Origin of the sequence: Psychrobacter sp. 2Y5 (assembly GCF_051847375.1) — a bacterium.
Lineage (GTDB): Bacteria > Pseudomonadota > Gammaproteobacteria > Pseudomonadales > Moraxellaceae > Psychrobacter.
This window is the reverse complement of the sequence record NZ_JBPYDA010000009.1, coordinates 1-57,671: the sequence shown is the minus strand read 5'-3', so window position 1 is coordinate 57,671 and position 57,671 is coordinate 1. Positions and strand designations below refer to the sequence as shown.

The window sequence follows — 57,671 nt, the reverse complement described above, 5'->3', positions numbered from 1 at the left end:
AAGCGAGGAGCAAATGCGACTTCAACAGCTTGCTCGGGAAGAGCAAGCTCAGTTGCAAAGTTCAAATAGAGAACGTTTAAAACAACAGAACGAAAAAACTAATTCATCTAATTTAGTTACTACCTCAGGATTAGATAAAGAGAAACAAATTGAAGAATTAGCAAAGACGCTAGTCTATATTTATAACGTTAAAGAATTTTTCGTTGATGTTTGGCAGAACCCAAAATCTCCGTATATTCGTATATTAGATTTTGATAAGAAAATTTGTATGAAGAATGAGTTTAATGAGCCTCAAACAATTCAATTATTTGAAGCTATTGCTAGAGATTATATTGAAAGTCAGCCTGCTGAGAAAAATCATAAAGATTTAAAATTACTAATTGATTCGGAGTTGAGCTATGAGCTACATAGCTTATCTCATGCTAGTTTAATAGGTGATGATGATTATCATTATATAATTCAGCTCCATAGTCTACAGAAACCTAAACTCGCAGTTGCTATAAGAGAAATTGTAAATAATCCTAACTATTCTGAGTTAGCAAAGCTCATCGCAGTAAATGTAAATTCGCAAAATACGGTCTTAGGACAAGTTTTAAACACTGCTGCTAACAAATGTGACTTTAAATTAAATAAGGTTGATTAAGTTAAATCTAGTAAATATACAAATATCTAAGAATATTAAAATCCCCACCCGCCAAAATAGGACAAATCTAAATGCCAAAACGTACCGACATAAAAAGCATTCTTATCATTGGCGCAGGCCCTATCGTTATCGGTCAAGCATGCGAGTTTGACTACTCTGGGGCGCAGGCGTGTAAAGCCTTACGCGAAGAAGGTTACCGCGTTATTTTAGTTAACTCTAACCCAGCCACTATCATGACTGATCCGGTCATGGCGGACGCCACTTACATCGAGCCGATCACTTGGCAAACCGTTGAGCAAATCATTGATAAAGAGCGGCCTGATGCGATTTTGCCTACAATGGGCGGGCAAACAGCATTGAACTGCGCGCTTGAGCTAGACCGAAATGGCGTATTAGAAAAATACGGCTGTGAGCTAATCGGCGCAACCAAAGATGCGATTGAGATGGCAGAAGACCGCGACTTATTTGACAAGGCGATGAAACGTATCGGTCTTGAATGTCCGCGCGCTGAAATCGCTGAAACTATGGAAGAGGCTTTTGCGACCCAAGAGAAAATGGGCTACCCGTGTATCATTCGTCCCTCTTACACTATGGGCGGATCCGGCGGCGGTATCGCTTATAACCGTGAAGAGTTTATCGAGATCTGCGAGCGCGGATTTGACTTATCCCCTACTCATCAGCTGCTTATCGATGAATCGCTAATCGGCTGGAAAGAGTACGAAACCGAAGTCGTGCGTGATAAAAACGACAACTGTATCATCATCTGTACCATTGAGAACTTCGATCCGATGGGTGTACATACCGGCGATTCTATCACTGTGGCGCCCGCGCAAACCTTGACTGATAAAGAATATCAAATTATGCGTAACGCCTCACTAGCAGTACTACGTGAGATTGGGGTTGAGACTGGCGGCTCTAACGTGCAGTTCGGTATCAACCCGAAAAATGGTCGCATGGTAGTGATTGAGATGAATCCTCGCGTCTCGCGTTCCTCGGCGCTAGCGTCGAAAGCCACGGGCTTCCCGATTGCCAAAATCGCTGCCAAACTAGCCGTAGGTTATACCCTTGATGAACTGCAAAACGATATCACTGGCGGCGCTACTCCTGCCAGCTTCGAGCCTACCCTTGATTATGTCGTCACTAAGATACCGCGCTTTAACTTTGAGAAGTTCCCGCAAGCGGACAACATTTTATCGACGCAGATGAAATCGGTCGGTGAAGTCATGGCTATCGGCCGTAACTTCCAAGAATCTATGCAAAAAGCACTGCGCGGATTAGAGACTGGCGCTGATGGTTTCGATGAGCAAATCGACTTAGCGGCAGTGAAACCAGAAAAAGCGCGTAGCGAGATTATTAATCGTCTAACAGTGCCTACTCCTGATCGTATCTTCTATATCGGCGATGCTTTTCGTATCGGCATGAGCGTAGAAGAAGTATTTAAATTTACCAACGTCGATCCTTGGTTCTTGGTACAAATCGAAGATATTATCAAAACTGAAGCTAGAGTCAAAGAGCTCGGGTTTGGCGATTTGAATGAGAAAAACCTGCGTAGCTTTAAGCGTAAAGGCTTATCTGATCTGCGTCTGGCTAAACTACTGGGTATCTCACAAAAGCAGCTACGCGCTAAACGTTGGGATTTGGGTATCCATCCGGTCTATAAGCGCGTCGATACCGCGGCGGCAGAGTTTGCAACCAGCACTGCCTATATGTACTCAAGCTATGATAGCGAATGTGAAGCTAATCCGACGGATAAGAAAAAAATCATGGTTATCGGCGGCGGCCCCAACCGTATCGGTCAAGGCATTGAGTTTGATTATTGCTGCGTCCATGCGGCCCTCGCTATGCGCGAAGACGGTTATGAGACCATCATGGTCAACTGTAACCCAGAAACGGTTTCAACCGATTATGACACCTCTGATCGCCTCTACTTTGAGTCCATCACTTTAGAGGACGTATTAGAGATTGTGCGGATTGAGCAGCCTGATGGCGTTATCGTGCAATTCGGTGGGCAAACGCCACTGAAACTAGCCCGCGCTTTAGAGCAAGCTGGCGTCAAGATCATCGGCACTAGCCCTGACGCTATCGACCGCGCTGAAGATCGTGAACGCTTCCAGCACATGATCCAGCAATTGAATCTAACTCAGCCCTCTAACGCGCTAGCCACTAGTCTTGAGGATGGCCTAATCAAAGCTAAAGACGTCGGCTATCCGCTAGTGGTACGCCCGTCTTACGTGCTCGGCGGACGCGCCATGGAGATCGTCTATAACGAAGATGAACTTAAACACTATCTGCGCACCGCTGTACAAGCATCTAATGAAGCGCCAGTACTACTCGATCGCTTCTTAGATGATGCGGTTGAGGTCGATGTCGACTGCGTTTGTGACGGCACCGATGTGGTCATCGGCGGTATCATGCAGCATATCGAACAAGCGGGCGTCCACTCTGGTGACTCGGCCTGCTCATTACCGCCTTATTCACTGTCAGATGAGCTGTGTGATGTGATGCGCGAGCAAACCATTGCCATGGCAAAAGAGCTTGGCGTCATTGGCTTGATGAACGTGCAGTTTGCAGTCAAAGGCGAGACAGTTTATATTCTTGAGGTCAATCCACGCGCCGCGCGTACCGTACCTTTTGTCTCAAAATGCATAGGTACCTCGCTTGCGCAAGTGGCCGCTCGTTGTATGGCGGGTACGTCACTGCAAGATCAAGGCTTTACCAAAGAGATCAAACCTGATTTCTATGCAGTAAAAGAGTCGGTCTTCCCTTTCGCTAAGTTCCCGGGCGTCGATCCTATCTTGAGTCCTGAGATGAAGTCGACAGGTGAAGTGATGGGTGTGGGCAAAACCTTTGGCGAAGCCTTTTATAAAGCGGTCATCGGTAGTAATGAGCGTCTGCCGGGTCTGCCTACTCAGGATGAAACCAAAACCGTCTTTATCTCAGTGCGTGATAGCGATAAAGAACAAATCGTCCCAGTCGCTCGTCAGCTACAAGACTATGGCTTTGAGATCGTAGCGACAACTGGCACACAAGCGGTATTGGCTGACAATGGCATCAACTGTAAGCAAATTAACAAAGTCACCGAAGGTCGCCCTCATATCGTTGACGCGGTCAAAAACGGCAAGATTGATTTGATCATCAATACCACTGAAGGCAAGCAAGCACAAGAGGACTCCTTCTCTATTCGCCGTAGTGCGCTACTAGGTAAGGTCTTCTATGTCACCACCTTAGGCGCCGCTGAAGCCGTTTGTAAATCTTACGCTATCGACTTGCCTTTCGATGTTTATAAACTGCAAGACTTGCATGCAAAAGCTAAGCCTGTTGCTTAATAGCGCTTGCAGCCTGTATTTATATACTATTGACTTGACAGCTTAAATTCAGTAGATTAGATACTATCGTAAAGCGTATTTTAAAAGTTTAACCGTTTTAAAAAAGCATAGTGGCATCACTGTTACTATGCTTTTTATTATGCTTTGATCAAGTGAGATCGGGACGTATTGAACTTTTGTTACCTAGCTTTTATTAACTCGCTTTATCCCCATATTATATTTCACACTCATTGCAACAACATAGCACCATCTCCTGACGAGATGGTGTGCTGTTATTGGTTTAAGGAAAAAACATGCAACGTTACCCTATGACTCCGCAAGGTCACGCCGCCTTAGAAAGCGAGCTCAAACAATTAAAAACCATTGATCGTCCACGCATTACCGCCGCTATCGCTGACGCCCGTGAGCACGGTGATCTAAAAGAAAACGCTGAATATCATGCTGCCCGTGAGCAACAAGGGTTTTGTGAAGCGCGTATCCGTGATATTGAAGCTAAGCTTGGCGGCGCTCAAGTCATCGATCCGGCAACCTTGAATAAAGAAGGCCGAGTGGTGTTTGGTGTCACCGTCGTTATCGAAAACGTCGATACTGAAGAAGAAAAGCAGTACCAGATCGTCGGCGATGACGAAGCGGACTTCAAAGCAGGTAAAATCTCGGTCAACTCGCCTATCGCGCGCGGCTTGATTGGTAAATTTGAAGGCGATGAAGCCCGTATTGAGACGCCAAAAGGCGTGGTTGAATACGAAGTGATGAAAGTCATTTATAGCTAATTTAGCTCAGCCTTAGCTTCTTCAAAACACCTCAACTGATTAAATCTTACTTAATCTTTTGAGGTGTTTTTATGCGCGTTATTATATTTTTAGAGCAGTAGATGCCCATTGATTTACTTTTGGCAAATTACACAATACTACTATTTAATCCGCTTATATTTAGCAGATAATCAGTTAACTTTTGAGCCAATAACGGTTTGTTTACTTTACTTTAAGGATTTTATAATGACCACGGACAGTATCATTAATAAAACGGTTTTCGCGGCTACGATGACAAGCTTAATGCTGTTACCTCTTAGCGCCAATGCCGCTGCTGAGATTACTATCAATCAACCCGCGACAGGCAGCACCACTGTCGTTGAGCAATACTCTGATGGCAATACGGCGACTATTACCGCCACCCCCAATGGCATCTCCATGCAAAATGGCATGCCTTATTCAGTGACGCAAGTGACTAACGTGCCGCGTTATACCGTCAGTCAAGGCTCATCGACTATCATTACCAAAGGTCCTACTACTCGCCAAGTCACCCAACAAATTGGCAATACGCCAGTGACGACAGTGACTACTCCCATCAATACTGCTGCCCAAGTGATGACGCCGGTGACAACAGCTTCTGTCGTTAATAATCAAATCGTGACCAACCCAGTCGTTACCAGTCAGACAGTAACCACTTTGGATACCCTACAACTGAACCCCACTTTCAACACCCCTGGTGTCGTTAATGCTCATACTAAGGTGATGAAAATCCTAAAAGACAGTAGCGGCCGAGATGTCGCGGTTCCTGCTAATAGTATCAAGCCTGGTGATATCATCGAATATCACACCACTTATGTTAATAATAGCAATCAGCCTATCAATGATGTGAATGCTATGGTTGCTCTGCCGAATGGCGTCAGAGTAGTGTCGCTAAACAGTTCACTGCCAACCCTAGCGACTACTGGCGGCGATAACTATCAGACTATTCAGCAAGTCGGTAATACTGTGACCGTGCAAGAAAATTATTCAGCTCTCAAGTGGAACTTGGCTAACCTGCCTGCTAACACGCCGCAAACGGTCGTGATACGCGCTAAAGTGCAATAAAATTTAGCTTGTAACACTTAAATTATGAATTTAAAGGTCTTAATTTTTAAGGCCTTTTTTTATGGATTATTATACGACAACAGTTGTCGTATACCTTTGCCAATTCTTCAATAATTACAGTGAGTTATCAACCGATTTGCTAAAATAGTTACCTATTAACGAATGGGTACTATAACTTATGGCAACCATCAATTATGACAGGCTTCAAGGTAAGCTCAATATCTTAGCGGATGCGGCTAAGTATGATGTCTCTTGCTCATCTTCCGCTGGCACCCGTAAAAACCAAGGCGGCGGCCTCGGTGACGCCTCAGCAACTGGTATCTGTCACAGCTATACCGAAGATGGTCGCTGCGTCAGTTTGTTAAAAATCCTCTTAACCAATCATTGCATATACGACTGCGCGTACTGCACCTCACGTAAAAGCAATGACACGCCGCGCGCCGCTTTTAGTGTCGAAGAAGTGGTTGATTTAACCATGCAGTTTTATCGCCGCAACTATATCGAAGGATTGTTTCTAAGCTCAGGCATCTTTAAAAGTGGCGACTACACCATGGAGCGTTTGGTTGAAGTGGCAAAGATACTGCGCACTCGTGAGCGTTTCAATGGCTATATTCATCTAAAAACCATTCCTGGTGCTTCAAAAGAGTTGCTATTAGAAGCCGGACTATACGCAGACCGTCTGAGCGTAAATATCGAGATTCCAACTAAGTCAGGATTGGCACTGCTCGCGCCAGAAAAATCACACGATGAGCTAAAAGCACCGATGGAGACGGTTAAAGAAGAGATCATCACTATCCGTGAAAGCCGTAAAACCCATAAAAAAGCGCCAAAGTTCACGCCCGCAGGTCAGACTAGTCAGATGATAGTCGGTGCTAGCAATGAGACTGATTTGCAAGTGATTCAGCTATCGAGCCACTTTTATCAGACTTATGATCTCAAGCGTGTCTACTACTCAGGGTATGTGCCGATGCTTGCTGACAACCGTTTGCCAGCGATTGGTACGCCGGTGCCTATGGTGCGCGAGAACCGTCTGTATCAAGCGGATTGGTTAATGCGTTTTTATGGTTTTGGCGCGCATGAAATCGTAGAGCCTGACTCGCCGTTTTTGGACTTGGACTGCGACCCTAAGCTTGCTTGGGCGATTCGTCACCGTGAGCACTTCCCTGTCAATATTCAGACGGCAAGCTACGAGATGATCGTGCGCATCCCTGGTGTCGGTACCAGAACCGCACGAAAGATTGTCAAAGCGCGCAAGTTTAATCAGATTACTTTAGAGCACTTAAAGAAAATGGGCGCGGCGGTTAATCGTGCCAAATACTTCATTGCAACCACCGGTAAGAACGAGCACTTAGCGCACTTGACCCGCGATAACTTCCGCCAATACGTGCTGGCACAGACGCAAACCAAGTATAAGGATCAGCGTAGTGGTCAGATGGCGTTATTCTAAAATAAGTATGTGCTGATTACTTCTAAAACTACTCTAAAGGATAACTATGTCGCAGCTTGCTTTAAAAGATAGCTTTGCCGTCGGTCAAATAACACCGAGTACACTGCTTTATGAGCCAAGCTTTGAGGGTTGGCTTAGCGCTGTGTATCAGGTTTATGAGCGTAAGCTGCAACATGACGAGGCTCTGCAGCTTATCGCTGAGGATCAATACATACCGTCGTTAATTAGTACCACCGCACACGTCACGACGGATGATGAGCAAGCTCAGCGCGTGCTTGTTAAGCTTAATAAGCGGCTTGGCCGCTCAGGGATGCGTCAAATCCTATGGGGTTTTTTATCGGAAAAGCCAAACATCGGCACCACCCTATTTCATATCGTTAAATATGCTATCGATCATCCCAAACGCAACGTTTTGGAGGACTTAGGGCATTTGGAGGTATTGGAGCTGGCGCAAACGGTAAAATCGGTACACCGAGAAAAGCACCGTATGGAAGCTTTTGTACGCTTTGAACATACCACTGATGATATTTACTTTGCCCGTGTTGAGCCTGACTTTAACGTACTGCCTATTATTGGTGAGCATTTTCGTCAGCGCTATCAAGACCAGCACTGGGCGATATACGACTTAGCGCGTGGTTATGGCATTTATTATGATATGAGCCAAAGCACGCCATCGCGTCCTGCTGAATTGCAAACCATTACTGATCTAGATGAGGCGGTGCTGCGTAATCCTGCTAGCATTCATAGCCCTAACGAGCAGCGTTATCAGCGGTTTTGGCAAGGCTATTTTACTAACGTCAATATCAAAGAGCGTAAAAACACGCGTTTACATAGACAACACATGCCGCAGCGCTACTGGAAATACTTGAGCGAAAAGCAAATACTGCCCAATGCCGACTATCTTGAGAAAAAAAGATAGCAAATGCGCTAGTGATTCTCAGCGCCTGTTTTTAATACTCGAATACCTTTTATCCTCAGCAATCTTTTTATAAGGTTGAGTTTTACTCTTTTTTAACTGACAATAGCAGCTTATCTTTTTGATACTGTCGACATTTTAACTTAAAGAGTTCTTGCTGCTATTATGATCGTTATGCGCTTATTATCTTCTTTAAAACACGATGAGTCCGAACGCGGAATCTTTCATCTTGGGCGCGCTTTGGTCAAAAACGACCACACCTCTATCATTGTTTCTAGCGCTAATGAAGATAACGAGCTGGTCAAGCGCCTAGAGCGCGATGGTAACTTATACCATCAGCTGCACATGAATAAAAAATCTTGGTTATCCTTGTTACAAGTTGCGCCGCTACGTCATCTGATTGAAAAGTATAATCCCGATATTATCCATGTGCACTCAAGAACACCGGCTTGGATACTACATTTAGCCCTCAAACGCGCCAAAGTCGAGCGCCGCCCAAAGCTTGTGTCTACGATGTATGGGTTTTACCCTATCAATAAGTACTCGCAAGCGCTACTAGATGTCGATACTATCATCACCGTCTCTGACAGCGTGACTAATTATTTAATCAAAGGTATTCGCCGTGAGCAGCTCGGACCTAAGCACATTAAGCGTATTTATCGCGGAGTAGATACGCGTCGTTACCCTTATCGGCATAACCCTTCTGTCTACTGGCTACGTCGCACCTTCGCCGAATACCCTGAGCTTGAGCACAAAAAGTGGCTGGTATTTCCCACCGTCATCGGTAACGAGTATGGTCAAGAGTGGCTTATCGATATCTTAGGTAATCTACAAGAGCAATTCCCTAACATTCATGCCATCATTATGGATGAAGATTACCGAGAAGGCGATGTGGCGCATGAGGATTTCCGTCAGCGCAGCAATACTTTAGGGCTGTCTGAGCGTATTACTTATGTGGGCAATAAGCGAAATGATATGCGTGAGTGGCTATCGGCAGCAAATATTGTCATGGCGCTTGCCAATCAGCCCGAATCTATCGGTATCAACGCCCTACAAGCCATTCATTTAGGCACGCCGGTCATCGGTTGGGATCAAGCCGCCTTTAGTGAGATTTTGCAGCCGCTCTATCCGCAAGGCTTAGTCAAAAAATATAACGCTAAAGCGCTTTGTAAAGTGGTGAGAAGCCAACTTGAAAGCGTTACCCGTCCTGAGATGACCAACAAATTTACCATGCGCGAGATGATTACAGAGACTCTTGGTATTTATCAGATGTTGCATGAAGATTCGTTAACAGAAGAGCAAGCAAAAATAAGTAAGCAATCTGATAAAAAACTAACCAAAACACTTAAGTCAGCAGCGCAATCTCTTAATAAACCCTCCGACCATCTCACTGAACAACAGCCGGTAAAAAAACGCGCTGAAAAAGGCTCCATATCTCTAACGAAGAAGAGTTAAAACCCTAAGATAACAGACTTTTTTTGTCATCATCATAAAAAAGAGCTTAACCTTATAAGGTGACGCTCTTTTTATTTCAAACGTATCAGTCCTGAATACGCTCATCGTCTTGTAAAAACACAGTGAATTTAAGTTATTCACTGGTTTAAATAGTACTAGCTAACAGCACTGCACCAGTATTTTATTGAGACGTATTCTTCAATACCGTATTTTGATCCTTCACGACCAAAGCCCGATTGTTTAACGCCGCCAAAAGGCGCTACTTCAGTAGATATCAGGCCAGTATTATGACCAACGATACCGTAGTCAAGCGCTTCGGTAACGCGCCATGAGCGCGCGTAATCGCTACTATAAAAGTAAGCCGCTAGACCAAAGATGGTGTCATTGGCTTTTTGAATGGCTTCGGCTTCCTCTTTAAAAGTAAAGATGGTGGCGACAGGGCCAAAGATCTCTTCAGAGGCAATTTCCATATCGGATGTGACATTGGTCACTACGGTTGGGTTGAAGCTTAGCTTTGAGGCTTCGTTGGTATCGCCACCGGTAACGAGCTTAGCGCCTTTATCGAGCGCATCTTGTAGTAAATTTTGCACCTTCTCTAAACCATCTTCATTGATGAGCGGGCCGATATCGACGCCTTTATTCATACCATTACCGACTTTGAGCGCTTCTACTTTTTTGGTAAAGATATCTAAAAACTTATCCTTAATGCTCTCTTGTACATAGATTCGGTTGGCACAGACACAAGTCTGGCCCGCGTTACGGAATTTTGAGGCGATTAGGCCATCGGCTGCGGCTTCTAAATCGGCATCATCGAAGACGATAAACGGCGCGTTACCGCCAAGCTCTAGCGATAGTTTTTTGATCGTTGGCGCACACTGGGCCATAAGCGTTCGACCTACTTCGGTAGAACCAGTAAAAGAAAGCTTTTTCACTCGCTTGTCACTCGTCAAAATCTCACCAATCATCGAGGATTTACCCGTGACTATCTGAATCACTCCTGCTGGAATGCCAGCCTGCTCGGCTAACACGCCAAGGGCTAATGCTGAAAAAGGAGTTTCAGTAGCCGGTTTAATAACCACTGTACAACCCGCAGCTAAAGCAGGACCGATTTTACGAGTAATCATCGCCGCTGGGAAGTTCCAAGGCGTAATAATAGCGCACACACCTACCGGCTGCTTGATAATCACATGACGCAATGAAGCTTTAGTCGCAGGTATAACGTCGCCATATACGCGTTTGCCTTCCTCGGCAAACCAGCGGATGAAGCTATTGGCATAAGCCATCTCACCGCGTGATTCTGTCAGCGGCTTGCCTTGCTCAGCGGTCATAAGTACAGCCAGATCTTCTTGGTTTTCATCAATCAGATCTGCCCACTTTTGTAACAGCTCACCACGCTCTTGTGCGGTTTTGGCGGCCCAAGAGTCTTGGGCTTTATCTGCACTATCCACCGCTTTGATAACGTCTTGTTCCGTGAGACTAGGGATAGTCCCTATAGCTTGCCCATTGAAAGGGTTGGTGACCTCAATAGTCGCCCCATCGCTCGAATCTTGCCAGCTATCTTTGATTAAGCATTGTTGTTTGAGCAGCTTTGGGTTAGAAAGGGTTAAATTATCTGACATTATGATTTTCCTTATTATTGCTTATAGTTGATATGTCGATAGCCGCACGCCGATGTGTTTTTATTTATAGATGACTATTTTATATACCAGAGTAACTGATTGTATTTGCATCAATGTCATTTAAAAGCGTATGACTTTGCTATTGTGAACGATCTAACTCATTATAAGAATATGAGGATAATGTTTACAACTGCCGCTAACACTTCTATTACCAATCATCCTGTCAGGTATAAAACTTATACAATGCCATCGGCTCGAAGCTTCGCAATCATCTCACTATCATAACCAAGAGCGCTCAACGTCTCATCAGTATGCTCGCTTAAACGTGGCGGCGGCGTGCGATAGCTGACTGGTGACTCTGAGAATTTAATCGGATTACCCAAGGCTCGAACTGGGCTACCTTGCTCGCTGAAATCAACCACCATCTCCCGCGCCTTAACTTGCGGCATCGCCAAAGCTTCGCTAATGTTATGAATCGGACCACAAGGTATACCCGCGTGACTGAGCGCTTTTAACCAATAATCGCGCGGCTGCTGAGCAAACTCTGCTGCCAGATGCTCACATAAAGCTTGACGGTTTTTGACTCGTTCAGGATTGCTCTTGAAGCGGTCGTCTTGCTGCCAGTCTTTCTCTAGCAGCTCAGATAATTTGGCAAACTGACCGTCGTTACCGCAAGCTAAAATAAAGTGCTGCTCCCCTGCGCCTGCAAACACTTGATAAGGCACGATATTAGGGTGTTGGTTGCCCAGTCTTGGTGGCACGTCGCCTGAAGCTAGATGATTCATCCCGACGTTTGCCAACATGGCAAGAGCACTATCTAATAGTGCTACATCAACATGCTGACCAAGACCGGTACGCTGCCGGGCCAGTAGCGCCGCTTGGATCCCAATGGTCAGCTGCAACCCTGCAAACAGATCCACCACTGCCACCCCGACTTTATGTGGCTCGCCATCACTTGGGCCTGTGATACTCATCAAGCCTGATAGCCCTTGAATGATGTAGTCATAGCCCGGACGCTTAGCATAAGGGCCTGTCTGTCCAAACCCCGTCAAAGATGCATATATAAGCTTTGGATTGTTGCGCTTGAGACTGTCATAATCTAGACCGTATTTTTTTAGACCGCCGACTTTGAAATTCTCCACCAAAATATCGCTACCAGCGATCAGCTGTTTGATAATCTCTTGACCCGCTTTGGTTGTGATATCAACGGTGAGTGATTTTTTATTACGATTAATGGTGGCATAGTAGGCTGATGTGTCGTCACTGAACTTAGGCGGCGCCCAGTGCCGTGTCTCATCGCCAACACTAGGACGCTCAACCTTAATGACTTCAGCACCCAGATCCGCTAGTACCTGCGTACAAGAAGGGCCTGCCAATACTCTAGATAAATCGAGCACTTTTATTCCTTGCATAGCACCTAACGAGTTATTATCTTTATCGTCCATATCTTTCATAGCATTCTCAGTATTTATTTTCACTTTTTATTCTAATTTTTAAACTCCAAAAATTAAAAAACGTACGCTAGTTTCAAGCCTGCCTATAACAGCCAAACCCTAACATACGTCAATCAAAATTTACTCTAAGCTTTCTATTTAACCGAGATAGCAAATTAGAAGAACGCTTGAATACCTGTTTGCGCACGGCCCAGAATTAGCGCATGAATATCGTGTGTGCCTTCATAGGTATTGACCGCCTCTAGGTTCATCATATGACGAATGATATGGAACTCATCAGAGATACCATTGCCGCCATGCATATCACGAGCCACTCGCGCGATATCGAGCGCTTTGCCGCAGTTATTACGCTTAATCAGTGAAATCATCTCAGGGGCAGCGTTGTCCTCATCCATTAGGCGACCTACTCGCAGTGCCGCTTGTAAGCCAAGAGCAATCTCAGTTTGCATATTGGCAAGCTTTAACTGTACCAGCTGCGTGGCGGCTAGCGGACGACCGAACTGCTTACGATCTAGTGTGTACTGACGTGCCGCTTTCCAGCAAAACTCAGCTGCACCCATTGAGCCCCAGGCGATGCCATAGCGAGCTTTGTTTAAGCAGCCAAAGGGCCCTTTTAGGCCGCGGATATCTGGGAATGCATTGGCTTCTGGCACGAATACCTTGTCCATCACAATCTCGCCAGTGATAGAGGCGCGTAGTGAAAACTTACCCTCAATCTTCGGTGCTGATAGACCTTTCATCTCTTTATCTAAAATAAAGCCGCGAATATCGCCTGCATCGTCTTTCGCCCAAACGACAAACACATCGGCAATGGGACTGTTGGTGATCCACATTTTATTGCCTGTCAGCTCATAACCGCCATCGACAGCACGCGCACGCGTTGACATAGAGGCAGGATCGGACCCTGAATCAGGTTCGGTCAAACCAAAGCAACCGACATACTCGCCTGAAGCTAGTTTCGGTAGATACTTCTCTCTTTGTTCTTCTGTACCGTACTCATGGATTGGATGCATCACTAGGCTAGATTGCACGCTCATTGCTGAGCGGTAGCCTGAGTCCACCGCTTCTACTTCCTTAGCGATCAGACCGTAAGCGACACTAGACAGACCTGCACAGCCATAACCTTCGATAGTCACGCCAAGCAAGCCCATCTCGCCCATTTGACGCATGATATTACGGTCAAAACTCTCATTGCGATTGGCCTTTAAAATGCCAGGCATCAGCTCTTTTTGGAAAAACTGGCGGGCACTTTCTGTAACCATCCGCTCTTCATCAGTCAGCTGATTACGTAATAAAAAAGGATCTTCCCAATCAAAGCTTGGGTTAGACTGCGTACGTACATTGGTAGGTGCTTGCATATTGCTTTCCTTGGCTTGATTGCACAATTTGTGAAGGGTTAACGTATAATATATGGAATAAACGACAAATCATAACAGTTAGTTTAATTTTAGTAGATAACAACCGTTAATTAAAAGCTATGTTTAAAAGATGGCAAAACTCTCGTAATCACGTTATTTATAGATATTCGCTTATACCCTCTTTGCTACCCCTTGAGATCTAGTGCTTGAAGTAGCACACCGTTACTTAACACTCATTTAGCCGTGGTAATATAGACGTATAATATTTTCACACCTGCTTTTGAGCAGTTATTTATTGTCATACTGTTGAGTCGCCCATGCCCCAATCTCGTACCAACCTAAACGCTGAACCGAAAGGGAGCTTTCCCTACCTTATTGGTCTATTGCTACGCTATAGTACTTTTGCCGCTGCTGCCTTATTATTTTTGGCAGGATTACTGCTGACCAATTGGTGGTTGATCATTATCGGTGGTCTACTAGTGGCTTTGGGTATCTATGATGTCATGCAATCCAAGCACGCTATCTTAACCAACTATCCGGTCGCTGGTCACGTCCGCTACGTCTTAGAGGATTTTCGGCCTGAAATCCGCCAGTATTTATTAGAAGATGATAAGGAGCAAGTGCCTTTTTCGCGGCAGCAGCGGGCACTGGTTTATCAACGCGCTAAAAATGTTAGCGATACCAATGCTTTTGGTACTTTAGATAATTTATATGCTCAAGGCAAAGAGTGGTTTTTGCAATCTGCCCTCAGTCATCCGCTAGAAAAACAAGACTTTCGCATTACGGTCGGCGGCGAGCGTTGTCAGCAGCCGCATGATATGTCGGTATTCAATATCTCAGCGATGAGCTTTGGTAGCCTCTCTGCCAACGCGATTATGGCGCTTAATCAAGGAGCCAAGATTGGCGGCTTTACGCACGATACCGGTGAAGGAGCGATCAGTCCTTATCATCGCAAATTCGGTGGTGATTTGATTTGGGAGCTTGGCACTGGCTACTTTGGCTGCCGTACTGCTGAAGGCAATTTTGATGCGCAGTCTTTTGCCGAAAAGGCAGTCGATCCGCAAGTGAAGATGATCGAAATTAAGCTATCTCAAGGCGCCAAACCTGGCAAAGGCGGCGTACTGCCAAGCGAAAAAATCACACAAGAGATTGCCGATACCCGGCAAGTACTTACAGGGCAAGATTGTGTTTCGCCCTCTTCGCATAGCGCTTTTAGTACGCCGCGAGAGCTAGTCGCGTTTTGGCAACAACTGCGCGACTTATCAGGCGGAAAACCTGTCGGGTTTAAGCTGTGCATCGGTCAGCCATGGCAGTTTATGGCGATTGTCAAAGCAATGATGGAAACCGACAATTATCCTGATTTTATTGTCATCGATGGCGCTGAGGGCGGTACGGGAGCGGCTCCCGTTGAGTTTATGGATAGTGTGGGGATGCCGCTTATCGATGGCTTCTTGTTCGTGCACAACACCTTAGTTGGTGCCGGTATCCGTGAGAAAATCAAGCTTGGCGTCAGTGGTAAGATTGTCTCTGGTTTCGACATTGCTCGTATGCTAGCGTTAGGTGCAGACTGGTGTAACTCCGCGCGCGGCTTTATGTTTGCCGTGGGCTGTATCCAGTCGCGCTCTTGCCACACCAATACTTGTCCGACTGGAGTAGCGACTCAAGACCCTTATCGCCAGAAAGCCTTAGATGTGCCTAGCAAAGCGGAGCGCGTTGCCAGCTTTCATAAAAACACTCTGAAGTCCTTGTCGAGTATCGTCGGTGCTGTAGGGCTTGAGCATCCCAGCCAGTTGCAGCCGTATCATATTGCCCGCCGCCTAGATGATGGGCAGATCAAGCTCTTATCAAAGTTCTTTTACTTCGCGGATGAAGGCGCGCTGCTCGATCATAGCGCCCGCGCCGATGTCTTCAATCAGATGTGGGTGATGGCTGATGCCGATACTTTCTTACCAGATAATGATGCGCTCATTGCTTATAATAAAGACTCGCGTGACAAGGGTAAGCAAAAAAAGCTAAAGCCTGAAAAAACGCTCGAAGATGTGACCGAAAATATCAACACCAATCTGAAAGAATAGTTATGTCTCTTAGCCTATCGACTACTCTTAACAGCCAAATACTCCTGCTTAGCGCTGCTTTATTATCAGCGACAGTGTTGAGCGCTTGTCAGCCTTTTGATGCAGATAAGTCTGATAAAATGGCGCAGGTTTGGACGTGTGCGACTGAGCAAACTCCCTTTAATTATAGTGCTTGTCGCATCGACAGCCAAGCACTAACTGGCGATCATTATCAGCTAAAATTATTTTGGCAAGATGCTAATAAACAGACGCTACTCACTTTTGACAAACTCATCGACACCTTACCCAGCACACAGTCCCTGACCTTTGCGATGAATGCGGGAATGTATAACGACAGTTATGCACCTATTGGTTATACGGTAATCGAAGGTCAAGAGATACGGGCGCTAAATCTCAAAGAAGGCGGCGGTAATTTTCATCTGCTGCCGAATGGCGTGCTGTGGTGGGATGAAACAGGTAAGCTACAAATCACTGAGAGTCAGGCTTTAGATGCCTTAATAAAAAATGACAAAGCTCAGCCTTGGTATGCTACACAATCAGGGCCGATGCTCGTAATCGATAATAAGATTCATCCTAAATTCAATGCTGATAGCCAGTCCTTAAAGTTTCGCAATGGCGTAGGCGTCTGTAGCGATGACAGCGTACAAATGGTCAATAGTGAAGAGCCAGTAAGTTTTTATCAGTTTGCTGAGCTATTTAAAGAAGAGCTGCGTTGCCCTAATGCTTTATTTTTGGATGGTGGTATCGCCTCAGCGCTTTATGCACCTAGCATCGACAAGCACGATAAAAAACAGATGGGCGTAATGATTGGCGTGGTTGATACTCAGTAAATACGTCAGATCTGAGTTATGAGCTAGATATAAGACCTTACCTATTAGCTTAACCGTTAGCTTTTTTGTACTTGGCACATCTTGGATACCAATTTATGCCAATCTTGCTTTAAGCAGAATTTATAAAATCTAATTTTTAGCGCGGTTTTTCTGCGATATAAGCGGCTGTTTTGCCATTTAAGCAAATGTTGTTCAATATTAGAGACAATATACGCTTCGCTAAAGCCTTTGTAATTGCTCGGATTAAGCACCAACAGATTACTCATACACACAGGCGCGACTTCGTAAAACAAAATGCGCTCTACCTCGTTAATAGGCAGATGAGCCACTTGTTTGGCGATATACTCATAGCTTATTTCATTATCGATAAATAAATCGGATAATGCCATCCATGCCACTTTTTTATCGCTAACTTCGCTCATAGGACCCCTTTACTATCGCATGATTCGTCAATGCCTTAGTTTAAAATTAGCACATCTATCCGCCCCTTAGTAGCTAAATTTTGCTACAATAGCGCCAATTTTTATGCTAAATAGCAGCAACTAGCAAATTACTGATTTTATTAATGTATTGAGAGACCATTATGGGTTTTAACTGCGGTATCGTCGGCCTACCAAACGTAGGCAAATCCACTTTATTTAATGCCTTGACCAAAGCGGGAATCGCCGCTGAGAACTTCCCTTTTTGTACCAAAGATCCCAACACAGGTATCGTGCCGGTACCTGATCCGCGCCTCAAAAAGCTCGCCGATATCGTCAACCCTGAGCGCGTATTGCCTACCACTATGGAGTTTGTCGATATCGCAGGCTTAGTGGCGGGTGCGTCAAAAGGCGAAGGCATGGGCAACCAGTTCTTAGCCAATATTCGTGAGACCGATGCTATCGCGCACGTGGTACGCTGCTTCGATGATGATAATGTGGTGCATGTCGACGGCCGAGTCAGCCCAATCGACGATATCGAAACCATCAATACCGAATTGGCTCTAGCCGATCTTGAAGCCGTTGAGCGAGCAATATTGAACCTCTCCAAAAAAGCTAAAGGTGGCGACAAAGACGCGCAGGCCATGTTAGAGGTGTTCAAAAAAATTGAGCCACTACTGGCAGAAGGTAAAGCGGCACGTGCAGCGAGCTTAGACGCAGACGAGAAAAAACTGATTAGAAGCTATGGTCTCATTACCCTTAAGCCTACTATGTATATCGCTAACGTTTCTGAGGATGGTTTTGAGAACAACCCTTATCTCGATGCTGTCCGCGACTACGCTACGGGTGAGGATTCCATCGTTATCGCTCTTTGCAATCAGATTGAAGCTGAAATCGCCCAGCTTGATGAAGACGATAAAAAAGACTTTTTGGCTGAGATGGATATGGAAGAAGCGGGTCTCGATCAAGTGATTCGAGGCGGCTATGATTTGCTTGACATGCAGACTTACTTCACAGCTGGAGTCAAAGAAGTTCGCGCTTGGACCGTTGCTATTGGGGCGACAGCGCCGCAGGCAGCTGGGGTCATTCATACGGACTTTGAGCGCGGCTTTATCCGTGCTGAGGTCATCGCTTATGATGATTTTATCGAGTATAACGGTGAAAAAGGCGCCGCCGCTGCCGGTAAGTCGCGCTTAGAAGGCAAGACTTACATCGTGCAAGATGGTGATGTCATGCATTTTAGATTTAACGTCTAAGCTTATATAGTCAGTTCAAAATAAAGTTGTTATAAATTTGAACGCGCTACTGGTATAAACTTTACTTGCGTGCTGTTATCACAGAGGCTGCGTAAAATTCATCCCAGCAGCGCTATGACATTTTTAGAGTGAATCGACTATATTTCAACTTCCTTTATAGCTTAGAATTAAAAGTCAGCCTTAGCGCTGGCTTTTTTTATGCCTATACACTTTACGAATACTACAAATCCCATTGAGAATTAAGTACTATAACTATCACTATAAAAATAATAACGGACGATAAATAATGAGTAATTATGCCAAACAACCGAAAAACGCTACCGAGCACTGGGCAAGACTATTCAACGCGCAGCGTTTGGGCAGTGATAAACAAGCACCAGTGCAAGACAGCGCCCGTAGCTCTTTTCATAAAGATTATGATCGCTTGGTATTCTCGCACTCTTTTCGTCAGTTAAATCAAAAAACGCAGGTGCATCCTCTAACCAACCAATTAGGCATCCACACGCGCTTGACGCACTCGCTAGAGGTCTCTTGTATTGGGCGCTCTCTTGGCATGATGTCTGCCGAAAAGCTCCATGATAAGCTCGCTGACGGCCTACCTATAGGGGTCTCGCCAGCCGACGTTGGAGTGATAGTGCAAGCGGCTTGTCTGGCTCATGATATTGGCAATCCGCCTTTTGGTCATGCCGGAGAGTACGCCATACGTGATTGGTTTATGCATCCTGAGCGCCGCTCGATATTAAAGCACTTAAGCGCTAAAGAGCGTTTGGATGTCTTAGCTTATGAAGGTAACGCGCAAGGGTTTCGGCTACTCGTGCGTAATGAGCATCACCCCGATCAAGGCGGTATGCGCTTAACTTGCGCCACGCTCGGTGCGTTTATGAAGTATCCTTGGCTAGCTAGCCATAGCAATATCATAGATAGTGATAATAATTATTCTATTGATAGGGTACAAAAATTCGGCAGCTTTGTCAGTGAGGCTCAGCAGTTAGAGGAGCTCGCGGCTTGTTTGCAGCTGCCTCGCTCGCGGCTGCACGATGGCTTTGCGCGGCACCCGCTCGCTTACTTGCTGGAGGCCGCTGATGATATTTGCTACGCCTTGATAGACTTAGAAGATGGCATTCAGCTCAACATGCTAAATTTCACCGAAGTCGCAGAGATATTTTATCAGCTCATTGGTGAGCGGCCTACTGCTATCACTTTACCGGCGCGATTATCAGTCAGTCAACAGCTGGCCTCTCTGCGAGCGCGCGCTATGATGCGGCTTGTCAATACGGTGACTGATGCCTTTGTGTTCAATCGCGCGGCGATGCTAGCCGGAGAGCTGGCTGGGAGTCTATTCGCCCATTGTGATGCTGATGTACAAAGCGGTATTACTCAGGCTAAACTACTAGCCCGCGAGCGTATCTTTAATCACCCAAGCAAGGTGCGTATGGAGCTGATGGCCAATCAATGCTTGCAGCGCTTGCTCGACGCTTTTATGCCGCTCGCTTGGACAACGCTCAACCATAGCCCTAAGCCATTTGAGCAGCAGCGTCTGCTTAGCCTACTACAGCCGCATCTAGATGAGCACAAGCGCCAGTTGTCCGGTAATATTTATCATAATATCCTGATTATCTTAGACTTTATCACGGGTATGAATGATCATGAAGCTTATCGGCTGGCGCAAGAACTACAAGGTCACTGGGGCACGATGGTTTGAGATATTTTTACGCTGCAGTAAAAACCTAGTACAAGTGTTCTGATTTTATTCGTATTTTCATCTTTAAATCGGTATGATAAACAATAACTCAGCCACAATAGATATCTTATGAGCAGCCGCGAACAAAAAAAACTTCAAACAAGACGGGCTTTTTTTAATGCCGTTTTAGATCTTTGCATGACAGGGCAATCTTTTAGCTCTATCAGCCTACGCCAAATCACCCGTGAAGTGGGCGTAGTGCCCACGGCATTCTACCGGCATTTCGATGATATGGAGTCGCTCGGTCAAGCTTTAGTAATTGAGGAGCTTGGCGGTACGATGGCCACTTTGAGTGAGGGTCTACATATTGGCAAGACTCGCAGCTTCGAGCGTCAGATCGCCAAGAGTATTCAGCTGTTCTTGCAGATGGTTAGCGAGCAGCCCTACTATTGGCAGTTCTTAGTTAGTGAGCGCTTTGGCGGCTCAGAGGCGGTTCGCAACACTATCAATAAACTATTAAAGCTACATATACAGAGCTTATCAGAAGATTTAGCGCTACAGCCGGCTTTTAGTCATATTAACGACTATGACCGTCTTCTGCTAGCTGATGCTGGGATCAATATGTTCTTTTCTTGGATTATTGATTGGTTAGAGCTGACTTATTCTGAGGATCATGACGATGAAGCCGATTTGGATGAGATTGAGCGCAAAAAGCAACAGATGCAGCACAACTGTACGCGTCAAGCACAGATGCTCTTTTATGGCGCTTATAATTGGAAATCTACCGAAGAAACTTTGCTTGATGAATAGCGTCTGTATGTTTTACAAGCTAAAGCTAGCTTATTAAAAAGTGGGTTCGAAGGCCCATAGACGCTGAGACACTACATTAACGACTTTAGCGGGTTTCTTATTAGAACCATCATTATTAGTCTCAGTATTATTACCATTAGAAGTATTGATTTTACTAATCAGTACGGTGGCAAATCTTTGGCGCGGCGCGCCTAAGTTGGCACTGTCGGTGGCAGTAATAAGCGCTGAAAAAGCTTGACTATCGACTGCTAATAATGGAGTTAAAAGCTGACGCTGCTCGGTGCTGACCGCATTTAGAGGCGGCTGTTGCCAAATACTATCAACTGAATCCATTACTTGTTGCTTTTGCAAATCCTCTAACCCTTGTATCTGCTGCGCGCTGATACCGTCTACCAAAGCTGCCAGCAGCTCAGGGCTAGCGGTATTGACATTGATCGGTAAATAATAGGGCACAGCGGTGAGATAAGGCCGTAAAGTCGCTAAGCCTTCGACGCTCATATTAGGCAAATCTTGCAGCTGATCGACACTGACAAACGGCTGATTGGGTAAAGTTGCCGTTAAGCTAGCGCTTTGCTGAGCATAGACTACGCCCTCATCTCCGCCATCTTTATAGACTTCCCTATCCCTATCTTGCCAGTCCAAAGCGGCGATAGCTATCTGCGGATCTAGATTGAGCTGGGTCAATAGCCGCTGAAAAACACTCAAAGCAACAACGTCTACTGCTCCATCATGATAAAGATTATTGATATTAAAGCGAGCTGCCTCATCGCGCAGCTCCATAGTCACCGTATGCGATCCTAAAGGATAAGGCGGCAGCGGCTGCGCCCATATGTCTTGGAGGCTATCGGTATCATTGAGCATGCTGTCAGCTCGAATCAAAGTAACCGTCAGTTGCTGCGCGGCGTCGATGTCTTGTAGTAATTGATTCTGATTGAATAATAAACCGCTGCGGCGAATGACAATTTTCTGACTAGCGAGCATGGCTCCTGCCACGACAGTGATACTGACCACCAATAAGAGGATAGTCAATAAAGCCACGCCGCGTTGAGATCTCATTGCTATCGTCATAAGTTAGTTACTATTGCCACTATTATCGTTATTGCTATTGTTATTATTACTATTCTTTAGCGGATTATTAGTCATAGGTAGAGGCTGCGGCGCTAACGCCCATTGCCAATGGATCGGTATGTCTTGATAAGTAAAGCTGATTGCGACGCCTTGCGGCAGCAAACTAACTGAGTTTGACTGCGCTACGCCGTTAACCTTGTTATTGAGATTGCTGCTATTGGTACTATCCTTATTGTCATTGGGAAAAACATTAGCAGGCTCAGGCAGTAACGCTTGCCAGCTTGCAGCCGTTACGCCTTCTAGTAAAACGCTATCTAAGCTCACATCTTGGCTATTACTATTCCTATCATTTTGAATACGAGTATACTGACGACGAATCAACCGCTGATCGGCAAAAATATAGTCTATATGCTGCAAACTTGGGCTGCTTTGATAGCGGGGATCCGGATCGGCGAAACGTACAAAGCTTACCTGTTCGCCATCTAAGCGCATAAATGGCTCAGGCGCTAGTGGCGCAGCATCACCAGCATTATTGCTAGCATCGTTATTATTAATCTCATTAGCAGCTTGAGCGCTAGGCGCTTGGTAAGCAATAATCTGCCCCATATCTTGCTGCAGCTGCAAATAAGCGTACTGCAATGCCGCCAAATGATCTGCCTGCAGCTGCGCTCTATCGCGCGCGCGATTGACACTATCGAATACCTGCCAGCCTGCCACTGCAAGCATCGCAAATATCGCCATAGCGACCATCAGCTCCAGTAGAGTAAAGCCGCGCTGCGCACTCATGGCTGTCCTCCATTGTCGCCACTATCCAAACCAAAGGAGGCAGCACTACTAGCTGTTTCAGGATTACTGACTATCACCGTAATGTCCGTTACTACCGAACGCGGTTCACCGTCGAGGATCGGCGCTACCTCGATAGTCACCTCTTTTAATGCTGGGCTCAAAGTGTTGGCTACGCTCATCTGCACTTGCCAATCACGCCCTTGCTCATTGACCGTTTGGCTGCGATTGGCAGTCAGCCAAGTCTGCTGAATACGTAAGTCGGCCGCAGCATTTTGAGCAACGAAATGCGCTAAGGTTCGCGTTTTTAAGACATCGACTGAAGACAGGTAAGCGCTACTAGCACGGCTAGCGGCGACGGCGACGACGGCTAAGATAGCGAGCGCCACCATTACCTCAATCAAGGTAAAACCGCGCTCTGATCGGCGAGTGTTTATAGCTGCATTCAGCTCAAAGGATTGGTAGGGTTTACATGACGTATAACGCACCTTTGCAGAAGACGGTTTATCTGTTTTTCGTTTCAAGCGCGTAGGTTTTTCGACGAGGTTCATGCGCTATAACCCTTGCCCAATCGTCATACTGCCATCCGGCATAACGGTAATCACATCACCCACTAGCCGCGACTGATGGCGCACTTCTATGGTGACAGGACTGGCCTGCCCTGTTCCGAACCAGAGGACTTGCGGCACCGCTTGCTCGGTGAACCACGGCTGTAGCGCCTGCACTTTCATGCCGTCATTGCTCGCGCCCATATTGCTAGACTCCAAACTCTGAATCGCTAAGCTGACACCTGCAGGCAGCTGCGGCAAGGTGATCTCTGGCTCTAGCTCCCAGCTCGGAGTTGCTACGCTGTTTTTTGGATCCGCGGACATGGCGGAGAGCTCCATAGCGTTTTTGGGGGTGTTATCGATAGCGCCATTAGTGCCAAGGTTGTCGGCGGTTTGATAGGCTATGTAAGGATTGGATAGACTGACAATCGTAGGGGTGATCTGACCTTGTTTATCAGCTTGTAGGCTTAGCCCCATCGGCTGCATACGCTCTGCGGATAATAAGCGAACGTAGCTGAGTGAATCCGTCAGATGCTCATAAAAAGCTAAGTGTTTACGCGATTCACTGCTACCAACAGACAAGCTGATCATACCGGCAAAGATGGATAAAATGACCACTACCACTATGATTTCTACTAAAGTAAAACCAGTCTGCGCGTGTTTCATGATAGAAGGCAAACCTTAATCATTGATCATTAGCAATAAACAGCATTGCCCGCTGATTATTAGCCATTAATACTGAGTATTGCGATGCTCTGCTGATTCTGTCTCGATTTGCTCGACTAGATCCTGCATATCCTCATCATTGAGACTCTCATCAGCAGTATGCGCCAGATAGTGTCCAGGAAGATCTAGCATCTGCTGAACAAGCGCATAACGTAGCGTATCGCGGCGACCCAAATAGCGCTGATAAAAGCTAGAATTAAGTAGTCCGGCACCGCCTTGCCCCATCGCCCAAATAGTACACAGATAGTCACGAGTGGTCATGCTACTATGCTGCTCTTTGAGATAAGCGCTAACGATATCGATCAGACGCTTCATACGCTGACGACGGATATCATAAAGCTCGGCAAATAAGCGATTAAGACCAGTCACTGAAGCGGCCAGACGCTCTTCAATCTGGTTTAGGAGCATCGCTTTTTGCGGATTGAGCAGCTGCTGAAGGATCATCCGTGCCACCCCAGCAGAAGCACAATCATCAACGCGGTTAATCTCAAATAGCTGCTCTTCGTAGCGAATAATAATACGCAAATATAGCTCATCTTTACTAGAAAAATGCTTGTATAGGGTACCCTTAGCTAAATCAAGCTGATCGGCTAGGCTATCTAAAGTAATATCACCATCGCCTGACTCAAGTAGCAATTGCTCAGCCATCGCTAAGATATTCTCTTCTCTTACTTTGAACTGGTGCTGACGACTCATAACTTCTCCTAAACTTGGTGAAATTAAGCATACAGTTATAGTACGACGAATCATTCGATTAACAACTCAGCTATAAAGAGTCGCTGATAACGAGGGGCAACTATAACAAGTAGCTATGCTTAGTGTCAGTCATTGAATATCTTCGTCTCATAGCAGCTGCTGGGCAAGGCTGTTTATTGCCAAGTGCTAAAGGCAAATGCTTTTATTAATAGAGATAAGAGAACGCTAATGCTATAAAAAACAGGATTTGGATGCTCAAAGTTGAGCCATAAGCCTTATTTATAAATGACTGACTGGTCATAGCATAACGACTTTAATGATATTGTGCTAGTAAATTTTCAAAGTTTTTTGCAGTTAACTTACCTACCTCTTCACTACTGCACTCATACATATCAGCGATAAAACTAGCGACATAAGGCACATAAGCTGGCTCATTAGGGCGTCCTCGTTTGGGTACGGGCGCCAAATAAGGGCTATCGGTTTCGATCAGTATCCTATCTCGCGGCATATTTTTAGCCGCTTCTTGGATACTTTTAGCGCTCTTAAAGCTGACAATCCCCGAGAAAGAAATGTAAAAGCCCAAATCTAACGCGCGCTTAGCAGTATCCCAATCTTCAGTGAAGCAGTGGATAATACCGTGCTCTGCGCCCTCAGACTTTAAGATATCGATAGTATCGTCTTTTGCGTCGCGCATATGTACCACTAACGGTTTTTTTAGCTGCTGACTAGCATGAATATGGCGCGCCAAACTGTCCTGCTGCGCAAGCTTATTTTCAGTAGACCAATAGTAGTCCAGTCCCGTCTCCCCTATGGCCCAAACATGATCTTCTTTAGCCGTTTCAAGCAAGCGCTCTACGCTCGCCGATTGTAAGACGCTGATGTCTTCGCAAGGATGAATACCCACGCTCATACCTAAACGCAGATCATCATCGCTGTAGCGGCTTACGATATCAGCAATTTCATCATATTCAGCAAAATCGCACATAATCGCCATTGCTCTAGTGACATTGGCCTCTTTCATCGCGGCAATGGCGCCTGCAAGCTCGCCATCGTATTTAGTAAGATCGAGACGGTTGAGATGGCAATGGGTGTCAGTAAACATAAATACTCTCTTTATCGTTATCGTTTTTGATTAAAATTTTATCGTGAATAGCTTTGTCATAATTTGTCATCAACAGTTTTGTCGCCTATAAATAAAAGCCAAAAAGGCTAAGTGCTAGATATTGCTGCAATAAATGCTTTTTTCAAGGTGAGTACTATAGTCGATCCATTATCAGCCAGATGAAAATCAGGCATTAATAATGCTAGAATCGATAGTCCTTTCCTCCTTTTAGCTAACTTAATAAGCCCCTGTCTTATGACTGATCACAAAACCTTTGCCCTGCCAAAAGCGCTCAATAACAAAGCGCTGACTCGCTTAGTGCCAAAATACCTATATCGGCAGCGTTTTTTATTGCAGGATAACGGGGATGACAATCAATTTGATATTGCCAAAAACGCTCGCATCGTTGGCGATTCTACGATTACTATCCGCAAGGGGGATGACAATCAAATCTCTATCGGCAATAATACTAAATTCAATACTCTAAAAATCGATATCAACGGCAGCAACAATCAAGTCGTTATAGAAGATGACGTGAAGTTCTCTGGGCAATTATTAATCGTGGGTAATAACTTGCGTATTCATATTGGCGCGCAAACCACCGCCGTTGGCTGTTATATTTTAGCTAGAGACAAAAGCGTCATCATTGGCAACGCTTGCATGATATCGCGCGGTATCGAGATTCGAGCGACAGACGTGCATAAAGTCTATGACATAGCCTCTAATAGCCGTTTAAATACCGCGCATCGCGATGTGGTCATTGGTAATCATATCTGGATTGCTGCTAATGTGACTATCTCTAAAAACGTCTCTATTGCCGATGGTTGTATTATCGCCGCCGGCGCTTTTGTCAACAAACCTATCAATACCCCTAATAGCTTAGTGGCTGGCGTACCGGCCAAAGTCATCCGTCAAGGTGTACGTTGGGAGCGCTAAGCTAAGCATGCTTACCATTCAAGCTAGCATGGAACATAAATCGTTGAAATCCAGTATATTCACTAACTGCTGACGTGTTGCAAAATCAACCATCGGCTTGTTGCTAAAAGGCTTAGTTTCTACTCTACAAACTATAACGGCACCACCCGCATCACCTCCTCTATCGTGGTCACACCTTCAGAGATACGTTTGGCACCAGATAGCCTTAGCGGCTGCACGCCTTCGCGATACGCTTGTTGCTTGAGGGTCTCTAGATTGGCATCAGCCGCAACTAGCTTTTTGAGCTCATTAGATAGTGGCATAATCTCATAGAGGCCAATACGTCCTTGATAGCCGGTATGGCGACAGTGTTCACAGCCTTTGGCGCTATAAATTTGTGTTGGTAATGAAGCACGCCACGGTTGCACTAGCTCTTGCCACTGCAGCGCCATCTCACTATCGGCATTAAGTTCCTGCGCCTGTTTGCAATGCGGACACAGCGTCCGTATCAATCGCTGCGCCATTACTCCTAGTATAGTGGCTGAGGTCAGAAATGGCTGCACGCCTAAATCATGCAAGCGCGGCAACGAGCTTGGTGCGTCGTTAGTGTGCAAAGTCGAGAGCACTAAATGCCCAGTGAGTGAAGCTTGTACCGCCATATTAGCAGTCTCAGAATCGCGTATCTCCCCGACCATAACGATATCAGGATCTTGACGCATCAAAGAGCGGATCCCATCGGCAAAGTGTAGATCTATCGCTGGATTAACTTGCATCTGATTGAAGGCAGGCTCAATCATCTCGATAGGATCTTCGATGGTGCAGACATTGACTTGCTCAGTGGCGAGCTGTTTGAGCGTACTATATAAGGTAGTGGTCTTACCTGAGCCGGTCGGCCCAGTGACTAAAATGATACCGTTTGGATGACTAGTCAGCTCATGCCACATCTCAAGCTGCTTACCTGAGAGACCCAACTGTGCAAACGAGCGCACTAAAACTTCTGGGTCAAAAACACGCATGACTAGCTTTTCCCCAAAAGCCGTTGGCAAAGTCGACAAACGTAGCTCGGTCTCTAAGCCTTTATGAGTACGGGTCTTGAGCCGACCATCTTGCGGTTTGCGCTTTTCGGCGACATTGAGTCGGCCCAAGATTTTAATCCGCGCGGTGACTGCCATTAAAATCGCAATCGGCATCTCATAGACGGTATGCAGGACACCATCAATACGAAAGCGCACTTTGCCAGTTTCGCGGCGCGGCTCTAGATGGATATCACTAGCGCGCTGCTCAAAAGCATACAGCAGTAGCCAATCGACGACTTTGACGATATGCTGATCATTAGCATCGGGGTTGGCATTATCGCCTAACTGTAGCAAGGCCTCGACATTAGTAACGTCAGCGGCGGCACGTTTATGCACGCTATTAGCGCCTGCGATCGCTTGGGTGACTTGATAGAACTCTTGGCGATAGCGGTTGATCTGGTCGGGACTGATATAGACCGTACGGTAGCTCTTATTACCGATGATTTTTTCGATATTACTGTGCCAATCGCTATAAAAAGGCTGATCGGTACCGATGACGATCTCATCAGCTGCCACCTCGATAGGCAAAATATGCTGCGAGCGCGCATACTCAAACGACATCAGCTGCGTCACTGCTGGTACGTCCGTCTTAAGCGGGTCGATACGCACTAAAGGTAGGTTTGCTTTAGCAGCTAACCATTGATTGAGCCAAGTCAGTGTCAGCTTATTGTCACCCTCATTATCATGACCGTTAATCAAGCCAAACTCGCTAACTGTAATCAGAGGATGCTGAGACTTATCACGGCGACTGGTCATCACTAGATTATAACCGCGCTGATCGATCACCCTATCTGCTAGCAGCTCATCGAGACACCAGCGCAAATCTACTATTAAAGAATAATCCGGAATCGACATAGTTATCTTCTTTTATTATTCATTATTTAATGCTATTAAACTACTTCAACCACTGACATAATCTGCAACTTCCCCTTCTCCATTTGGCAAAAGCGGACATCGACCGACTTATAGCGCATGGTAAAGCTCGTATTTATCTCATCACGGCGGTAAGCTGGCCGAGGATCCTGCGCAATCAAAGCTGTTATTAACGGCAAATCTGCCGCCACTAAATGCTGCTGTATCTCATCAATCACAGATTTTCTGTTTATAGGTGCTCGGCACTGTATGTCATTATGGAACAAAACTGCGAACTGCTTCTGAGCATTAGCAGTCATCGTAACGGCTGACGGAATCGGCGCTGTTGGTGCAAATCCGCTCGCAGCATGCTCAATACTATCACTATAAGCAACGTAAGGCTTAATATCGATAATAGGCGTAGCATCAATCATATCAGCGCCACTGATAATCAGTATCACTCGACCTTCAACCACCTCGATTCGCTCAAGCTTCACTACTGACAGACCCAGCTGTGCGGGCCGATACATACTGCGACTGGCAAAAACGCCTATCTTTTGATTACCGCCTAGTCTTGGCGGTCTGACTTGCGATCGAAACATACTAGCCGTTTGGGTGCCTTGCTGAAGGCTAGTCTGCTGATTATTGAGATTGTTATTATGATGAAACTGCCAACTGAGCCAAAGATGGCTAAACTCTTCTAAACCTACAAAGGCGGCCGGCGTATCGAAGGGCGCAATCATCTCAATAGCACTCATTAATTTAACTAAATTGGGCTGTCTTGGCGCACCAAACTTTTGTGATAATGGCGCACGGTGATAGCCAATGATAGGCGCCACGTGGGTCTGTATTTGCTTACTCATCAATTGTTCCAAAGCCAAAAAACGCGATGTAGTCAGAGATACTCTATTAATCATACAAAAATAATCACTAACGATATTCCATTTTATCATGGTCAGTACGCATATCATGGCGGATTTTTATTTTGAAATTTGTTATGATGTGCCCCATTGTATATTGAGAATAACTTGCATCTGGCGGCTCGCCATTCGATGCGTTTATCGATTAATTAGAGGGCTTTATGTCAAAACTCCGCACAGAAACGGTCACCGAAGTTCACCACTGGAACGATTCGCTCTTCAGTATTAAGACCACTCGCGACGATGGCCTACGCTTTCGTAATGGTGAGTTTGCGATGATTGGTATCTTAGTTGATGGCAGACCGTTACTGCGAGCTTACTCGATTGCTAGTCCTAATTATGAAGACCATTTAGAGTTCTTTTCGATCAAGGTTCCTGATGGACCCCTGACTTCACGCTTGCAGCATATCAAAGTTGGCGATGAGCTACTAGTCAGTAAAAAACCGACTGGCACGCTAGTCTTAGACGACTTACTACCAGGTAAAAACCTTTACATGCTCGCCACAGGTACAGGCCTTGCGCCGTTCCTAGCGTTATCACGCGATCCTGAGGTTTATGAAAAATACGAAAAGATAATCTTGGTCCATGGTGTGCGTAACGTCGAAGATTTAGCTTATCGTGAAATGTTTGAAAACGAGCTGCCTAACGATGAGATCTTCGGTGACTGGTATAAAGAAAAGTTCGTTTACTACCCAACGACGACGCGTGAAGAATTTAGAAATATGGGCCGTATTACCGATTTGATGGAATCAGGCAAGCTGTTCGAAGATGTCGGACTACCACAAATGAATAAAGAAGATGACCGCGTATTGATTTGCGGTAGCATGCCATTCAACGCCGATATCTCTAGAATATTAGACGGCTTTGGTCTTACTGTATCGCCGCGTATGGGCGTACAGGCCGATTATGTCATTGAGCGTGCCTTTGTAGGCTAGGAAATACAGAGTAGAAATTTGCTTAATCAAGATAAATAATTCTTGACGATGACAGCTGGACTGTTATAATACGCAGCCTATACAGCACAACCTGTAGCCCAATTTAATATAGCTCATTGCTTTATACCTAACACGCCGGTGTGATGGAATTGGTAGACATGACGGATTCAAAATCCGTTGCCTTTAAAAGCGTGTCGGTTCGAGTCCGACCACCGGTACCAATACCTAGTTCTATACTATCTTATAGAATAGCCAAAGCCCCTGATATCAGGGGCTTTGCTGTATCTGACGTTCTATACTGTCCTGCTTTATCTATCCTAATCCATGCACTTTGAGCACACTGTCAAGTATACTGATTTTGAGTGTACTTACGGAGTGAGCTATGCTGAAAAAACCGTACAACTAAACTTGGCAAAAAATAATTATAGTTTTTGAAGCCAATTATTGCGAAAGTGCCTCTAACAAAAACTGTATCGTCAGCAATAAGGTTTTTTAGTTAAACAACACAATAAATTTTATGTATAAAATTTAATTGATAAGTCTAACAAAGTAATCTTTTAACGAAAAAGGTTCTCTTGCTCTTTCAAGCTCTATATTCCAGTTAGATATTGCACTCTCGTGTACTACACCTAATTGAACAGGTACCTCTTCCAATTCAAGAATCTTAGCGATTGATAACCGATGACAACCGCCTAAGCCGAATATAAGATTACCATTTCTGCCGATGTGTACATATATCCCCCCCTCCTCTCTAAATACTTTGTTATTAACTTCACTAGCACTTAGGAGCTTTCGACTATCCTTTGTAGATAAAAATATATCATCCAACTTATCATATCTTATGACGATATCGTCAATATTATAGCAGCCGTCGATACCAGGTTCTTTTTCCATAAGATATAACATTAAGTCATAAGCATTACTATCTTTCCATGATTTGTTTTCAGAAAAATGTGCATAACAAACCTTATATTTATCTAACTCTGTAAATGGAACTATACTTAAATCCCAGTCACCCCCTCTTACAGTGCCTGTATCTGAACGCTGCAAATTATTACCAAAATCTATAGATGGATCTAACATAAAGTTTATATTGCTAGGCTTTACAAACAGTCTTTCACATGAGAAAGGAGCGTTTTTTTGATATTTCAAAATATTAATTACATCAACTTTTAAATGCTTTGAGACATATAACGCAAATCTAAAAACTTTATGCGTAAAACCAATATACTTTTTCATTAGAATCCCTCTAAAAGTTATAGCAAAACTCCCATCCTGAATAGCATTTGTTCTCAGATAATAACACTAGAGAACACACAGCATAAAAACTGATATTTAAGATAATCTTTAATTGGATTTTTCTTAAACTGTAAAGTATCCTTCTTTAATCGGTTAATCATCTCAAAGTCCCATTCTTTCTGCGATTGTCCGGCTGGACTAGTGGGGCTAAAGTCTGATTTATTTATATCATGATAGTGTATTTCACAGTATACGTGTTAAGCGATTTAAGGCTTCCTATTAACTTCTCTACGTATCAACAAGCCTTGGATAGAGCTTATGACAGTACAAATTCAGCAAAATTTCTAAAAATGATGTAAATACAGAGCAAACGAGAATAATTTGTACCAGTTGATCAATATGGTATTTATTTTAGACTAACTGTATGATTAGCGCTACGATAGGACATTAAAACTAATTTATCACCAAGGCGCTAATATGTTTAATAAGGATTTATCTTCTTCTTGGTTAATGTTAACCGGACTTTCAATAACAATCGCCTTTACTGGCTGTAGCAGCTTAGTCGATGTCCCCATTTCTGACAATCAAACACCAGCTCTCAATAGCCAAATACCTAGCGATACAGTGTTTGAACAGTGTCCTTCTTTTGATGCTGAAAATACGATGTGTACTGCTCAATATGAGCCGGTTTGCGTAAAAACTCAAGTCGGTTCAACAGTCAGCTATAGTACTGCGAGCAATACTTGTTCAGCTTGTAGCACAGCAGAGGCAATAGGCTATACTAAAGGTGAGTGTAATTAATATACTTATAACTCCATCTCAAACCCTAACGGAAATACTTATATTAGATCATATCTAGCTATAGATATTGGCGTTTGATTAATAGTTTTAAATAATAAAACATACGCGAGATTTCGAAAACGATTTAGGCGATTTATAAAACATAAAAAAATAAACCACCCTACTCGTTAGAGTTAGGGCAGTTATATAAACCTAAGCTGAACGCTCACTTATCTTACTTTCAATCCACTTAGCTATTTCACTCGCTACCTACACTACCCTTACTTGTGTCAGCTGCACCTTTTTAGGAGACGTCGGGTCAGAGCGATTAGACTCCTTTTTGGGTACCGCCCTGTGTACCCTCGTTGGTTACAAGCAAACCTGCTCTAAAATAAATTTACTCCGCCTCATCAATCTTCTCATTGAGCACGTCTGCCATCTCATCATCGATAATATGATCTTCGATATAATTGACGACAGCATAAATAGTAGTCAAATCCATCTCTCTGACGCCTAATTTGACCAGCTCGGCATTAATAGATTCTAAGCTTATGACATCGTCAGGACTGCCTAATAGATGCTCGTCAAAACCATCGTGAACGAACCAATAGAGCTTTTCAAGCACGGTGCTCTTTTCTGTCAAAGTCGAATAGCCATCGCCTTGGATAAACAGGTTAAAGTGATAAGGTATCTCGACATTGTTGATATAAAAAGTACGCAGACAGTCGATGGTGAAGGCTTGAGCATCGTCGCTTTCATTATCAGCTTGATCTCCTGCTTCATCTAAAACACTCTCTTTGACGAGCTCGCCTAATAGCTGATAACGCCCTACTTTGATTTTATGATTATAAATGATAGCGGCATCGCCAATGGCATCAAAAATAACGGCGCTAATATCTAAGGTATTATCATCGATATCATAAAAGGCTTTTAGAGCGGGCAAAAACTCGGTGAGCTTGTCGTCAGGTACTTCGGTCAAAAACTGCTGCTCATAGATGGTGATCATGTCATCAGGAGCATAAAGGTTGACATTATCTGCGTCATTTCTGCCGGTGGGTGTCAGCGGAATAAGGTTAAAGGGATTATTATTAGTCATGCAGAGTGGCCTTGTACTAGAGATTTGCGGTATTGATGTCTGTGGCTATAGTATTAGCGCGTAACACTGATTACGGCGTTACAGAATATATGACGGGCATTATCGCTTATTTAGGCTTTTTTTGATATGTGCTCTACTCTCGTAAAAATCCAAGTTTAGAAGTAGCAGCTATAAAGTGATGCCTAAGCTTGGCTTTAGGTCAGTAAAAGCCTTATAAGTTATCATGTATGCGATTGTCTAGCTTATCGCAAACCGACTCTACTACTAGCTATTCATTCATCAAAAAACCCTCTATGGCTATTTTCTAAATTTTACCTAGAAGATAGCTATAGAGAGTTAAGTCATATTATTAATATCGGTTATTGAGACACAGCAAAGCAATTATTCAATCCTAATACCTTGGCTAAATTATATTTTCGCTTCAAACTAAACAGTCATGCTGACCGGGCTAAACTCATCTTCTATGGGAGTTTGCTCAACTGCGACTATTTTTATGGGTACCGCAAAAGCCCATGCTCTACCATGATTGCAATAAAACTGCCCATCATAAAACGAGACAATATAAGCGGTGAAGTCATTACCATAGTGATCCAACATCGCATCTTCATCACTATCATCACTTATAGCGCACCAAATCTCTTTATTACCACTCATGAGCATAGAGCGGGTCAAATCACTACCTAACATTTTAGTACTATTCATCGTCAGCTCCTTAATGATTGAACCTCTAAAATTTGTCAATCGGTCAATAAAAACTTAGAGTTCTATTTATTTTAGCTCGACCCTAAGCTAAATAATTATTGACTGTAACTTCATAGTCTTCATACTAATTATAACGAATGAGATGCCACTTTATAATAGTACAAATATACTACTGCAAACAGCAATTTAAAATGAAAGGTGTTAATACAGTGACGAACGGTAGCTTAAATAAAAGCGATCCTGTTATAAAAAGTAATGTTTTAAAAAGATTGAACCGCAAAATACTCTTAGATTGAGGTAAAATAGCCCCTATGACTGCTTCAATACAACCGACTTTGCGCAAAATTATTCATTTAGATATGGATGCTTTTTATGCCAGTGTCGAACAGCGTGATTTTCCAGAGCTACGAGGTAAGCCTTTAGTGGTCGGCGGCGACCCTAATGGCCGAGGAGTGGTCGCGGCGGCTAGCTATGAGGTGCGCAAGTTTGGGGTGCGCTCAGCGATGTCTTGTTATGAGGCGCGCAAACGCTGCCCTGAAGTACTGTTTGTCAGGCCACGGTTCGATGTTTATCGCGCCGTTAGTGCCGATATTCGCAAAATCATGCATCGCTTAACCCCGCTCGTAGAGCCGCTGTCTTTAGACGAAGCTTATCTTGACGTCACAGGCCTGACTGCTCATAAAGGCTCAGCAACCTTAATGGCTAACTGGTTACGCGCGCAAATACTCGAGCACACTGGGCTTAATGCCTCTGCTGGCGTTTCTTTCAATAAGATGCTGGCAAAAATCGCCTCGGATATTAATAAGCCCAACGGTATCGCCGTGATCACCCCAACTGATGCTGAGGCTTTTATTAGTAGCTTACCGATTGAGCGTTTTCATGGAATTGGCAAAGCAACCGCTAAGCGTATGCATGCGCTAGGCATAAGTAATGGCGCAGATTTGCGCCGCACTGAGGCGGCGCTGCTGGTTAGTGAATTTGGCAAACGCGGGCAGTTTTATTACGATATCGCTCATGGCTGCGATAATCGTCTGGTAAAGTCACAGCGTCAGCACAAGTCGGTAGGATCAGAGACGACTTTTCGTGATAATTTGAGCGCGGATGCGCCTTTGCTGCAGCAGATTTATGAGCAAAATGCCGACGCCTTTAGTCAATTACAAAAAAAACAGCTTATCGCCTATACCATCACCCTAAAAGTGAAGTATGCCGACTTTACCCAAATCACGCGCTCGCACACGCTATCCACCGCTTTCACCTCCGCAGAGTCCGCTCATTACTGGCTCGATAAACTGTTTGCTGATATTACCCGAACGCTGCCGATCAGGCTCGTCGGCGTCACTTATTCTTCTTTAGCGCCGGCTAGTCAAAGCTTGCCGCAACTGAATTTATTTGATTTTTAGTCTTAGCTGATATTCCTTTTGCCCTATTACTAATAGCCATAAAACAACGGCTAGCAAACGATTTAGAAGTTATCCCCTCAAGCCTAGCTTTCTGCTACAATTGTGCCAAATTTATCTCTCATAAATGATCGAATCATGACCAATATGCATTCTCCTACTTTGACCGAACCTGTCTCTATTTCTAGCGAACCAGTTATGGACACTCCTGAAAACTACCTAAGCGTCAACGACTATGATTATGAGCTGCCTGATCATCTCATCGCTCGTTATCCGCTCGCTGAGCGCTCAGCATCTAGGTTGCTTTACCTGCCGACTAGCGCTGATGAGGCTTCAGTTGCACCGATAGATCATTTATTTACCGACTTGCCAGCGCTATTAAATGCTGGTGATTTAATTGTTTTTAACGATACCAAAGTCATGAAAGCGCGCCTGTTCGGTCAAAAAGATACCGGCGGCAAAATTGAGGTGTTAATAGAGCGGCTACTTGAGCGCGCAGATACCGATAGTGAGACGATCAACATAGCAAAAAAGGCATCAACCACTCATACGCATCTAGCGCTTTGCCATATCAAAGCCAGTAAAGCGCCAAAGCTTGGTCAACAGCTATTATTAGCTGATGGTCATATCGAAGCCATCATGGTCGGCCGTGAAGAAAACCTTTTTATTTTAGCTTTTGCCGCGCCTATTTTGCCCAACTTAGAGCGCTATGGCGAGCTGCCAATACCGCCTTATTTTGAGCGTCATGCCGATGCAACCGACAACACCCGTTATCAAACAGTCTTTCATGACCCTGCCAAGCTTGCCAGCGTCGCTGCGCCTACTGCTAGCCTGCATTTCGATGAAAAAGTGCTGACGATGCTCAAGGATAAAGGAATCAATAGCGCTTTTGTCACTCTGCATGTCGGCGCTGGGACTTTTGCCCCTGTCAAAGCTGATAATCTCCTCAATCACACTATGCATAGCGAATACGCGCACCTGCCGCAAGCGACTGCCGATCTGATCAATCAGACTCACGCTAATGGCAAACAAGTCATCGCTATTGGTACTACCGTCACTCGGGTGCTAGAGAGCGCTTATCAGCAAACTGCAATGAATGGACAGCCGCTAGCCAGTTGGTCTGGTGATACTGACATCTTTATTTATCCAGGTTTCAAGTTCGGGGTAATAGACCGGCTACTTACCAATTTCCATCTGCCAAAATCGACCTTATTGATGCTAGTAGCAGCCTTCTCTGGTAAATCGGCTATCGAACATGCTTATGAGCACGCTATCAAGCAGCAGTACCGCTTCTTTAGTTATGGTGATGCGATGCTTTTGGATAAAGCCTAAGACTGCCTATAAATAACCTGCTAGAATAAATATGCTTAGTGTAGTAGCGTAAGATTTACCATCACTTAGTAAAGAGTATTTATCGTAGTCGAAAATACTCTAGAATTTTGCTGCGTTTAAATGTTGCTTAACGTTATAATTCAGTTAATATGTTTAGGGTATGTTGGTATCTGTTTAACAGCTTGTAAATTCCAACTTGCTATACTCTTAATGGCTACTCAAAGGGCAGCGCATGGCTTGGCAATTACCTTATCGACCGACTCGTCTTCATTGTGCAGTGTCTGCAGCGCTGTTATGTTCACTCGGTAGCGCCATGTTGCTACCAGTAGCAATGGCAGCTACTATCGGTAAGACGACAATTACCTCAGCACAGCATGAGCCGCTAGTCGCTATCATTAGCGTCTCTGACATCGAATCCTCAGACTTCTCAGCCAATTTGGCCAACCCTAATGTCTATAAACAGCTAGGATTGACCCCGACTGACGCTATGTCAGTAAGCTTTATCCCTACTTCTGCTAGCACCGGACAGCTGATGATAAGCACCTCTCAGCCAGTTTCAAAACCTTTTGCCGATGTGGTACTAGCGATCAACGACAACGGTCAGCGCAATACAGTGCCAAAGACCCTGCTGATGCCTTTAGACTCTACTCAGCCAGCGAAACGCTCAGAGCGTGCAAAACCTGCAAAAACTATAGTAGCTAGCGCTCCTAAACCCAACTTACCCGTGATTTCAGCGCCAGTAGTAACATCGACAGTAATCAAAGCGCCAATCGTCGCTACTAGCAGCACTAAGCCCTTAGCGGTCAAACGTGGCGCTCCGCCGCCCTTGTTTGTTCAGTCCAGCTCAGCACCTAATTCAGACTCAGGTAATACCTCAAATCTCAAAGATAGTAGTGCTTTACCTATCGTGAGCGTAGCAGCTGCTCCTAAACTACCGCTTGCACCATCGGCACTCTCGCCCACCGCCCCAGCCACGCGCTCTAACCTCGACATGACTGCTAATACTGCTCCATTGTTAGGCAAGACGAAAATGCTCGATATGGAAAATAACCGCCGCGTAAGTAGCCGTCCTATTCGGCCTAGCCGTGTTAATAGTACTGATATCGGTACTCAGGTTGCTAGCGCTAAACCTTTGCAGCCAACCTCTAACCGTGATGAGGCGATTGAAAATGTTGAAAGCTTAGCAAAAACATTAAGCTCGGTAACGCCTGCTAGCGCAGCGACTAACGTACAACAAACCTTGTTGGCGCAAACGCAAGCTAACAAGCGTGCTCAAAACGATCAACCTTCTTTAGAAAACAAAACTGCAGAAATCAACAGTGCAAAAAACAATACTCTAAATATAGAAGTCTCTCGGCAGATTACCGTGCGTAATAGCCCTCTTAACAAGGTCGATAGTACGGACAGTCCTACTCTAGCGCTGAATTTTACAGAAAACATGGCTGCAAAAAATGCTGGTCGTACTAGTCCAGACAATCAAAACACTGAAAGAGTAAGCGCTGAGCAAGCCGAAAATCTCACACAATTGGCCGAAAGTGCTTCTGTCAGCACTATCAGCGCAAGTCGCGAGGCCGTAGCAACTGATACCTTACCAGTTGATAATGAACAAATAATTAGCTATACCGTACAGCGTAACGACAACTTGTGGCTTATCTCCAAACAAATCGCTGAACAGAATAATCTTGATATATCAGCCGTGATGAGTCAGATCAAAACTCAAAACCCCAATGCTTTTATCAACCAAGACGCCGATCAGCTTAAAGCCAATGCCGAGCTACGCTTACCAAGCTATGAGGTTATACCCTCACAAAGCAGTATTCAAGCTGCTATTACGGCACAGCGAAGACGCTATCTACAAGCCAATAACAAGGCCGCTAAGCAGTCTAGCGAAAAGCTAACAGCGAACGAGCAAACAAGGGCAGCAGGAGCAACGGCTCTGCCGATATCCAAAGCAGAGTCAGAGTCCCCTAAACCAGCTGATACCGCAGCAAAAACAACGACTCAGAAGCTACCGCAAGCGCGTTTTTCAGTAGTGGCACCGGGGCGTAAAGGTCAAGCTGATGGCACCCAAACCAAGTCTGCTACGGCCACAGGGAATGGGCTAAGTACCGAAATACTCGCTTCACTAAAGTCTTCTCGGCAGCGCACTGCTACGCAAGCTCAGCGCACAAAATTGGTGAATAATAGCCTTGGTAGTTATACGCAAAAATTACAATTACAAAATCAAAAACTGGCTGAGCTTGAGGCTCGACTAAAAAAATTACGCAATCAATAACCGCTTAGCTGATAAGCAATACTGGCTCTTGGCTTGCTATACTCAGCACGAATAGTCGTAGGAATTATTATGGATAATATGCTATATATCGTTGCAGGACTAATCATTGTTTTACTGATAGCTGTGTTGATTATGCGTAGGCAAAAAGCGCAGCCAACCGCTAGATATATCGATGACGCTCAGTCCAAAACTAAGCGCGCGCCTACCGACTATGATACGGCTCGTACCAGTATGGCAGCGGGCGCGACTAAGTTCGATAGCTTGACTGTAGCTGAGCGTTTTATCGATCAGCAGCGTTACGACAAAGCAATCGAGGTACTAGAGCGCGGTCTGACCCAAAAGCCCCATGATGCTAAGCTGTCACTAAAACTTCTCAATATCTACGCCCTTACTACGCAGACTGAGAGCTTTTATAGGACTTTTGACGCTATCAATGCTCATGGCGATGCGGTTACTATCGCTCAAGCTAAAGAGCTAAGAGCACTATTTGACCAAGAGCATAGTCAGACGCCTTTACAAGCACGTACCGATATTAATAGTAGCGATGCTGGGCACACAGTGAAATCAGATTATGAAAGTCTGGATTTCGATATCGCAAGCGTACCGAATGAAACGCAGACGCTTCAAGAAAATAGAAATAACAGTTTTCAAGAGACTGCTGCGAATGCTGATGCGAACTTCACTGACTCAGACCTTGTATCTTCCACTCCATTAGCAGGCTCTTTTGATGATGCGAGTAGCAATAACAATGTCGACGCTATCTTTGATCTGACCTTAGATGATCTAGAAAATGATAGCTTTGATGAAGCTGCTGATAATACAGCTAACAATTTATCTGTTAATAATACTGGCTTAGATAGCCATGCTTTGAGCTTAGATGAGCATTCTGAGAACGAGAGCGCTACTGCACCTACGCACTCTGACACTAGCCTCGAGAGCATCGATAGCGTCAACCCCATCAGCGAAGATCGTAGCCCTAATGAAGATTTTAGCCTTGATTTTGATGCGCCGTCAGCGACTGAATCTTTGAGCACTGATACGGTGGGAATTAAGCAAACCGAGAGTCAAAATGCTAATTTGCAGGAGGATTTCGTACTAGATTTTGATGATTTAGCGCCAGATAGTCCCTCGAATAGTGATACTGTCATAAGTACGGATACAAGTAACGATACTTTTGGCGACTCTGAACTTTCTATTTCTGAGCTTCCTGTTGCAGAAGAGACAGTGAACGCTTCTAGTTTTGACTTTGATTTAAGTTTAGACGATGAGAGTTCAAGTGATCTGCAACCAGACGCTTTATCACTAGATAGTTTAGAGCAAGCAGACGCCCAAGATACAGTAAATGACATCAATGCGTTTGCAGTAGAAGAAACCCTATCATCCGCGTCGCCAGCAGACGCTAGCAAGACCACAACTACCGATTTAGAGAGTTTTGACTTTGATTTAACGGACTCGCAGCCTATTGAGGATAAGCCAAGCGCAACTGAGACGATCCCTCCTTTGATGTTCGATGACGAGACACCATTTGAGGATGATTTTAGTCTTGATAATTCTATCTTAGAAGACGCTACCACGACAGTTAGCCCAGTAGTCACAGAGGACAAAACAGATAATACAGATTTTGCTGCTCAGTTCGCCGCTGATTTTGACTTTGTTAATGATTTAGATAATCAACAAATCACTCTAGATTTAGCGGCGAAATATTTGGAGCTAGGTGAGTATGACAGCGCCAAACGTTTACTCAGCGAAGTTATCGCTCAAGGTAGTAGTGATCAACAAGCCCAAGCACAAGCGCTATTAGAGCGCACAGTATAAACTACGGCTATTAAATACAAAACAGCCACGCGTAACTAGTATATGTCATCGCTTTGAAAGAAAGAGAGTTTATTAAGGCTAGAGCATAAATGTCCTAGCCTATATTACGCTTGTAAACACAACCCATTACTCACACTATTTATCAGTAGTTTGCGACCTTATTATGACCTCACGTTCCACGTTATCATCCCCCAACTCACAGTCTATACAGTTGATTTATGCGGGCGGCACCTTTGGTAGTTATGGGCGACCCTTAGCGCCACTTGCCGCCGAAGTGTTCTTGCCAGCCTTGCAGCAGCTTGTCCTTGACCACGATGACGCAGCTTTTTTACCGGCGTTTTCTTGGTTAGATAACTCGCTTATCAAAGACAGTAGCCAATTAACGCCTAGCGACTTCGTACACTTTTACACCCTTTTACTTTCGGCTTATGCCATGGGTACGCGCCAGTTTGTGCTGATCACAGGTACTGACACTTTAAGCTATTTAGGGGCATTTTTAGCAGAAGCTTTTGCCGGTTCTGACATCAGTATCATCCTCACGGGCAGCATGCGGCCGCTACTAGATAGCGAAGAGCTGCACGCTTATGAAATCGACAGCCATAGCGATGCTTGGGATAATTTTCGTGAGGCTCTACGCTTAGCGGCAGCGGGGCAGTCAGGAGTCAAGATATGTTTTGGCGGTGAATCTTGGCCTGCACAAACCGTTCAAAAAATTCACAGTCATGACTTTATGGCTTTTACAGGTCATCATCGCGCCGCCTACCCTGATAATAGTTATATAGATAAACTAGCAGACACTCGCCGTCAGCATTGGCTTGATGATCAGCAAGAGGTTTTGACAGCGGTGCAAGATCAGCCGCTGCAGGCTTACGTCCATGCTCTCTACTGCTTGCCTAATGATCCAAGCGTGCTCAGCGAGCAGCTACAAGCACTTCTCGCTAAACCACCATGCGCTATTATCTTATTAGGGTTTGGCAGCGGTAACGTTCCTTATTCGCCGCAGCTTGCCGAGGCGCTACAAGCCGCTTATAAACAAGGCCATATGGTCGTCTGCGCTAGTCAATGTCCGTTTGGCGGTGTCAGTGCCAGTTACGCCGCTGGCAGTTGGCAATATGATTATCACGTCATCGCTGGTGGACGGCTAACCCTCCCTGCTATCTACGCGCGTTTACTGTGGTTACTACTGCGTTATGACACCCCTGCTCGCAGACGTAAGCGCTGGACTTATAGCGTCAACCAGGCAGGAACTTCTACGAGTCGTCAGCGCTAAAACCAATCTTAAACCTATACAATCTATACAACCTATACAACCTAAGCACCTCACCTATTATGACCGACTCTTTAGCAGATAACGCTCAGCGGATAGTTAAACAAGATGAGCCTAGCCAAAACACACTCGATGAAGGCACCTCTACTTACACTTTAGCGATAGCTATCGAGTTTTTGGGGACTCACTATTATGGTTGGCAACGGCAAAAAGAGGTCATAGGCGTCCAGCAAGTCCTAGAAACTGCCATTAGCAAAGTCGCCAATGAGACAGTAGAAGTCGTCGCTGCAGGGCGTACAGATTCAGGGGTGCACGCGAGCAATATGGTCGCTCATTTCGTCACTCGCGCCTACCGGCCAACTCGTAATTGGCTGCGCGGCGTCAATAGCCTACTGCCCGATGATATTGCCCTGCGCTGGATCCAGCCTATGCCCGCTGATTTTCATGCGCGCTTTAAAGCCATTGCTCGGCGTTATCGTTATGTTACCCTTAATCAAGACACGCGTCCGGCTATCTTAAACCATCAAGTGACTCACATTCATGAGCCATTAGATCTAGCCTCGATGCAGCTGGCCGCTAAGTCTATAGTCGGCACACATGATTTCACAAGCTTTCGCGCTGCAGCCTGTCAGTCCAATAAGCCGGTGCGTACCGTCAGCCATGCCAAGCTATTTGCTCATGGTGCCTTTATTGTTTTTGATATTCAAGCTGATGGCTTTTTGCATCATATGGTACGTAATTTAATGGGTACGCTGTACGCTATCGGTCGTCATGAGCTGCAGCCGGAGGACTTCTTAGCTATTTTAGCGCAAAAAGATCGCACTATTGCCCCGCCTACCGCTGCCGGTGATGGACTTTATTTTATAAAAGCTTACTACCCTGAGGAATACCAGTCGCTTTTCCCTAAAGAGCCACTGACCCCGGCTTGGCTTAATCTGCCAAATTAACTCTTATCTAAATATTAAAGCTCAATTATAATTTGACATACATAACCACTAAACGCTGTCAAGCAAAAACCCGCTGCCATATTGCTTTAATCGCCAAACTTACGTATAATATTGGCTTATTTTTCATTGATTGATATAAATTATGGCTAAAAAAGACGATATTATCGAGTTTGAAGGCGAAGTCATCGATACCTTGCCAAACACTCTGTTTAAGGTTCGTTTAGAAAACGGACACGAAATCATTGCGCATATCTCTGGTAAAATGCGTAAGCATTACATTCGTATTTTGACTGGTGATAAAGTCAAAGTCGAGATGACCCCTTATGACTTGACTAAAGGTCGTATTACATACCGTGGTAAAAATTAATCCTTTGGGACTCTGACGTTAACTGATTGATGCTATTATTTTTATCTCCTCTAAACTTAGATCTAGCCTAGAGTATTAAGTCCGTTTAAACCCCTGTTATTATAAAAAATACCGCTAATACGATTATTAGCGGTATTTTTTTGTTCAAAATTTTAGCTCAAGAATTTAATCAACTTCATGTTTTACCGTAAAATTACTTAAACTCTACCGTAGCATCATCATTGATAACCCCTAACAAAGCTAGCGCGTCCCAATTAGTTAAGCGCACGCAGCCTGCTGAGGCTTGGCGACTGATGCGATCAGGATCTGGCGAACCATGAATACCATAAGAGGGCTTTGTCAGGCCAATCCAAACTTTTCCAACTGGATTATTAGGGCCTGGTGGAATGATAAACTTCTCTCCGTTATCGCCCGTATAAGTGTAGTTCGGTCCGTTAACCTTCACTTGTACTTCATGGGTACCCGTCGGTGAAGGCGTTGCGGTGCTGCCTACCGTAGTAGGATAGCTGGCAACGAGATTGCCTTGATCGTCATAGGCATATAGAGTTTCGGTAGTTTTATCCGCAACCACGCGGCTAACAGGCGTAGTATTAGGATTACCTGGGTTATAGACGGTAATGGTCTCGCCAGCCTCAAAGCTCGCTTGCGGGTTTAAGGACTTGAGGTAACTGTCACTCATATGAAACTTCTCTGCTAATGCTTCAAGTACGCTTTCATAATACATACCTTCAAGCTTAGACTTCGCTTCTGCTCCGGCTGGAATAGTGGTCGTTTTGATGTTCACATCATCGGGAGTCAGCTCGTAGCGGACTAGCACCGGTTGCCGGGCTAGCGTTTCACTCGCCATCAGCGCATCCCAAGTCTCGGCACTGAGCTTGTCAGTGACATTCAAGCCATTGGCTTTTTGAAAAGCTTGCATAGCTTTACGAGTGTTTTTACCCCAGTAACCATCCACTGAACCGACGCCGCTATGGTTCCAATTCAATAGCGCTTGCAAGCGGGTGCCGACTTCGCGATCTATCTTTGCTCCCTCTTTCCAATTGACGGTATTTATCTTTTTTGCAGACTTAGATAAGCCCTCTGTCGTATAGTTAATGGTTGGTAATAGCTCATTGAGAGATTTAGCTGTCGCCTTGCTAGCTGCTTTATTGGTGTCAATGTTTTGACTGATACCATTAGTGACGGGGCTAGTATCGTTGCTAGTAGCGGCTAGCGCTGGACTCATAAATAATACAGTAGATAAGCCGCTAGCTAGCATAGCGCTAGTAATTTTGGTTAGTTGAGACATAGGTTTCCTCTAATATTCAATAAAATCTTATAATGATTTTTTATTATTGTGAAAGTATTTATCAAAATAAACACCTCAATAATAATGCCACAACCCTATGTCAGCATATAAGCCCATTGTGTTAATAACGGTCTACTCATACAGTATCTATGTAAATCACAGCTTATTAAGTAAGCCTTTATAAGTGATTTATTTTGGCCAAAAAAAACCTATAAACCGTGAAACGATTTATAGGCTAAAAGAGCTGTAATCATCTTCAAATATAGGCTATCACTCTAACAAAACAGCTATACCAATTTGGCCAATACGGCCTCACCCATTTGACGACAACCCACTTGCGTCAGGCCACTTTCGTTTTTATCCAAGATATCAACCGTACGCAGTCCATCATCTAATACATCGCTTACCGCTTGCTCTATGGCTTGTGCGGCTGTCTCTTGCTTAAAGGTGTAACGTAGCATCATCGCCACAGATAGAATTGTCGCGAGCGGATTGGCTTTATCTTGTCCCGCGATATCAGGAGCTGAACCATGGCAAGGCTCATACATGCCTTTACCCTCTTCATCAAGGCTCGCTGATGGCAGCATACCGATAGAGCCTGTGAGCATAGCGGCTTCGTCGGATAGAATATCACCGAACATGTTGCCGGTGACCATCACATCGAACTGCTTAGGGTCTTTTATGAGCTGCATACAAGCGTTGTCAGCGTACATATGCGATAACTCGACATCGCTATAGTCTGCTTTTTGCATCTTGATCATCGTCTGCTTCCACAGCTCAGTCACCTCTAACACATTGGCTTTATCGACTGAGCAGATTTTAGCGCGTTTACCGCTGGTTTGGGCGCGGGTCTGCGCCATCTCAAATGCTACTTTGCCTATACGCTCAATTTCGCTGGTGCTATAGACCATAGTGTTATAGCCTTGCTGCTCACCATTATCTAAAGTACGGATGCCGCGTGGCTCACCAAAATAGATACCGCCGGTCAGCTCACGGACGATCAATAAGTCTAGCCCCGAGATAATGTCAGCTTTGATACTCGAAGCATTCACCAGCTGCGGATAAAGCTTAGCGACACGCAAATTAGCAAACAAGCCAAGCTCGCTACGAATCTTTAGCAGGCCACGCTCAGGACGTTTGCTGCGCTCGATACTGTCCCACTTAGGGCCACCAACCGCGCCTAGCAGCACTGCATCAGCCGCGAGAGCCTGTCTTAAAGTCTCTTCTGGTAACGGTTCACCAGTCGCATCAATTGCCGCACCACCAAGGAGCCCTGACTCAAGGGTCAAGCCCAAATCGAATTTATCATTGGTCGCTTTAAGGATATCGATAGCTTGAGTCATAATCTCAGGACCGATGCCATCGCCTGCTAGTGTCAAGATAGTGGCCATACTTTTCCTTGTTTGTGAATATTCTTATAAAACTAGAGTTTATAAAACTTAATTATTTATGTGAATCGGAGCTTTTAATAAAACGTTATAGACTGGCTAACTCGTGATTAACTCGTAGCCGTGTCATCAAATAAGCCTGTTTCTACAAACTCGCCCTGGCGCTCGGTATCGGCTTGCTTACAGAAACGACGCTCGATATTGCCGTCTTGGATCAGCTCGATGCACAGAGGGTTTGGTGAAGCGCTAGATAATAAGCTGCTATCTTTTTGCTCAGGCTGTAACTTATAAGCACGCAGCTGATAAGTACCCGCAACGAACTCATGAATAACGGTAAAGCGCTCAACATAACTTAAATTATCTTCAGGATAAAAGTTCACTTGTACTTCGCGTTTAATAGGCTTTACACGGGCATAATAATTAGTGAGCCCAGAGATGCCAGACGCCGATAACGGTACTAGCTTGACCGACTTATTATCGACTAATGACGTCTTGTCTTTATCAGGTCTTACTATCACTATATTACCATCAACGGGCTGATGCGTTTCTGCTGAAATAATGGGCGTCTGGTCGATGCGGGTAATCTCGCAATGATAAGTACCCAAGCAAGCAATGTTGGTCTCACCTGCCACCGGATAAATCGTTCCTGACCAATTATCTGCACTATCGGCTTCTTCTATCTGCTGATAACCGGTAAAAAGCTGACAACTTGATAACAGTGCACTCATAGCAAGAGTGGCACTAACATAAGCAACAAAACGTGTTTTTTTCATAATGACGGCTACTTTTTGTGAATTATAAAGTTGCTTTTATAATAGCTATCTCACCGCTATAACTCAACACAGTATTGCTTACTGTATAACTATTATTAATACTTGTATTAATAATAGTAGCTACTCTCGGTACTACTTATCAATATAGGTTATCAGCATGGGTCATAATCACTGATTAGTGATACTGAGAATTTAGGTTAAGCGTGTACCTGATTGAATATCCAAGGCGTTTTTTGCATCATTTTATGCTCATAGTCTTTGATAGCATCGCTTTGCTGCAAGGTTAGACCGATATCGTCCAAACCGTTTAACAAACAATGTTTGCGAAACTCATCGACCTCAAACGAGTACTCTTCGCCTGTTGGGGTGATTACCACTTGGCGCTCAAGGTCAGCGGTTAGCTCATAGCCTTCATTAGCTTGCGTAGTAGTCATTAGTTTATCGACGATAGTTTCATCCAAAATAATCGGCAACATACCGTTCTTAAAGCAGTTGTTATAAAAGATATCGGCAAAGCTTGGCGCGATCACGGTACGAAAGCCGTATTCTGAGAGTGCCCAAGGCGCATGCTCGCGACTAGAACCGCAGCCAAAGTTTTTACGCGCCAGCAAGATAGTTGCGCCCTGATAGCGCGGTTGATTTAAGACAAAATCAGGATTTATTGGGCGTTTACTATTATCTTGCCCCGGAAACCCTTCATCAAGGTAGCGCCAATCATCAAATAAATTCACCCCAAAACCGGTACGCTTAATAGATTTTAAGAATTGTTTAGGGATAATCTGATCGGTATCGACATTTGAGCGATCTAAAGGGCAAACGATGCCCGTTTGAATGTTATAAGCTTGCATAGTATTTCCTGTTCTATTTCTTGTGAGATTAACCCGAATCGTTACACTAGATAAAATTTAATAGGTGTACTTAAAATGAACTTGGTTTGTTAGAGAAAACTCGACCACACTATCCTCTACAAAATTGATTTTTCTAACTAATTCCTCGGTCACCATAATAGTAGCCACATGAATCCTGTTTATTCTGCATATCCAGTAGACTATAGGAGTTGCAACACTGGCTAACTGATATTTATTTAAAATTATGATTATCAATTCTTTTAAAGGTAGTGTGGGATCTAGGTTGAACTCAGCGCTATGAGGCGCGTCAACATCATCACCCATACAAACCGAATCTCTAGTTACCTTAAATTTAACCATTATTTTTGACGCACCTTAAAAAGTACGTACATCGACAAAGTGACCGGCCAATGCTGCCGCTGTCGCCATCGCCGGACTGACTAGATGCGTGCGCCCGCCATTACCTTGACGCCCTTCAAAGTTACGGTTAGAAGTCGAGGCGCAGTGCTCCCCAGGCTCAAGCTTATCGGCATTCATGGCCAGGCACATCGAGCAACCCGGCTCACGCCATTCAAAGCCCGCGTCAGTAAATAACGTATCTAAGCCTTCTGCCTCGGCCTGCAATTTGACTTGGCCAGAGCCAGCAACGACGATCGCCTCTTTAACCGTGTCAGCGACTTTACGGCCTTTAATCACCGCCGCAGCATCGCGCAAATCTTCGATACGCGAGTTGGTACAAGAGCCAATAAAGATACGATCAAGCTGAATATCAGTGATCGGCTGACCTGCCTCAAGACCCATATAAGTATAAGCGCGCATCCAGCCTTCTTCTTGAGTGGCATCTGCCGCTTGCTCTGGCGTCGGAATGGATTGAGTGATATCAACGACCATCTCAGGGGAGGTGCCCCAAGAGACTTGCGGAGCAATCTGGCTACCATCAATCTCAACAACGGTATCGAACACCGCATCAGCATCTGAATATAAAGTACGCCAGTAGCTTTCTGCTTGCTGCCACTGCTCATCAGTTGGCGCATAAGGACGACCTTTGACATAATCAATAGTGGTGTCATCGACCGCCACCATACCGACGCGCGCTCCTGCCTCAATCGCCATGTTACAGACTGTCATCCGGCCCTCCATGCTCATCTCTTCAAAGACTTGACCGGCAAATTCGATGGCATGACCATTGCCGCCGGCGGTACCGATCTTAGCGATAATCGCTAACACGACATCTTTAGAAGTGACCCCTGCTCCAAGCTCGCCGGTGACACGTATCTGCATGTTTTTCATTTTTTTGGTGATCAAGCATTGCGTGGCTAAGACATGCTCAACTTCAGAGGTGCCGATACCATGTGCTAGGCAGCCAAGCGCACCATGAGTAGCCGTATGTGAATCCCCACATACCACTGTCATACCCGGCAAAACGAGACCTTGCTCAGGACCCACCACATGTAAGATACCTTGACGCGCATCATTGATAGTGAATTCAGCAATATTGAACTTAGCGCAGTTATCATCAAGCGTGACCACTTGCAAGCGCGATACTTTATCCTTAATTCCTTCTACGCCTTCTAAACGCTCTTTGGTCACAGTCGGGACGTTATGGTCTGGGCTAGCGATATTAGCAGACAGACGCCACGGCGCTCTATTGGCAAGCTCTAAACCCTCAAAAGCTTGCGGGCTAGTCACTTCATGCAGTAGATGACGGTCGATATAAATAAGGCTAGAACCATCATCACGCTTGCTGACTTCGTGAGCATTCCAAAGTTTGTCGTATAATGTTTGAGCGGCCATGTAGCTATCCTTTTTCGGTTGCTAAGCTTTAATTAGTAAGCGTCTATACTGAACGCTAATATCTTAATTATACCTTATAAGCTAAATTGTTAACGGCTTAGTCTTTTCAATTAATAACTATTTATTTGCTAAACTTAATAATTAACAAAAATAACAAAGTAAAAGTGTTAAAAAGCGGGTTCATCTCTTGTGATTATAACAGCCTAATCCTATAATAATAATTGATGATTTTTATCTATTCCCAAACTTATATTTCTAATAAATTATGATTGGGTTAGCCAACTTTTAATTATAGCTCTACATATAGCTAAGGATACCGGTTTGAACACCACCAATTTGACAACGTTTGTCACCGTTATGCAAACAGGCAGTATCTCTGGAGCAGCAGAAAAGCTGTTCATCACTCAGCCTGCCGTAAGCAAACGTATCAAAAACTTAGAAGATGAATTCAATATCACTCTATTTGATACGGTTGGACGAGGTATCGTACCCACACAAGCCGCGAATGAGATGCTGCCCCATGCTAGACGTTGGCTAGATGATTACGATAACTTTAAAATCAATCTACAGCACTCAGAACAAGTCGTCTCAGGCAAACTGGTGATTGGTACTAGCCATCATATTGGCCTACATCACTTGGCGCCGGTGCTCAAGCATTTTATTCAAAGTTATCCGGCAGTCCAGTTAGAAGTGCATTTTGTCGATTCTGAGGAGGCGCACAAAGCCGTTCTCGATGGTAATTTGTCACTGGCCTTCTTAACCCTACCGCCTGTCTACGATAAGCGCCTAACTTATCATACGCTATGGTCAGATCCGCTGTACTTCATGACCGGCACTTTATCGCCTTTAGCTAAAAAGACCAACGTCACTTTAGAGCAGCTAGCGCATTATCCGGCTATTTTACCTTCTGCCAATACCTTTACTAGTCAAATTACTTTGGCTGAATTTGCTAAACATAACCTCAAGCCTTATGCCACTATGAGCACTAATCCGCTCGAGTCTATTCGTATGCTCGTTTCTGTAGGATTAGGCTGGTCGGTACTGCCGCAGACCCTGATAAGCCAAGACTTAGAGCGTATCAATATGGCGGACAATATCGAGCTACAACGCTATCTAGGTGTGGTTATTAACCCCAAACTGACGCGCTCTAGTAGTGTCGAGGCGCTATTAGAGCTACTTGCACCTATTGATTAATTCATGATAACGTTAGCAATATAGACGTAACAAATGCGATAAACGTGATCCAAAAGGTCACGTTTTTTTTATAGTTATTTTATGGTTGGAAGTAATTCGAACGGCTTACGTAAAGCTAATGGCATAAAATCTATGATTAGTAATTGATATTGCGATACGTTATAATTATTTCGTATGAACTTTTAACATACAGTTACTTCAGTGATAATCACGCAATCTTAATTAATGCTACAGCATTACTCGCGTAAGGTTTTGAACTGATCTATTTTATAGCTACTGTCAATTGATTTAGCGATTAACACTAAAGTTAGAAGTAACTGACAATATCATTAATTTGAAGTGCTATTGATTCAAGGTACGCTTAAGTATTAAGAGCGATAATTGAAAACAGCATTATTAGCAGTCAGTTTCATTTATGTTTTTGAGTGAGATAACTCATACAACTGAAAGTGAAAGCTAATTATCTGCTTTTAAAGTTATATCGATAAACGTATGGTAAAACTGACGGTTTTAAACGATTGATATCCTTCACTGGAATAAATTAAAAGCTACTCATTTTTCATCTATTGATGTGAGCTTGTAGCTGACTGTGATTATATCAATCCTGTAAAGTCAAAAGTAATCACTTATTGATAAATACAAAGTTAATAAGTGCAAAGCCATTACGAGATATCTAATGGCTTTTATTGTTTTTAGATATCACTTTTTGTACCGAGTTTCTATTTTGTATCTCGATAGTGAAATATAATAACAGCCAACACTGTTGGTTAAGGACTGTTTATATGAATGGAGTTTCGAGTGGCGTCCTCATCTCGCTTGGCGCCTATTTTTTAGTAATGATCGGTATCGGTATTTATGCTTACTTTAAGCAAGCCAATGACACCGAAGGTTATATGTTGGGCGGCCGTAGTTTAGGCCCTGCCGTAACAGCATTGTCCGCTGGTGCCTCCGATATGTCTGGTTGGTTGCTCTTAGGTCTGCCCGGTTACATGTATGCTGACGGGGTGGTGAGTGTTTGGATTGCGCTAGGTCTGACTTTAGGCGCTTTACTGAACTATATTATCGTCGCACCGCGGCTGCGGGTCTATACCGAGGTTGCCGGTAACGCTATTACCCTTCCTGATTATTTTGCCAACCGTTTTGAGGACAAGTCGCACCTATTGCGGGTTTTCTCAGCGATTGTCATCATTCTGTTCTTTACCGTATACACCGCAGCCAGCTTAGTGGGCGGCGGTAAACTGTTTGAGAGCTCACTGAACCTATCTTATAGCACTGGCCTGTGGGTTACTGCCGGCGTCGTTGTCGCTTATACCCTATTCGGTGGTTTTTTAGCGGTATCGATGACTGACTTTGTGCAAGGGGTGATTATGCTCTTTGCTATGGTTATTGTGCCTATCGTTGCCTTTACCGATTTGGGCGGGGTTTCTAATGCCTCACAAATTGTAGGCAACATTGATCCTAGCCTACTGAATGTGTTTAGCGGCATGACTTTCCTTGGTATCATCTCTTTACTAGCATGGGGCTTAGGCTATTTCGGTCAGCCACATATCATCGTCCGCTTTATGGCGATACGCTCGGTCAAAGATGTACCAACGGCGCGTAACATCGGTATGAGCTGGATGGTGATTAGTTTGATTGGTTCTTTGATGACTGGTTTTGCCGGTCGTGCTTATGTACAAAGAACGGCAATGACCTTAGATGATCCTGAGACTATCTTTTTGGTCTTTACCCAGTTTCTATTTACCCCGTTAGTGTCCGGCTTCTTATTAGCAGCTATTTTGGCCGCTATTATGAGTACCATCTCCTCGCAGCTGTTAGTGGTATCAAGCTCGTTGACTAAGGATGTTTATAAGCTGTTCTTAGATAAAAAAGCGCCAGAGTCGCGCCAAGTGTTAGTCGGTCGTCTCTCTGTGATAGCCGTTGCTGTCGTTTCTATTATGTTAGCATCAGATCCTGATAGCTCAGTACTTAACCTAGTGTCTAACGCTTGGGCAGGCTTCGGAGCAGCCTTTGGACCTCTAGTTATCTTCAGCTTAATCTGGCGCGGTATGAACCGTAACGGCGCTGTCGCTGGTATGGTCGTTGGTGCCTTAACGGTAATACTATGGATCTACGGTCCATTTGAGATGAATGGCATGGCGCTTAATAGCTGGTTATACGCTATTGTTCCAGGCTTTGTGTTAAGCACTATCGCCATCTTTGTGGTCAGTATGATGACTGGCGGTCCTAAGCCTTCGGTTAGCGCTACCTTCAAAGAGATGGAGCTTAATCTGCATAAATAACCGTAACGCTTAGTCATTATTTTAGTATAAAAATAACCCTCGCTATTTAATAATAGCGAGGGTTTTGTTTGGTTAGTAATGAGCTTTAAAAGATCTAAAAAGTCTTGGTTAATAGTATCGTTGCCGTTTTCTCATCACGATCATCATAATAGTCAAAATTACTTGATGTTGTATCATAATCAAATACCAGTCTTGGCGTCAGGCCTAGCAGAGTTAAGTCACGCTTCCACACTTGCAAGCCTATTGATTTGGTTTTATCTTCTCTTTGTGAACCAAGCTCACCACCAATGGCATTATAGTACCCTTTTAAGCCATTCCCTGATAACGCATCTGCAGGATCATCATACTCTTTGACCGCATAACCTGCAGTCGCTAGCGTTGAGATACCACGCTTCCATTCTCGTCCCCAGCCGACGTTGACAGAATTACGATCGTAGCTAATGATACTAGACTTAGGTACATCATTACGATAATTACCTAGGCCACCATAAAAGTACTCTTTGGCGTCTTTGATATAAAAAGCATTTAAGCCTAAAAACCGGCCGTCAGTTTCGCGATTAGAGTTTGCATCATCTTCAAAGGTCTCTTTGGACAAGATACCAGTTGCCGATAGTTTTAGTTTTGGCTTTACCCAGCGAGAGCCACTCAGCGTCGCGCCTTTTCTCAAACTATACTCGCTTTCATCATAGTAGCGCTTGGTCACAAACGGTGTGAGAGAAACATCATTTTTGGCATCATCATAACCTACTCCAGCAGAGGCGGTAAAAAGATAATCGTTATAATCACTCTCATCCCAATAGCCTTTTAAGGAAGCATTACCGCCGACTGTGGCATAAAAGTTATCGGGTAAGTTAAAGCGTTTATTGGCACTGACATAACCTTGCAGTCCATTACCTGATTTTTGCTCAACTGATCTACCTAACTGAGATTGCAAGCTCTTTGAAGGCGCGTCATTGATATTATCATCTCGGACATAGCTGACAGAAGCATCAAAGCGCCATTTCTCTAGCCTATTAATCTGGTTCAAGGAGTTCTGTACTCGAGCCATAACTGGCGCGGGCAGATCTACGGCTTGAAGCTTGGTGTACTGATCCTTTGCCGCCGCGTATTGTTTATCCGCTTGTAGCGCTAGCGCCATATTTAAGCGCACCGGATGAAAGTCCGGATCGGCTGCTAGCATCTCTTTATAAATGGCGATCGCCTGTTTATTCTTGGCTTCGCTACGATAAACTAGCGCATCTGCAAAATTAATCAGCATCGGATCATTAACGGGTAGAGCTTTATAATGCGGTAGCAAGGCTTTGACAGTCGCCATATCTTGCGCAGCCAACGCAGTATTTAAGAACTGGCTAAATCTTGCTGGATCTGCTTTTAGCGCTTCTAGGTTATAAGAAGACGCTGCTGCTAATTGCTGACGACTGGCAATCGATTGTTGCGCCTCTTCGCTTGAGATTACCGTAGAAGGGACGGTGGGATCTGATAGAGCATTTTGACTCTCACGCTTGAGCAATTCAGTGGCTTGGTCATTTGCCGGTTGGTTCAAATCAAGCTCTGGCTCTGCCGCTATGGCCGATGCCGAAAAGCTCATCATAGTGAGTATGACAGCCGCGGTTAAGGGCTTAAATAAGTACTGATTATTCATAGGTGTCCTTACCAAATTACGATGTTAAAAATTCAAAACTTAATTATCCTAAGTGATTTTAGTGATTTAAGCGAGAACAAAACGCTCTAAAGTGCTTTATTCTTTGTGCTACATAGTCAGACCTCTCTATTGATTTTTGCTAGTAGAGGTATTTTTAAAGACTCTATTGGCTTCGGCAATATTTAGCTTGTTGCCTAGTTGTGATGGCTCTTATTAATAACTATCTAACAATTAACTATTCATCACTAACCATTAGCTCTTAGATAATAATTTAAAAAAAAGCGCCCTAGAGCGCTTTTCTTTTACTACTAATATTCTAGACTATTTAACTATTTTTTCAGCGCCAAAGGTACCTTGGAATTTAGTGCCAGTTCCCGCGACTGTTCCCTTGCCACCTTGGTCAGATGCATCTTGATAAATACCGCCCAAGAAGTTACCTTCTTCACCGTAGAAACCACCGGCGGTATCGATACCGTTGACGTTCCCAGCAAAGGTATTGCCATCAATTGACGCTTTAATACCGATTTCGTTACCTGCTGGCATGTACTTATAATTACCTGCGTCAAACGATAAGGTACCATCAACTGAGCCATTGACAAAGTCAACATCGAATGCGGATCTACCCTCGATTGGAGCTGTAGAAGCATTGTCATCTAGATGAATGTTTTCAATATAAGTCGCCATGCCAGTGTACTGAGCGGTACCATCACCAACGGTCTTGAGGTTATCCATACCGTATTTAGAAGTTAGATAGCCTTCTACATAGACGTTAGCAGCGCGTGAGACATCGCCAACTAATGAGTTGAAGTTGCCATAAACGTGACCGACTTGCATCTGACTGTCAAAGTTTTCGTACACAGAGCTGTAGTTAAAGGTTGGATTGGATCCGCCTTTACCTGCGTCTACGGTCACTGAGTCATTGCCTTTAAGCGATACAGATATTGGTTGTAACACACTTTCTGGTTTCACCATATCTGCGCGAACAACACCACTATTAAAGCTACTAAAATTATCCCCTTCTCGATTGTCTACTGGCACTTGAGAACCATTTTCCGTCTTTAACTCGGTCCAATCAGACTTATCATCACGTATCTCTACATAGCCAATAGCGTTATCTAACTGCCCTAATCCAAAAGGTAGAGTTCTCTCTTTACTACTAAGTGCTGTAGATTGAAAGCCTGTCATTTTAGACTCTACTGGCGCAGGAGGTGCAGTTATATCAACTTTGGTTGCGCCGTAAGTTCCTTTACCTCCAGAAACCTGATAGACACCGCCTAACAAGCCTGCATCTTCACCAAAGAAGCCGCCTTTGGTATCAACACCATTCCAACTACCTGCAAAGGTATTACCACTGATTTCAGCCTTGATAACCTTATCACTCACACTAGTACCTTCAAACGACAGTCTACCATCGACTTGGCTATCGACAAAGTCAACGGCAAACTCTGAAGTCCCTATCGTTGGATTACCACCAATGATGTCTGAGTTACTCAGATAGCTAGCATCACCTTTATAGCCAACCTTACCATCATTAATGCCATTATCTATATTGTACTGTGATAACTCCTGCATATACTGCATATCGGCATTATCTGTACTATTACCTTGCACATAAGTATTAGACAAGGTATCCAATCGAACACCGTTATTTGTAGTTTTTAGATCGCCGTATAAATGACCAACCTGCATCTGATCATCATAGTTCTTATAAACGGACGTATATTTAAAACGTCTGTTCAAATACCCTGCTGGCAACGAATACAAAGAACTCTTTTTAAAGCCTTCTTCGTAGTCCTCATCACTTGCGTCTCGTAACTTGAAGTCAGTGGTCGTGTTTGCATCATAACGTTCATTCCCAGTTGCTATTAAATTAACTTTAAGCGTATCGTAGTCAGCAGAGTTATTGTTAATAATAGCGCCATTACTATCTGAGATTGTATTTTGGAACCCGCTAATAGTTGCATTTGCAGCTACTACAGGGTTAGTTGGTGCTGGTGGTAGTGCCTGCGCAGCTGCTAAAGCATCTTCAGCAGCTTTGGCTCTAGCCTCAGCCTCTAATCTTGCCGTTTCAGCCGCATCAGCACGTGCATTGGCTTCTAGCTGCGCTTGTTCAGCATCGGCTGCTTGTTGTCTGGCTGCGGCGACTTTTTGGGCGGCTTCTGCTTTGGCATCACCAATGGCGACTTGCGCTGCTGCTTCGGCTTGGATCACAGCCTCTTCTGCTGCAGCTCTGGCAGTCTCAGCGGCTAGTCTTGCCGCTTCTGCAGTCGTTGCAGCTTCTAGAGCAGCGGCTTCGGCAGCTTCAGCGGCGGCGGCGCGTTCTAATGCAGCGGCCAGTTGGTCTTCACCATTACCCCCATTTTCTAGAGCATCCTCTGCTCGTTGTAGTGCTTCTTGCGCTTTAACAGCATCTTCTTTGGCTTTATTTGCAGCAGCAGTTGAAGCAGCGGCTTGTGCTTGAGCGTCTTTTAGCGCTTTATTA

At 44.6% G+C, this 57,671-nt stretch carries 46 protein-coding genes and 1 tRNA gene (1 of these 47 running past the window's edge); 25 read left to right on the top strand and 22 right to left on the bottom strand.

Annotated features, from left to right (window positions below; all coding sequences use genetic code 11):
- The 7 genes from ACS8E3_RS10090 to ACS8E3_RS10060 form a co-directional block, all read left to right on the top strand.
- Positions 1-643 carry the 3' portion of a hypothetical protein gene (locus ACS8E3_RS10090; RefSeq protein WP_439243901.1) on the top strand. 101 nt of this gene lie to the left of the window's left edge, so the window shows 643 of its 744 coding nt (coding positions 102-744); its start codon lies beyond the left edge, outside the window; it ends in the stop codon at positions 641-643.
- A gap of 71 nt (positions 644-714) precedes the next feature.
- Positions 715-3,969: a carbamoyl-phosphate synthase large subunit gene (gene carB, locus ACS8E3_RS10085; RefSeq protein ID WP_439243899.1), complete on the top strand. Its 3,255-nt coding sequence runs from the start codon at positions 715-717 to the stop codon at positions 3,967-3,969.
- 293 nt (positions 3,970-4,262) lie between these two features.
- On the top strand, positions 4,263-4,739 hold the full coding sequence (greA, locus tag ACS8E3_RS10080) for a transcription elongation factor GreA (RefSeq protein ID WP_439243898.1): 477 nt from the start codon (positions 4,263-4,265) through the stop codon (positions 4,737-4,739).
- Between the two features lie 225 nt (positions 4,740-4,964).
- Positions 4,965-5,822 (top strand): hypothetical protein, encoded by an 858-nt coding sequence (locus ACS8E3_RS10075; protein WP_439243896.1) that lies wholly within the window; start codon positions 4,965-4,967, stop codon positions 5,820-5,822.
- A 178-nt stretch (positions 5,823-6,000) separates the two neighbouring features.
- Positions 6,001-7,269, top strand: a complete 1,269-nt coding sequence (locus ACS8E3_RS10070; protein ID WP_439243894.1) for a putative DNA modification/repair radical SAM protein — start codon at positions 6,001-6,003, stop codon at positions 7,267-7,269.
- A gap of 46 nt (positions 7,270-7,315) precedes the next feature.
- Positions 7,316-8,188 (top strand): TIGR03915 family putative DNA repair protein, encoded by an 873-nt coding sequence (locus tag ACS8E3_RS10065; RefSeq protein WP_439243892.1) that lies wholly within the window; start codon positions 7,316-7,318, stop codon positions 8,186-8,188.
- A 162-nt stretch (positions 8,189-8,350) separates the two neighbouring features.
- Positions 8,351-9,640 carry a glycosyltransferase gene (locus ACS8E3_RS10060; RefSeq protein WP_439243890.1) on the top strand — a complete coding sequence of 430 codons (1,290 nt, stop codon included), beginning with the start codon at positions 8,351-8,353 and terminating at the stop codon, positions 9,638-9,640.
- Between the two features lie 155 nt (positions 9,641-9,795).
- Here ACS8E3_RS10060 and ACS8E3_RS10055 read toward each other — a convergent pair whose 3' ends face one another.
- The 3 genes from ACS8E3_RS10055 to ACS8E3_RS10045 all read right to left on the bottom strand — a co-directional run bounded on the left by ACS8E3_RS10055 (position 9,796) and on the right by ACS8E3_RS10045 (position 14,071).
- A complete protein-coding gene (locus tag ACS8E3_RS10055; RefSeq protein ID WP_439243889.1) occupies positions 9,796-11,259 on the bottom strand; it encodes an NAD-dependent succinate-semialdehyde dehydrogenase in 1,464 nt (487 codons plus the stop codon).
- A 236-nt stretch (positions 11,260-11,495) separates the two neighbouring features.
- On the bottom strand, positions 11,496-12,713 hold the full coding sequence (locus ACS8E3_RS10050; protein ID WP_439243888.1) for a CaiB/BaiF CoA transferase family protein: 1,218 nt from the start codon (positions 12,711-12,713) through the stop codon (positions 11,496-11,498).
- Positions 12,714-12,868: 155 nt separating this feature from the next.
- Positions 12,869-14,071, bottom strand: a complete 1,203-nt coding sequence (locus ACS8E3_RS10045; RefSeq protein ID WP_439243887.1) for an acyl-CoA dehydrogenase — start codon at positions 14,069-14,071, stop codon at positions 12,869-12,871.
- A 317-nt stretch (positions 14,072-14,388) separates the two neighbouring features.
- Between ACS8E3_RS10045 and ACS8E3_RS10040 the strand changes: the two genes are divergently transcribed.
- Together ACS8E3_RS10040 and ACS8E3_RS10035 are read left to right on the top strand one after the other, a co-directional pair.
- Entirely contained in the window at positions 14,389-16,146 is a 1,758-nt protein-coding gene (locus ACS8E3_RS10040; protein WP_439243885.1) for an FMN-binding glutamate synthase family protein, read from the top strand.
- Between the two features lie 2 nt (positions 16,147-16,148).
- On the top strand, positions 16,149-16,976 hold the full coding sequence (locus ACS8E3_RS10035) for a phosphodiester glycosidase family protein (RefSeq protein ID WP_439243883.1): 828 nt from the start codon (positions 16,149-16,151) through the stop codon (positions 16,974-16,976).
- Between the two features lie 56 nt (positions 16,977-17,032).
- On the opposite strand, the gene ACS8E3_RS10030 is transcribed toward ACS8E3_RS10035, so the two are convergent.
- Positions 17,033-17,398 (bottom strand): DUF7079 family protein, encoded by a 366-nt coding sequence (locus tag ACS8E3_RS10030; protein ID WP_439243882.1) that lies wholly within the window; start codon positions 17,396-17,398, stop codon positions 17,033-17,035.
- A gap of 161 nt (positions 17,399-17,559) precedes the next feature.
- On the opposite strand from ACS8E3_RS10030, the gene ychF reads away from it, so the two are divergent.
- The 3 genes from ychF (at position 17,560) to ACS8E3_RS10015 (ending at position 21,142) form a co-directional block, all read left to right on the top strand.
- Entirely contained in the window at positions 17,560-18,651 is a 1,092-nt protein-coding gene (gene ychF, locus ACS8E3_RS10025) for a redox-regulated ATPase YchF (protein ID WP_439243880.1), read from the top strand.
- Between the two features lie 286 nt (positions 18,652-18,937).
- Positions 18,938-20,353, top strand: coding sequence for a deoxyguanosinetriphosphate triphosphohydrolase (locus ACS8E3_RS10020; RefSeq protein WP_439243878.1), 1,416 nt, complete (start codon positions 18,938-18,940; stop codon positions 20,351-20,353).
- Between the two features lie 108 nt (positions 20,354-20,461).
- Complete coding sequence (locus ACS8E3_RS10015) at positions 20,462-21,142, top strand: TetR family transcriptional regulator (RefSeq protein WP_439243876.1); 681 nt, start codon at positions 20,462-20,464, stop codon at positions 21,140-21,142.
- A gap of 33 nt (positions 21,143-21,175) precedes the next feature.
- On the opposite strand, the gene gspK is transcribed toward ACS8E3_RS10015, so the two are convergent.
- The 6 genes from gspK to ACS8E3_RS09985 form a co-directional block, all read right to left on the bottom strand.
- On the bottom strand, positions 21,176-22,198 hold the full coding sequence (gspK, locus tag ACS8E3_RS10010) for a type II secretion system minor pseudopilin GspK (protein WP_439243874.1): 1,023 nt from the start codon (positions 22,196-22,198) through the stop codon (positions 21,176-21,178).
- A 15-nt stretch (positions 22,199-22,213) separates the two neighbouring features.
- Positions 22,214-22,996 (bottom strand): type II secretion system minor pseudopilin GspJ, encoded by a 783-nt coding sequence (gene gspJ / locus ACS8E3_RS10005; protein ID WP_439243873.1) that lies wholly within the window; start codon positions 22,994-22,996, stop codon positions 22,214-22,216.
- Positions 22,993-23,544 (bottom strand): type II secretion system minor pseudopilin GspI, encoded by a 552-nt coding sequence (gspI, locus tag ACS8E3_RS10000; protein WP_439243872.1) that lies wholly within the window; start codon positions 23,542-23,544, stop codon positions 22,993-22,995. The genes gspJ and gspI overlap by 4 nt, the downstream gene beginning before the upstream one ends.
- Positions 23,545-23,547: 3 nt before the next feature.
- Entirely contained in the window at positions 23,548-24,207 is a 660-nt protein-coding gene (locus tag ACS8E3_RS09995; RefSeq protein WP_439243870.1) for a prepilin-type N-terminal cleavage/methylation domain-containing protein, read from the bottom strand.
- A 66-nt stretch (positions 24,208-24,273) separates the two neighbouring features.
- The gene (locus ACS8E3_RS09990; RefSeq protein WP_439243869.1) at positions 24,274-24,963 is read right to left on the bottom strand and encodes a TetR/AcrR family transcriptional regulator; all 690 of its coding nucleotides are present in this window, start codon (positions 24,961-24,963) and stop codon (positions 24,274-24,276) included.
- Positions 24,964-25,276: 313 nt separating this feature from the next.
- Positions 25,277-26,065 carry a TatD family hydrolase gene (locus ACS8E3_RS09985; protein WP_439243868.1) on the bottom strand — a complete coding sequence of 263 codons (789 nt, stop codon included), beginning with the start codon at positions 26,063-26,065 and terminating at the stop codon, positions 25,277-25,279.
- A gap of 255 nt (positions 26,066-26,320) precedes the next feature.
- Between ACS8E3_RS09985 and ACS8E3_RS09980 the strand changes: the two genes are divergently transcribed.
- Positions 26,321-27,001: an acyltransferase gene (locus ACS8E3_RS09980; protein ID WP_439243867.1), complete on the top strand. Its 681-nt coding sequence runs from the start codon at positions 26,321-26,323 to the stop codon at positions 26,999-27,001.
- A 131-nt stretch (positions 27,002-27,132) separates the two neighbouring features.
- Here ACS8E3_RS09980 and ACS8E3_RS09975 read toward each other — a convergent pair whose 3' ends face one another.
- Together ACS8E3_RS09975 and tsaA are read right to left on the bottom strand one after the other, a co-directional pair.
- On the bottom strand, positions 27,133-28,911 hold the full coding sequence (locus ACS8E3_RS09975) for a GspE/PulE family protein (protein ID WP_439243865.1): 1,779 nt from the start codon (positions 28,909-28,911) through the stop codon (positions 27,133-27,135).
- Between the two features lie 35 nt (positions 28,912-28,946).
- Positions 28,947-29,771 carry a tRNA (N6-threonylcarbamoyladenosine(37)-N6)-methyltransferase TrmO gene (gene tsaA / locus ACS8E3_RS09970; RefSeq protein WP_439243864.1) on the bottom strand — a complete coding sequence of 275 codons (825 nt, stop codon included), beginning with the start codon at positions 29,769-29,771 and terminating at the stop codon, positions 28,947-28,949.
- Between the two features lie 218 nt (positions 29,772-29,989).
- Here tsaA and ACS8E3_RS09965 point away from each other — a divergent pair, with 218 nt between their 5' ends.
- A complete protein-coding gene (locus tag ACS8E3_RS09965; RefSeq protein WP_439243862.1) occupies positions 29,990-30,763 on the top strand; it encodes a ferredoxin--NADP reductase in 774 nt (257 codons plus the stop codon).
- Between the two features lie 134 nt (positions 30,764-30,897).
- Positions 30,898-30,984 (top strand) — tRNA-Leu (locus ACS8E3_RS09960).
- Between the two features lie 307 nt (positions 30,985-31,291).
- On the opposite strand, the gene ACS8E3_RS09955 is transcribed toward ACS8E3_RS09960, so the two are convergent.
- The gene (locus ACS8E3_RS09955) at positions 31,292-32,002 is read right to left on the bottom strand and encodes a hypothetical protein (RefSeq protein ID WP_439243860.1); all 711 of its coding nucleotides are present in this window, start codon (positions 32,000-32,002) and stop codon (positions 31,292-31,294) included.
- A 477-nt stretch (positions 32,003-32,479) separates the two neighbouring features.
- Here ACS8E3_RS09955 and ACS8E3_RS09950 point away from each other — a divergent pair, with 477 nt between their 5' ends.
- A complete protein-coding gene (locus ACS8E3_RS09950; RefSeq protein ID WP_439243859.1) occupies positions 32,480-32,803 on the top strand; it encodes a hypothetical protein in 324 nt (107 codons plus the stop codon).
- 376 nt (positions 32,804-33,179) lie between these two features.
- On the opposite strand, the gene ACS8E3_RS09945 is transcribed toward ACS8E3_RS09950, so the two are convergent.
- Together ACS8E3_RS09945 and ACS8E3_RS09940 are read right to left on the bottom strand one after the other, a co-directional pair.
- Positions 33,180-33,878: a hypothetical protein gene (locus tag ACS8E3_RS09945; protein ID WP_439243857.1), complete on the bottom strand. Its 699-nt coding sequence runs from the start codon at positions 33,876-33,878 to the stop codon at positions 33,180-33,182.
- A 426-nt stretch (positions 33,879-34,304) separates the two neighbouring features.
- Positions 34,305-34,580, bottom strand: coding sequence for a hypothetical protein (locus tag ACS8E3_RS09940; protein ID WP_439243856.1), 276 nt, complete (start codon positions 34,578-34,580; stop codon positions 34,305-34,307).
- 311 nt (positions 34,581-34,891) lie between these two features.
- On the opposite strand from ACS8E3_RS09940, the gene dinB reads away from it, so the two are divergent.
- From dinB to infA, 7 genes are all read left to right on the top strand, one after another.
- Positions 34,892-35,980: a DNA polymerase IV gene (dinB, locus tag ACS8E3_RS09935; protein WP_439243855.1), complete on the top strand. Its 1,089-nt coding sequence runs from the start codon at positions 34,892-34,894 to the stop codon at positions 35,978-35,980.
- Between the two features lie 195 nt (positions 35,981-36,175).
- Entirely contained in the window at positions 36,176-37,309 is a 1,134-nt protein-coding gene (queA, locus tag ACS8E3_RS09930; RefSeq protein WP_439244023.1) for a tRNA preQ1(34) S-adenosylmethionine ribosyltransferase-isomerase QueA, read from the top strand.
- Between the two features lie 232 nt (positions 37,310-37,541).
- Complete coding sequence (locus tag ACS8E3_RS09925; protein ID WP_439243853.1) at positions 37,542-39,584, top strand: FimV/HubP-related protein; 2,043 nt, start codon at positions 37,542-37,544, stop codon at positions 39,582-39,584.
- A 69-nt stretch (positions 39,585-39,653) separates the two neighbouring features.
- Positions 39,654-41,399, top strand: coding sequence for a FimV/HubP family polar landmark protein (locus ACS8E3_RS09920; RefSeq protein WP_439243851.1), 1,746 nt, complete (start codon positions 39,654-39,656; stop codon positions 41,397-41,399).
- A gap of 163 nt (positions 41,400-41,562) precedes the next feature.
- On the top strand, positions 41,563-42,669 hold the full coding sequence (locus ACS8E3_RS09915; RefSeq protein WP_439243850.1) for an asparaginase: 1,107 nt from the start codon (positions 41,563-41,565) through the stop codon (positions 42,667-42,669).
- Positions 42,670-42,728: 59 nt separating this feature from the next.
- A complete protein-coding gene (gene truA / locus ACS8E3_RS09910; protein ID WP_439243849.1) occupies positions 42,729-43,613 on the top strand; it encodes a tRNA pseudouridine(38-40) synthase TruA in 885 nt (294 codons plus the stop codon).
- Positions 43,614-43,755: 142 nt separating this feature from the next.
- Entirely contained in the window at positions 43,756-43,980 is a 225-nt protein-coding gene (gene infA, locus ACS8E3_RS09905; protein ID WP_019671605.1) for a translation initiation factor IF-1, read from the top strand.
- A 193-nt stretch (positions 43,981-44,173) separates the two neighbouring features.
- Here the strand turns inward: infA and ACS8E3_RS09900 are convergent, their stop codons facing one another.
- From ACS8E3_RS09900 to leuC, 5 genes are all read right to left on the bottom strand, one after another.
- A complete protein-coding gene (locus tag ACS8E3_RS09900; RefSeq protein WP_439243847.1) occupies positions 44,174-45,268 on the bottom strand; it encodes a L,D-transpeptidase family protein in 1,095 nt (364 codons plus the stop codon).
- Between the two features lie 287 nt (positions 45,269-45,555).
- On the bottom strand, positions 45,556-46,659 hold the full coding sequence (gene leuB / locus ACS8E3_RS09895; RefSeq protein WP_439243845.1) for a 3-isopropylmalate dehydrogenase: 1,104 nt from the start codon (positions 46,657-46,659) through the stop codon (positions 45,556-45,558).
- Between the two features lie 107 nt (positions 46,660-46,766).
- Positions 46,767-47,429, bottom strand: coding sequence for a hypothetical protein (locus ACS8E3_RS09890; RefSeq protein ID WP_439243843.1), 663 nt, complete (start codon positions 47,427-47,429; stop codon positions 46,767-46,769).
- Positions 47,430-47,626: 197 nt separating this feature from the next.
- Entirely contained in the window at positions 47,627-48,277 is a 651-nt protein-coding gene (gene leuD / locus ACS8E3_RS09885; RefSeq protein ID WP_439243842.1) for a 3-isopropylmalate dehydratase small subunit, read from the bottom strand.
- A gap of 375 nt (positions 48,278-48,652) precedes the next feature.
- The gene (leuC, locus tag ACS8E3_RS09880; protein WP_439243840.1) at positions 48,653-50,071 is read right to left on the bottom strand and encodes a 3-isopropylmalate dehydratase large subunit; all 1,419 of its coding nucleotides are present in this window, start codon (positions 50,069-50,071) and stop codon (positions 48,653-48,655) included.
- 321 nt (positions 50,072-50,392) lie between these two features.
- On the opposite strand from leuC, the gene ACS8E3_RS09875 reads away from it, so the two are divergent.
- Both ACS8E3_RS09875 and putP read left to right on the top strand, forming a co-directional pair.
- Positions 50,393-51,265, top strand: a complete 873-nt coding sequence (locus ACS8E3_RS09875) for a LysR family transcriptional regulator (protein ID WP_439243838.1) — start codon at positions 50,393-50,395, stop codon at positions 51,263-51,265.
- A gap of 782 nt (positions 51,266-52,047) precedes the next feature.
- Entirely contained in the window at positions 52,048-53,547 is a 1,500-nt protein-coding gene (putP, locus tag ACS8E3_RS09870) for a sodium/proline symporter PutP (protein WP_439243837.1), read from the top strand.
- A gap of 94 nt (positions 53,548-53,641) precedes the next feature.
- Here the strand turns inward: putP and ACS8E3_RS09865 are convergent, their stop codons facing one another.
- Entirely contained in the window at positions 53,642-55,189 is a 1,548-nt protein-coding gene (locus ACS8E3_RS09865) for a surface lipoprotein assembly modifier (protein WP_439243835.1), read from the bottom strand.
- Positions 55,190-55,510: 321 nt separating this feature from the next.
- A partial coding sequence (locus ACS8E3_RS09860; RefSeq protein ID WP_439243834.1) for a transferrin-binding protein-like solute binding protein occupies positions 55,511-57,671 on the bottom strand: 2,161 nt, incomplete at its 5' end.

Bases quoted from the DNA above. Each gene is read 5' to 3' on its own strand.
- ACS8E3_RS10045 (WP_439243887.1), bottom strand. From the start codon at position 14,071: ATGCAAGCACCTACCAATGTACGTACGCAGTCTAACCCAAGCTTTGAT.
- ACS8E3_RS09865 (WP_439243835.1), bottom strand. From the start codon at position 55,189: ATGAATAATCAGTACTTATTTAAGCCCTTAACCGCGGCTGTCATACTC.
- ACS8E3_RS10035 (WP_439243883.1), top strand. From the start codon at position 16,149: ATGTCTCTTAGCCTATCGACTACTCTTAACAGCCAAATACTCCTGCTT.
- gspJ (WP_439243873.1), bottom strand. From the start codon at position 22,996: ATGAGTGCGCAGCGCGGCTTTACTCTACTGGAGCTGATGGTCGCTATG.
- truA (WP_439243849.1), top strand. From the start codon at position 42,729: ATGACCGACTCTTTAGCAGATAACGCTCAGCGGATAGTTAAACAAGAT.
- leuC (WP_439243840.1), bottom strand. From the start codon at position 50,071: ATGGCCGCTCAAACATTATACGACAAACTTTGGAATGCTCACGAAGTC.
- ACS8E3_RS09925 (WP_439243853.1), top strand. From the start codon at position 37,542: ATGGCTTGGCAATTACCTTATCGACCGACTCGTCTTCATTGTGCAGTG.
- infA (WP_019671605.1), top strand. From the start codon at position 43,756: ATGGCTAAAAAAGACGATATTATCGAGTTTGAAGGCGAAGTCATCGAT.
- leuD (WP_439243842.1), bottom strand. From the start codon at position 48,277: ATGCAAGCTTATAACATTCAAACGGGCATCGTTTGCCCTTTAGATCGC.
- ACS8E3_RS09945 (WP_439243857.1), bottom strand. From the start codon at position 33,878: ATGACTAATAATAATCCCTTTAACCTTATTCCGCTGACACCCACCGGC.
- ACS8E3_RS09980 (WP_439243867.1), top strand. From the start codon at position 26,321: ATGACTGATCACAAAACCTTTGCCCTGCCAAAAGCGCTCAATAACAAA.
- ACS8E3_RS09920 (WP_439243851.1), top strand. From the start codon at position 39,654: ATGGATAATATGCTATATATCGTTGCAGGACTAATCATTGTTTTACTG.
- ACS8E3_RS10040 (WP_439243885.1), top strand. From the start codon at position 14,389: ATGCCCCAATCTCGTACCAACCTAAACGCTGAACCGAAAGGGAGCTTT.
- gspI (WP_439243872.1), bottom strand. From the start codon at position 23,544: ATGAACCTCGTCGAAAAACCTACGCGCTTGAAACGAAAAACAGATAAA.
- ACS8E3_RS10015 (WP_439243876.1), top strand. From the start codon at position 20,462: ATGAGCAGCCGCGAACAAAAAAAACTTCAAACAAGACGGGCTTTTTTT.
- carB (WP_439243899.1), top strand. From the start codon at position 715: ATGCCAAAACGTACCGACATAAAAAGCATTCTTATCATTGGCGCAGGC.
- ACS8E3_RS10050 (WP_439243888.1), bottom strand. From the start codon at position 12,713: ATGAAAGATATGGACGATAAAGATAATAACTCGTTAGGTGCTATGCAA.
- ychF (WP_439243880.1), top strand. From the start codon at position 17,560: ATGGGTTTTAACTGCGGTATCGTCGGCCTACCAAACGTAGGCAAATCC.
- ACS8E3_RS09915 (WP_439243850.1), top strand. From the start codon at position 41,563: ATGACCTCACGTTCCACGTTATCATCCCCCAACTCACAGTCTATACAG.
- ACS8E3_RS10060 (WP_439243890.1), top strand. From the start codon at position 8,351: ATGATCGTTATGCGCTTATTATCTTCTTTAAAACACGATGAGTCCGAA.
- ACS8E3_RS09890 (WP_439243843.1), bottom strand. From the start codon at position 47,429: ATGAAAAAAACACGTTTTGTTGCTTATGTTAGTGCCACTCTTGCTATG.
- ACS8E3_RS10070 (WP_439243894.1), top strand. From the start codon at position 6,001: ATGGCAACCATCAATTATGACAGGCTTCAAGGTAAGCTCAATATCTTA.
- ACS8E3_RS09975 (WP_439243865.1), bottom strand. From the start codon at position 28,911: ATGTCGATTCCGGATTATTCTTTAATAGTAGATTTGCGCTGGTGTCTC.
- ACS8E3_RS10020 (WP_439243878.1), top strand. From the start codon at position 18,938: ATGAGTAATTATGCCAAACAACCGAAAAACGCTACCGAGCACTGGGCA.
- gspK (WP_439243874.1), bottom strand. From the start codon at position 22,198: ATGAGATCTCAACGCGGCGTGGCTTTATTGACTATCCTCTTATTGGTG.
- ACS8E3_RS10030 (WP_439243882.1), bottom strand. From the start codon at position 17,398: ATGAGCGAAGTTAGCGATAAAAAAGTGGCATGGATGGCATTATCCGAT.
- ACS8E3_RS09990 (WP_439243869.1), bottom strand. From the start codon at position 24,963: ATGAGTCGTCAGCACCAGTTCAAAGTAAGAGAAGAGAATATCTTAGCG.
- ACS8E3_RS09965 (WP_439243862.1), top strand. From the start codon at position 29,990: ATGTCAAAACTCCGCACAGAAACGGTCACCGAAGTTCACCACTGGAAC.
- ACS8E3_RS10055 (WP_439243889.1), bottom strand. From the start codon at position 11,259: ATGTCAGATAATTTAACCCTTTCTAACCCAAAGCTGCTCAAACAACAA.
- queA (WP_439244023.1), top strand. From the start codon at position 36,176: ATGGACACTCCTGAAAACTACCTAAGCGTCAACGACTATGATTATGAG.
- ACS8E3_RS09940 (WP_439243856.1), bottom strand. From the start codon at position 34,580: ATGAATAGTACTAAAATGTTAGGTAGTGATTTGACCCGCTCTATGCTC.
- dinB (WP_439243855.1), top strand. From the start codon at position 34,892: ATGACTGCTTCAATACAACCGACTTTGCGCAAAATTATTCATTTAGAT.
- ACS8E3_RS09950 (WP_439243859.1), top strand. From the start codon at position 32,480: ATGTTTAATAAGGATTTATCTTCTTCTTGGTTAATGTTAACCGGACTT.
- putP (WP_439243837.1), top strand. From the start codon at position 52,048: ATGAATGGAGTTTCGAGTGGCGTCCTCATCTCGCTTGGCGCCTATTTT.
- ACS8E3_RS09955 (WP_439243860.1), bottom strand. From the start codon at position 32,002: ATGAAAAAGTATATTGGTTTTACGCATAAAGTTTTTAGATTTGCGTTA.
- greA (WP_439243898.1), top strand. From the start codon at position 4,263: ATGCAACGTTACCCTATGACTCCGCAAGGTCACGCCGCCTTAGAAAGC.
- ACS8E3_RS09995 (WP_439243870.1), bottom strand. From the start codon at position 24,207: ATGAAACACGCGCAGACTGGTTTTACTTTAGTAGAAATCATAGTGGTA.
- leuB (WP_439243845.1), bottom strand. From the start codon at position 46,659: ATGGCCACTATCTTGACACTAGCAGGCGATGGCATCGGTCCTGAGATT.
- ACS8E3_RS09900 (WP_439243847.1), bottom strand. From the start codon at position 45,268: ATGTCTCAACTAACCAAAATTACTAGCGCTATGCTAGCTAGCGGCTTA.
- tsaA (WP_439243864.1), bottom strand. From the start codon at position 29,771: ATGAGTAAGCAAATACAGACCCACGTGGCGCCTATCATTGGCTATCAC.
- ACS8E3_RS10065 (WP_439243892.1), top strand. From the start codon at position 7,316: ATGTCGCAGCTTGCTTTAAAAGATAGCTTTGCCGTCGGTCAAATAACA.
- ACS8E3_RS10075 (WP_439243896.1), top strand. From the start codon at position 4,965: ATGACCACGGACAGTATCATTAATAAAACGGTTTTCGCGGCTACGATG.
- ACS8E3_RS09985 (WP_439243868.1), bottom strand. From the start codon at position 26,065: ATGTTTACTGACACCCATTGCCATCTCAACCGTCTCGATCTTACTAAA.